The sequence below is a fragment of the Alkalicoccobacillus porphyridii genome (genome assembly GCF_007293315.1).
GTDB classification, from domain to species: Bacteria; Bacillota; Bacilli; order Bacillales; family Bacillaceae_D; genus Alkalicoccobacillus; species Alkalicoccobacillus porphyridii.
This window is the reverse complement of sequence record NZ_VLXZ01000001.1, coordinates 519,042-576,712: the sequence shown is the minus strand read 5'-3', so window position 1 is coordinate 576,712 and position 57,671 is coordinate 519,042. Positions and strand designations below refer to the sequence as shown.

Below are 57,671 nucleotides of genomic sequence, written 5' to 3'. Positions count from 1 at the left end.
CTTTTTGGAAACAAGGAGTTCCGGTGGATGTCATTGGGATGGAGAAGGATTTTTCTTCCTATAAGATCCTAGTAGGACCAATGCTTTATATGCTTAAGCCAGGAGTAGCTGAAAGAATTGAGAGGTTTGTAGAAGCGGGTGGTACATTTGTTGCTACCTATTGGACTGGCCTAGTAAATGAAAACGATCTCTGTTTCCTTGGTGGGTTCCCAGGTCCTCTTAAGGATGTATTTGGAATCTGGGCTGAAGAGATTGATAGCTTATACCCTGGGCATGGAGTGGTTTTATCTAATGGTAACCAAAGCTATGCGGTAACAGATTATTATGAACGAGTCCACGCACAAGGTGCAGAAGTGCTCGCTCACTTTAAAACAGGTGGATATAAAGACATGCCTGCTGTTACAATGAATACAAAAGGAAATGGAAAAGCATATTATATCGCTTCATCAAATGAACAAGCTTTTTACGATGATTTTTATCGTTTGCAAGTAAGTGAGTTATCGTTAACACGAATTATGGAAACAGATATTCCTGAGGGTGTTAGTGTTCAGAAGCGAACAGATGGCGAAACAGAGTATGTGTTTGTTATGAACTTTACAGAGCAAGATCAGCAAATACATTTAGAAGAGAACGTAACCTATACAAACGCCTTGACGGCAATAAAGGAAAGCGGAACTCTGGAATTAGCTCCTTATCAATATGTGGTGTTATCTAGATAAAGGAGAACAAGCGGGGGTGAACGATGGCCTCCGCATTTTTTAGTATAAGGAGTGGGGAGAATTAATGGAAAAAGATAAGGTAATCACGAATTTTCATGATGTCTTTGGAGAAGCGCCTGATCGTGTATTCTTTGCTCCAGGACGAGTGAATTTAATTGGAGAGCATACAGATTATAATGGGGGTTATGTCTTTCCTGCAGCTCTTAAGCAAGGAACCTATCTCGCAATGAAACCACGTCAGGATGGCCAATTTCATCTTGCGAGTGGCAATATGGAGCTGCGTGTCCAATTCAGTCATGAGGAGTTAGACTATGCGGAAACAGACGGCTGGGGAAATTATATCAAAGGTGTCATTTTAGCGTTTAGAGAAAAGGGTTATTCCATACATGGTGGGGCTGATCTTTACATTTGGGGTACGATTCCAAACGGAGCGGGGTTATCTTCATCTGCTTCTCTTGAGATGGTAACGGCTTATATGATGTCTGAGGTAACAGGCGCTAGGTTGGATAGAGTAGAGCTTGCAAAGCTCTGTCAGTTGGTTGAAAATACATTTATGGGCGTAAACAGTGGCATTATGGATCAATTTGCGGTTGGTCTTGGCAGTGCAGACCATGCGTTATGGATTGATACCGCAAAACTGACCCATGAAAGAATTCCGCTTGATCTTGGTCCATACACATTAGTCATTACAAATACAAATAAACGAAGAGAGCTCGCGGACTCTAAGTATAATGAAAGACGATCAGAATGTGAAGAAGGACTTAAGCAGTTACAGGAATTAGGGCTTAATCTAAGCTCTCTAAGTGAATGCAATCTGGAGCAATGGGAGCGTACTAAATCGGAAGTGAAAAATGAGACTATTCGTAAGCGTATTCATCATATAGTTTCGGAGAATCAGCGAGTAGAGGATGGTGTGAAGGTTCTGAAAAATGGTGATCTTGATGCCTTTGGTCAATTAATGGATGAGTCCCATGAATCACTTGCGACCGATTATGACGTTACAGGTAAGGAGCTTGATTATTTAGTAGGATTTCAACGTCAAGCCCCTGGTTGCATAGGCTCACGAATGACTGGAGCAGGATTTGGTGGATGCACAGTGAGTCTCGTTTTAGAAGAAAGTCTACCTGCCTTTTATGAGCAGGTGAGTGCGAACTATTTGCAAGCAGTAGGCTGGGAGCCGACTTTTTATATAAGTGATGCAGGGGATGGAGTACACGAACTGTAAGATTGATGGGAGAACGGAGGGATGTTTTTGAACATTCAACAGAGCATTGAAGAGTTATTGGCCTACGGGAGAAGCAAGGGGCTGTTAGAAGAAGGAGACGTTGAGTTCGCTCGTAATCAGCTTTTATATGAGTTAGGACTTGATGAAGCAGACTCCGAGTTAGCGGTAGGAAGCGGTAGTCAAACGGCCGCAGAACTGCTAAAACCTATTTTAAATTGGGCGGTATTAAATGAAAAAATTGAACAGGATACAACCCTTTTTCGTGACTTGTTTGATACGAAGCTAATGGGACATTTGACTCCGTGGCCAAGTGTCGTAACAGATCGATTTTATAAAAGGTATCAAGAGCAAGGGCCTAGTGTAGCAACGAAAGAATTTTATCAACTAGCACAAGATACACATTATATTCGCATGGATCGGGTAGCGCTGAATGAGTCATGGGCCTCCCATGAGTCCTATGGAGAACTGGAAATAACCATTAATCTATCGAAGCCGGAGCTTGATCCTAAAGATATTGAGAAAGCAAAACAATCAGTAGCTAGCTCCTATCCAGACGGACTACTTCACCCGGAAAACGTAGGCTACGCAGGGCGAGTGAACCATCCTGCTAGACAGAATTTGCGTCAGGTTCCAGTAGAACTTGGAGAGGAAAAGTGGCTTTTGCAATTCTCCCCCTATGTTTATTACCATCAGCATGCTATCGTACTCTCAAAAGAGAAACGACCTATGCAAATTACAAAAAGTACCTTTAGCCGTTTGCTAGAATTCGTCGATAAGTTCCCTCATTATTTTATAGGCTCCAATGCTGATCTACCAATTGTTGGTGGCTCCATTCTTTCTCATGATCACTATCAAGCGGGGCAACATGAATTTCCGATGGCGCGTGCAGGTAGTAGGTGGTCCTTTACACTTAAAGGTGCTCCAGATGTAGAAGCGAGCTTATTAGATTGGCCGATGACGGTGATTCGTTTACGCGGAAAGAATCGCGCGCATTTAGAAGATGCAGGAGCGAGTGTCTTACATGAATGGCGGAACTATTCAGATGAGCAGACCGCAATATACAGTTCAACAGATGAAGAACTACATAACACGATTACACCAATCGCTCGCTTTCGAGAAGGGCTTTTTGAGCTAGATTTAGTGCTCAGAAATAATCGCACAACCGACGAGCATCCATTCGGTTTATTCCACCCACATCTTGAGGTTCATCCGATTAAAAAGGAGAACATTGGGCTGATTGAGGTCATGGGGCTAGCCATATTACCTGGGCGATTAAAGAACGAGCTATTAGAATTAGCTGAGGCATTAACGCAAGATAAACGTGAAAATGATTGGAACGTAGATGAAAAGCTGACTAAGCATTTAGGATGGGTCAAGCAAATGGATTCAACCCTTTTTTCATCATCTCCCCAAGAGAACCTGCAGCACCTGAAAGAAGAGGTAGGTCACATCTTTTCAACAGCCCTCAGCCACTGCGGGGTCTTCAAACAAGATGAAGAAGCTGGCCTTCAAGCCTTCCAACGTTTTATTTCAAAAGTGAACGAAAACTAATCCGAACTCTGAGTTCGGATTTTTTGTTTGTAGACGTTGTATATAGATGCTCAATGGTCGGGATAAATGGAGCGGAAATTAAGGTGTGATACGCGGAAAAATTGAATATGCGCGGAAGCATTAAGGGGATGCGCGAAACTCAGATAAAATGCGCGGAAAGTCCAAACGGGTACAGAAGAGGTGCTCAAAAACTAAGGAAATGGCTGGCTAGCCATTTTTCATGTGGTGAAGCCAGGCTCTTTTGTATTTTTATTTCTAGATGTTGTATATCGAGTCTTACCTTATAATAAAGTTACACAACCAATCAAATACATAAAGGAGTCTATAATGAATGAGAAAGCTACATATTACTTGGTTTATGATTCTTGTCCTTGGAATCGTTAGCTGTTCGAATGAAAGCTGGGCTTATGAGTTTGTGCGAGTAGATGGCATGGTTTATGTTGTGACAGATGAAGTGATGGACCAAGAAGATGTAGGGGACCTTATTGGGGAAGTGGAAACATATTCAGATCGAGAAGACCAAAGTGTTGATCAAAATACTATTTTTTCAAACAGCTATGTCATTGGCACAAAGCTATATAAAGATGTAACAGCTGAGACAGCCATAGTCGTAGAGCATGAGCAAGGTAAATTTAAAAAAGCAATCATTGAACATGAGTGGCTAGAGGATTAACAAAAAAGGAGCCTGTGCTTAGTCGTGAGGAATAATCTTGTGGTTAAAACTGAGTATAGGATGATAATAAACGTATTTCTTTTATTTGAGAATATTGGTATTCTAAAGAAAGAAAGCGCTTACTAGATTGTGGACTAATTAGGAGTGGAAAAAATGAAAGAATGGATGCAGCTTCATCGCGTATTTGAAGAAAAATATAATGGTTTATCACCAGATCGAATGTTTTTTGCGCCAGGTCGGGTGAATCTATTGGGGGAGCATACGGATTATAACGGAGGTTTTGTTTTTCCGGCGGCCTTAACACTTGGAACCTACGTGATTATCAGACTACGAACGGACAGTCATTATTATTTATCCAGTACAAACTTCGATCAACTAGTCTCTTTTCCAGCAGAAGATTTAACGTACAAGCAATCGGATGGCTGGGGTAATTATATTAAGGGAGTACTATCAGCGTTTAAAGAGGAGGGCTACCAACTCCCTGGCGCTGATATCTTAGTGCATGGAACGGTCCCAAATGGAGCGGGGCTCTCGTCCTCCGCATCTCTTGAAATGGCTATGGCTTTTGCACTCTCTGAAATGACAGGAGCCCATTGGTCAAAAATTGAACTAGCAAAAATTTGCCAAGCAGTAGAAAACCACTATATTGGTGTCAACAGCGGCATCATGGATCAATTTGCTGTCGGATTAGGTCTGGAACAGAATGCAATTTTTTTACATACTGCAACCTTACAATATGAAATGGTCCCACTTGAACTAGGGAACTATAAGCTGGTTGTTACCAATACCAATAAACAACGAACACTCGCTGATTCAAAATATAATGAGCGACGTAGTGAATGCGAGGACGCGTTAAAGGAATTACAAGTCCAAGGAATCACACTTGAGACCTTAAGTGATCTGACGGTTGCAAGCTGGGAAGAATTCAAGCATCTGATTCAAGATGAGACAAAACAGAATCGAGTCACACACATCGTAAAGGAAAATCAACGTGTTCATGACGCCGTGCACGTTTTAAAAAATGGAGATCTCCTTGCATTTGGTGAACTGATGAATGCCTCTCATACCTCACTTGCCGAAGATTATGAAGTAACTGGAATCGAACTAGACACCCTCGTCCGTATCCAGCAGGCAAGCCCAGGCTGCATCGGTTCGCGAATGACAGGCGCAGGCTTTGGTGGGTGCACGGTTAGCCTAGTCAAAGAGACAGAACTCGAGCACTTCTGTAAAGAGGTGGAACGCAAATACACTCGCAAAGTCGGATACGCCCCCAGCTTTTATATTAGCAGTGCCGGAGATGGTGTGCGTGAGGTGTGAGAAGAATGAGCGGAATGGCGTCGCTCCAGGAGAACCCTACGCTTTCCGCGGGAACGGCCTCAGCCCTCGAAGTGGAAAACCACCACTTCGATGTCTTCAGACTCGTTCTGTTCCGCAGGAGTCTACGGGTTCTCCTTCCGCTAATGTTCTGACTTCAACAACTGAAGAACATTCGCAGTCTTATAAAGATCGTTTTTCAGTGACCTCAATAAAAAAGGTTTAATGAGATCAATCCACGTAGTTGGTTTAACTCTTTACCTCAGTGCGATAAGCTCGCCCCCATTTCGGAGCGGAAGCCGAAGAGAAGAGGGAAAACTAATTTACACATAAGCATGGACTCTATCACTCATAATTGTTAAGAAGCAGTGGACTCAGCCACCGCTTCTTTTTTTAATTCTGCCAAAGATAAAAAGTGGTGATATGTTAAGGTTGACATGACCTTGATTTTACAGTGGGTATGTCTATTCTCGTTATTTACATATAGATTCGTTATACTATAAAAAATGGGAGCTGATAAAAGTGAAGTCTATCAATATAACTGTAATCGCGCCATATGAAGGTTTGATGAAGACGGTAAAACGAGTCATTCGTCAGAGTGCGCAAATGAAGTATGACGTGTATTTAGCTGATTTACAGGAAGCCATTCCTATTATTCATAAAGTGGATGCGAGCACCGATTTATACATAAGTCGTGGGGGAACAGCCAATGTCATTAGAGAGCATACCACGAAACAAGTCGTTGAGATTCCGATTTCTGGCTATGACATCCTGAGAACTCTTTTGTTGATTCAAGATGAAAAGGATGGGGCTGAAATTATTGCTTTTGAAAATATCTCCATGGACTTTAATGAGATCTCGCAGCTGCTTGATATAAGGGTACCCATCACCTCGATCCATTCTGAAAAAGAAGCTGAACCTGCAGTGATCAAGGCAAAGGAAGCTGAACGCAGAGTCATTATTGGGGATACCGTTACAAATCAGTTAGCTAATCGATATGGAGTTGAAGGAATACTAATCACTTCGGGTGAAGAATCTGTAAAGCACGCATTTGAACAAGCGGAAACCATACGTCAGGTCCATGACTATCATTCAGGAGAGAATCATTTGTATAAAGTGTTAGCCCAACAGATTGACGAGGCTTTTCTCATTGTCAAAGATTCAGCTGTTGTGTTTAAGAGTGACACATTAAAACAGCTAGAGGCGAAGCATGATATTGACGGTATGCTTCAAGCATTCATTAATTCTGCTAACGGTGAATATTTACAAGCATCTAGACACATTCTATACAGTAATGGAAATCCATTTCAAATTCAGGTTCAACCGATGAAAAATAATGACTTATCCGAGAACACCATTGTCTATATTCGGTCTGTTGAAAGCATGGTTCCGGGATTTGCAAGCTGGCTAGTAACCGACTCTTTAACATTACCTCTTGTGTTAGGCACGGACCAAAGGCTCAATCAACATTTTAACCATGTGTTAGAACAAGAAGGGCCAATTCTTGTGATCGGAGAAGAGGGATCGGGTGAGCGTTGTATTGCAAGGACCATCATGTCAAATGATTGGACCATTGAGTGTGACGTGAGTAAGGACTTTGATATGGACAAGCTGTTTGAGACAAAAATGCCTTTGTTTTTGGTCCATGTTGATCGTATGTCATCTGTTAAGCAAAAGAAACTCATGTTAAAAGCAGAGCAATATTGTAATCAAGTGGTCTTTTTCTGTGAAAGTCGTGCGATCACAAAATATTGTCAAGGTAGGGTCATTGAACTTCCTACTCTGCAAGAGCGATTCTCGCAAGATACTAGTTTCATACCTGGCTTCATCGCTAAAGCAAATAGTCGTTTTGGTAAGCAAGTTATTGGTCTTACTGAGGACGCAGTTCAGCTTGAAAAGGTGGTTTGTCACTATTCCTTAGTAGAATTTAGAAATTTAATTTTTAAAGAAATTGAACGTTCGGACTCCTCTTATATTTCTATCGGTCCAGAGCAGCAAGAGTTTGAACAGGATGGATATTTATTATTAGACCTTTCCAAAACGCTTGATGAGATGGAATCAGAGATCATCCAGAAAGTTTTGGAGGAGGAAGGGTTTAACCAATCAAAAACAGCCAAACGACTAAATGTGAACCGCACAACCATTTGGAGAAAACTAAAATAAATGTTGCATTTAGCAACTTATTTTAGTTTTTTATTGTATTTTTATTTTAAAACAGTATATTTATTATTGTAAACGTGTCCAAAAACACTTTTACTTAAAAATGTGTTGTAAAATAAAACAGAAAGTTGGTAAGATAATGAGAGTAATGCAGTCAGTACAAAAAATACCTGGTGGAATGATGGTTGTTCCACTTTTACTCGGAGCCCTTATAAATACGATCATGCCCCAAGCATTACGAATTGGAAACTTTACTGAAGCATTGTTTGTAAACGGTGCCTCAACATTAATTGCCCTATTCCTTTTATGTGCTGGTTCACAAATTAATGTACGTAGCTTTGGTGTTTCATTTGGTAAAGGATTTACGTTATTAACAGTTAAATGGATTTTTGGTGGTGCATTTGGTGCCTTGATTTTCTATCTAGCTGGTGGAGCAGAAGGGTTATTCCTTGGACTGGCTCCTATCGCAGTTATTGCTGCAATGACGAACTCTAACGGTGGACTTTATGTAGCGCTTGCTGGTCAATACGGAACAAGTGAAGATAAAGCAGCTTATTCTGTTCTTGCCATGAATGATGGTCCTTTATTCACTATGTTAACACTGTCTGTTCTTGGAGCTGTAGGTCTTCAAGGTGGATTCTTCTCAATTACAGCATTCATTGGCGTATTACTACCAATCTTAATCGGATTTATCCTTGGTAATATTGATGAAGACTTACGAACGTTTCTTGGTAAAGGTGCAGATATGTTAATTCCGTTCTTCGCCTTCGCGCTTGGTATGAACATTAGCTTTGCAGCAATTATTGAAGGTGGCTTACCTGGTATTGTGCTTGGTGTTCTTGTTGTACTGATTACTGGAATTACTGGATACTGGAGCTTTAAAATTTTCAAATGGAACCCGCTTATTGGTGCCGCAGAAGGATCAACAGCTGGTAACGCAGTAGCAACACCTGCAGCAATTGCAACAGCAAGTACTGCTTTTGCTTATAATGTTGAGCTTGCAACGGTTCAAGTAGCTGCAAGTGTGGTAACAACAGCGATACTTCTACCAATATTCGTAGGATATTTAGCAAAACGCATAGAGAAAAAGAACGGAAAGCAAGACCTGGTAACTTCAGAGGAGTGAGATTGATGAAGGTCGCTATTATAGCGGACGATATTACAGGAGCAAATGACAGCGGGGTTCAGCTTGCCAAAAGCGGGCTGAAAACCGCTGTTTGGCTGAATAATGAACAAGAGTCAACGGAACTGCTTGAGGCAGTAGTTATCGATACAGATAGTCGAGCGATGAGTCAAGCGGATGCCAAACAAGCGATTAGTGAGTCTATGGAGGTTTTGTCTCCGTACAAACCCGAACTTATTTTTAAAAAGGTGGACTCGACCTTACGGGGAAATGTAGGTGCAGAGCTTGACGCAATGATCCAAGCTTGGAACCCCGACTATGTGTTACTGACACCGGCTTTTCCGGAAAGTAAACGTACGGTGGATCAAGGCATTCTTTACGTCGATGGTACGCCAATTGGTGAAACGGAATTTGCTCTAAATGAAGCGGATCCAGTTAAGGATTCACGCATTCAGGATCATGTAGGCAGACAGTTTAAAGGGCAGATGATTGAGGTCCCTGAAGAGCTTTGGACTAAAAGTGCAGAGAAGGTTCAGCAGTGGTTAAAGCAAAAGCAAACCGAATCGGTCTGTGTGTTTATCTGTGATGCCACAAGCTCAACGACATTACACTCAATAGCCACGTTTGCTCAAGGCTCATCAGACGATATTTTGCTCGCTGGTTCAGCAGGACTGTCCTCAGCGCTTGAGATCAAGAGTGATGGGATCAAAAGTGAAGTGGAAGTACAAAACCCGGACCAGCCGATATTATTTTTAGTCGGCAGTATGAGTGATATTAGCAGAAGTCAGGTGGGGCAGCTGCTTGAGCACGAAAAGGCAATTGGAATAAAGATTGACGCATTAAAGGCTGTGAATGAGGACGAATTTGTGAGAGCAAGCGAATTTGAGCGAGTAAGCAAAGAAGCTCATTCCCTGCTCAAGGATCAAAACATCCCGGTCATTTATTCTGGCACGGAGAGACATGAAATTGATGCAGTCTATGAATATGCAGGTACACATGATATTAAGCTATCGGTAATCAGTCAACGCATTGTTAATTTGCTTGCGGCTGTTGGTGAGAACTTAATACACACTCATTCGTTCCAAGCCATTATTATGACAGGTGGAGATACAGCCAAAGCCTTATGCAGACGGATTTCCGTTCATCAGCTAGAGTTAATTGATGAATTTGAAACCGGCATTCCAATCTCCAAATTTTCAGGACCTCTTGAAGGTACGTATGCTATTACAAAAGCAGGAGCCTTTGGAACAAAGCAAACATTTAGCAACATCTATCAATTCTTTTTGGAGGGGTCAAAGTGAAGAACCCAATTATCGGCATCACGATGGGAGACGCAGCAGGAGTAGGACCAGAAATCATTTCCAAAGCTTTCGCCTCGGGTGAGCTTTTTCAAATAGGACGTCCGCTTGTTATTGGTGACTATGAACTAATGGAGCGCGCTGTCGACATTACAAACACCGAACTAAATGTGGTTCCGGTCAAAGATCCAGAGGAATGTGTATTTGAGCCAGGTACAATTGAAGTGCTTGATTTAAACCTTCTTCCAAAAGATCTTCCATTTGGACAAGTTAGCGAAAAAGCAGGGGACGCAGCCTTCCGCTATGTAGAAAAAGCAGTGGAATTAGCGAAAGAATCAAAAATCCATGCCATTTGCACAGCGCCTCTTAATAAAGAAGCTATGCAAAAAGCAGGTCATATGTATCCAGGTCACACGGAGATTCTAGCTGAGTTAACAAATACAGAAGACTTCTCGATGATGCTCTCAGCACCTAACTTGAAGGTCATCCACTTAACAACACATATTGGTTTGCGTAAAGCCATTGATACTATTAATCCAGAGCGCACGCACAAAGTCATCACACTTGCTGATGAAACGTTAAAAAATGCAGGATTAGAGAATCCACGCATTGCGGTTTGTGGTATTAACCCACACGCTGGTGAAAATGGACTGTTTGGTGAAGGAGAAGAGGAAGAAAAATTAATCCCTGCTATCAAACAAGCTCAAGAAGAAGGAATTAATGTCGAGGGTCCATACCCTGCCGATACATTATTCTTTAGAGCAGCTCGTGGGGACTTCGATATGGTTGTAGCCTGCTACCATGACCAAGGACATGTTCCGATCAAAGTGATGGGGCTCGAAGCCGGAGTTAACATCACCGTTGGACTAAAAGGCGGCATCATCCGCACTTCCGTCGACCACGGTACAGCCTTTGACATCGCCGGCAAAAACATCGCCGACGAACGCAGCTTAATCGCAGCATACAAAGACGCAGTCGAGCTAGCACCAACCAAATAATTTTTTATGAAGCAGTGAACATTGATGAGATGTTTGCTGCTTTTTTTTGGTGAGGGGGTTGGGGACTGAAAGTGGAGCGATGGAGCACAGAATGGAGCGATAGACAGTCAAATTGGAGCGATGGAACACAGAATGGAGCGATAGACAGTCAAATTGGAGCGGTGGAACACAGAATGGAGCGATAGAATACCAAATTGGAGCGATGGAGCACAGAATGGAGCGATAGAATACCAAAGTGAACCGATAGACAGCATCATTAAGTCAACTGAGCTCTTTAAGCATATTCGTGATACAGTAATTAGAAGAATGAAGGCAAGAAGGGAGCGTCCTGATATGACAAAAATGATCTTAGGTAAAACAATAGATGACTGGATACGAATCCATCCGCAACTTCGACCACTCATAGACACAGAGCCAATCACTTGGCTAAACCCCAAGTATGGCCAGGGAGACACACCATCTAATCTTACTATGCAGGATGTTAGGGATGCTGAAGACAGACTGACTCGATTTGCTCCTTATCTAGCCACGGCCTTTCCTGATACGGCGGATGGAATCATAGAATCCCCGATCAAAGAATTAACTCATGCCCATCAAAAACTAAATGTTCATTATGCAAATATGATAGAGGGTCAGCTTTGGATAAAATGTGATCATGACCTACCGATCTCAGGGTCAATTAAAGCACGCGGGGGTATTTATGAAGTGTTGAAGCATGCGGAGGACTTGGCTCTAGCACAAAACCTGCTGCAGCATCATGAGGATTATTCCATTCTGGCTGATCCATCGTTCCGTCAGTTTTTTTCTTCCTATAAAATAGCTGTTGGATCAACGGGTAATCTTGGTTTAAGTATCGGTGTGATGGGGGCGGAGCTCGGTTTTCAGGTAACGGTTCACATGTCAGCTGATGCAAAGCCATGGAAGAAAGAGCTGCTACGGAGTAAGGGTGTTGAGGTTGTTGAGTATGAGTCGGATTACAGTAAGGCTGTAGAGGAAGGTAGAAAACAAGCGGAAGCTGATCCTGCTACCCACTTTGTTGACGATGAGAATTCGGAGACCCTTTTTCTTGGATATGCGGTTGCTGCGCTTCGACTCAAACAGCAATTACAAAAACAATCCATTCAAGTGGATGCTGATCATCCATTGATTGTTTATTTGCCTTGTGGAGTAGGCGGTGGTCCTGGAGGCGTAGCGTTCGGCTTAAAGCTTGTATTTGGTGAACATGTTCATTGCTTTTTTGCGGAGCCGACTCACTCGCCATGTATGTTATTGGGAATGATGACAGGAGAGCATAACCAGGTGTCTGTTCAAGATTTTGGGATAGATAATCAAACGATAGCTGATGGGTTAGCTGTAGGGCGAGCATCTGGTTTTGTTGGCAGACTTATGACACCTCTTCTTTCAGGGATTGTTACGGTGGAGGATTCTGAGTTATATAAAATGCAGTCACTGCTCATCGATTCTGAGGATATTGCTTTGGAACCCTCAGCAACAGCAGGCTTGGCAGGAGTCATTCAGCTAGCAAACAGCCCTGAAGGCGGTTTATCAAGGCTACTTCATGAAAATGCAACACATCTCGTTTGGGCTACAGGAGGAAGTATGGTTCCTAAAGAGCAAATGAACAAGGATTATCAGATTGGTAAGAAACTATGGGTGGAAGAGTAAAAAGGTGTCTGTAGACGCCTTTTTTTCATTTAAACAAATGTTTATTTATTCGGTCTATACAAAAAATTAACATAAAAGATTTGGTGTATTCTCTAATCAAAACGGAATAAATATGGTATCATTATGTGAAAATATGTGTACCGGGGGATGTCCATTGAAGCGTATTGGAATTTCACTGCTTATAGTTGTAGGAGTTGCACTGCTAATTTTAAATGTGTTTCAAAGTTTACACGCTGAAAATACACAAGCGGTAGCTGCTGATGATGAAGAGCTTGCAGAAACGCTAGATCGTCTTAATCCTGAAAATGGAGAAGTTAGTTATCTAGACTATCTTCAATATTGGGCACTGACACACAATGAGGTTCGAATGGCTGTTATTGGCAGCAGTGTAACAAATGGAAAAGGTGCATCATCAAAAGATAAAAACTGGCCAAACCTAATGCTTCAAAACATACAAGCTTCAGATGAAAGTCTTGCCAATACGAGTTTAAGCAATTTTGGTGTGAATGGCGCCATGATTCAGGATCTATTAGACAATGGGACGTTTGACAAACTAATTAAAGAAAAGCCTGATTTTATTATTATAGAGAGCTCTATTCTTAACAGTCACCGGAAAAACGAGTCGTTAGAGGATACGAATGAAGCCATTACCACTGCACACAGATTGGTTTCGGAAGCATTACCTACGAGCAAAATACTCTTTACCTCACCTAATCCAGCAACCATTAAATTAGATACAGATATAAATGATATCGGCTTAATCTATCAGGAATACCTTGAAAGTACAGAGAATTATATTATGAGCCAAGGGTGGAACTACGTAGATATTTACACGGATATTCATTCAGAAATTGATGAAAAAGGTCTTACGTTAGAGCAAACGCTTGACGATGGTTTACATCCAAATGATTTAGGCTATCAAATATGGGCAGAGAAATTAATACAGTATATGCTGGTGGATCGATCGCTTTAAAAATTCAGAGGCAGAAATAAGAGATAAAGAAAAAAAGTCGTAGGGGCAAAACATACTCCTGCGGCTTTTCCTTTTAATATTTTTTTTAACATTCACAACAAATACGCTAACCCAATCACAATAAATATAGCAATAGGAATCAGTAATAGATAGGCCCAAGAAAGGTTGCGAAAGCTTTTTTCGCTGCTATAGCTTGAATCAGTGATGTTGATGTAGATTAATGTGATGACTAACCCAATCACACAAATAAGTCCTGTAAATATTAATAAAAATGTCATGCAACCACCCCTTAACAACTATCTTTTTTACTATAAAGGATAACTACATAACTTGTAAGCGTATTATCTTTTTTGTTTTTGTATTGACACAAACTCGCTTATGCATTTAAGATGATTGTAATATCTGATATATCAGATATCAATGGAGGAGTCATCATGAAAAAGCAGACGCATACAGAGGATTTTTTCAGTTCAGGCGTTGATAGCATTAAATCCTTACGAGAAATTGCTGTAGAAAAAATTAAAGAAGCGATTGTGAGCGGTCATTTCCTACCGGGCGATCATTTAAAAGAGCGTGAACTCTCTCAACTAATGGGGATTAGCACGACGCCAATCAAAGAAGCATTTCGTATTCTTGGAAATGAAGGCTTTGTGAAAACTGTGGCTCGTAAAGGGACGTATGTGTCTGAATATGCCAACACATCAATTGAAGAAATATTGTTACTCCGAGCGTCCATTGAAGGATTGTGCTGTCGATTAGCTGTTATGAAAATGTCAGATTCAGACCTGACACTACTTGGACAGCAAGTCGAAAAGATGAATCAGCTTAAAGAAGATGAAGATGTGGAGGCGTTAGTGCAGCAGAATACAGCCTTTCACGAAATGATTGTTCACTTTGCTGATAATGCCATGATTAAGAATATGCTCGATAATGTAAGGGCTTTTGACCAGGCATTTAGGAAGAGGGCATTATCCTATCAGAAGGAAATCATAGAGGGGTACGCTGAGCACATGGCTATTTTTGAAGCCATAAAGAAACGCGATGCAAACCAAGCTGAGCAACGAATGAAGCAACATATCTTAAGAACAACTGAATTTATTCTTTCTGATCAAAAGGAACAATAGGGGCATTGTCTCTATTTAAATAAAAATGATAGCGCATACAAAAAAGGAGGCTACTATGGATTATCAACTTTTTGCTAAAAAGCTAGAAACGATCTCGGCCATTCCTATTACGGCTTTTCATGATGATTTAAGTGTAAATTGGGATGGCGTGAAGGAGAACATTGAGTATTTGATTGAACATGACCTAGAGGTGGTCGTTCCATGCGGGAATACAAGTGAGTTCTATGCTCTATCCATTGATGAAGCAAAAGAAGAGATTCAGAGAGTGGTAGAGTATGTTAACGGGAGAGCGCTCGTTGTTGCTGGCGTTGGTTATGCGGTGCCAACAGCTGTGGAGTTAGGTAACTATGCAAAAGAAGCAGGGGCAGACGCAATTATGATCCATATGCCAGTCCACCCATACATTACATCTAAGGGGGCAAGCAACTATTTCCGATCGATTATTGAACAGGTTGACTTGCCTGCTCTTGTCTATTTTAAAGATCCAAATGTATCTGATGATGTGCTAAAAGAGTTAGCACCACTGGAAAAATTGGTTGGCGTCAAATATGCCATTAATGATCTGCCGCGCTTTACTAAACTGGTTCGAGAAGTCCCAAAATCTCACAACATTGCTTGGATTTGCGGCACCGCCGAGAAGTGGGCCCCTTATTACTGGCATGCAGGGGCAGTAGGTTTTACGTCGGGATTAGTTAATATCTTGCCGGGTAAGTCGTTTGAATTGCTAGAAGCATTAAGAGCAAATGATGAAAAAACAACTTGGGATGTCTGGGAATATGTCCTCCCGTTCGAAGATTTACGTGCCAAATATCATAACGGAAATAATGTCGTTGTAATTAAAGAGGCAATGGAGTCTGTTGGGTTAACAGCTGGACCAACACGTGAGCCAGTAGCTGCCTTAAGTGAAGCAGACCACGCCGAGGTTAAAGAGTTACTTGAAACTTGGGGTCTAAAAATAACACAAAATTCGTAAAGGATGGTGTAGGAGATGTCAGATACAGTGAAATATAGTAATTACATTAATGGTGAATGGATCGAGAGTTCTTCGGGAGAGGTGGGAGAAAGCCTAAATCCCGCTAAAGCAAAAGAAGTGGTAGGTCGTTTTCAGAAATCAACAGCAGAAGATCTAGATTCTGCGGTTCAAGCAGCATCTAAGGCTCAAAAGCTTTGGCGCAAAGAAACGGGGGCCGCTCGTGGAGCGTTATTGTATATAGCTGCTGATATTTTAGAATCGAGAATTGAAGAAGTAGCTGAAACCATGACAAAGGAAATGGGTAAAACACTGCCTGAGGCTAAGGGAGAAACTGCTAGAGGTGTGGCCATTTTAAGGTATTACGCAGGAGAAGGATTAAGAAAAACGGGTGATGTGATTCCTTCCACTGATCCAGGGGCGTTTATGTTTACAACAAGAAAGGCTCTCGGTGTGGTAGGTGTAATTACTCCGTGGAATTTCCCCGTTGCGATACCCATTTGGAAGATGGCGCCTGCGCTTATTTATGGAAATGCTGTCGTCTTAAAACCAGCATCAGAAGCATCTATAACTGCAGCTAAGGTGATTGAGTGCTTTGTTGAAGCTGGGTTTCCGAAGGGCATTGTCAATTATATTACCGGTTCTGGTTCTGTCATTGGCCAAGGGCTTGCGGATCATAAGCTGGTTGATGGAGTGACATTCACAGGTTCCGACGGTGTAGGTCAACAGGTCGGGCAAGCCGTTCTTGCTAGAGGTGGTAAATATCAGCTGGAAATGGGTGGGAAGAACCCAGTTATTGTCGCTGATGATGCCGATTTAGATTTGGCTGTTGAGGCAACGATAAGTGGGGGCTTGAAATCAACAGGTCAGAAATGTACAGCTACAAGTCGAGTGATTGTGGATCAAGCGATATATGAAACATTTAAAGAAAAGCTAGTTGCTAAAGTAAGTGAGATTAAGGTAGGGGATGGTCTTGATACAGATAGTTGGATGGGACCAAGTGTTAGCGCGAGTCAGCTAGATACCGTGCTTTCTTATATTGAAAAAGGAAAAGAAGAAGGTGCCAAACTCATTTTTGGTGGGAAGCGATTAGAGGAGAATGGACTCTCCGATGGTTATTATGTAGAGCCAGCCATCTTTGATGAAGTAGACACAAAAATGAGTATTGCCCAAGAAGAGATCTTTGGTCCAGTCTTGGCCTTAATTAAAGTGAATGGATTAGAGGAAGCTATTAACGTGGCCAATGATTCAAAGTTTGGCTTAAGTGCCTCCATTTTCACAACAAATATTGCACGTATGCTAACGTTTATTGAAGATATGGATGCAGGACTCGTTCGAGTGAACGCTGAAAGTGCTGGAGTCGAACTACAAGCGCCGTTTGGTGGAATGAAACAATCAAGCTCGCATTCTCGTGAACAAGGAACAGCTGCTATTGAATTCTTTACCGAAGTAAAAACAGTCTTTATCAAAGGATAAATATAGACAGTAATCAAGTTGAAATGAACCTGAGTTTTTATGGATAGAGAGTGGCTCATGATTCGTTTTTCATCCGACGCTCTCAAAATAGGAGGCACTTACCCGAGAGACCACTGAAAATTAGTGAATCTTCTTTTAAACAAAAAACAGATCTCATTTCCTTAGATAAGAATGTTGGTCATTTGTCTGATCGGGAACATGAGCGGAAGGAGAAACCGTAGACTCCTACGGAACAGAACGAGTCTGAAGACATTGAAGGAGTGATCTTCTCCTTCAAAGGCTGAGGCCGTTCCCGTGGAAAGCGAAGGTTTCTCCTGTAGCGATGCAAGTGAGCTCATTTTTAGATAACTTTTTCAGTGGCCTCCTTACCTGAGGTTAGGATCTGCCCTCCTATTTTATCCGGTTTTTTAGACAGGATTCGGTATGACTATTTATACAATAGTATGGAATTGATCTAATTATAAGGGGGAAACGAGATGAAGATTTCGAAAGTAAAATTAACGGCAGTAGGAGTTCCACGCCATACAGGGTTTGTGAATAAACATGTGATTGTACAAATCGAGACGGATGAAGGTGCAGTAGGAATTGGCGAGATGTCCGATTTCTCACACCTGCCTCGTTACTCAGTGGATATGAAGGATTTAGAAGCAACACTTGATTCAATTTTAATTGGAAAAAATCCATTTGATACAGCAGATATTAATCGCGAGCTTGATCTAAATTTTCCACAAGCCCTTTATTATTATGAAAAAGGTAGTTTTATTCGAAATGGTGTAGATACAGCCCTATATGATGTATGTTCAAAATTTCTTGGTGTTTCAATGTCAGATTTATTAGGTGGGCGTCAACGAGAAAAATTTAAGGTATGCTACCCAATCTTCCGTCATCGTTTCCTAGATGAGGTAGATGAGAATATTGACATTGTAAGAACTAGATTAGAACAAGGATTTGACACATTCCGTTTATATGTTGGGAAAAACGTTGATGCAGATGAGACCTTTCTAGACCGGGTTTACTCAGAATTTGGTGGGAAGGTAACGATTAAATCTTTAGATTTTAGCCACTTGCTTGATTGGAAGGATGCACTACGGGCAACAAAGCGCCTTTCAAAATACCACTTCGATCTAGTAGAAAGCCCAGCGTTTTGGAATGATTTTGAGGGATTAAATCACTTCCGCTTGCAATGTGAGTTTCCGGTTAGTGAGCATGTGTGGAGCCCTCGTCAACAGTATGAAATGATCAAAAAAGATTCCGTCGATATTTTTAATATTGCGCCTGTTTTTATCGGAGGGCTTACAGCCGCAAGAAAGGCTGCTTATGCTGCAGAGGTAGCTGGAAAAAGCGTGCTCATCGGAACAACACAGGAACTTTCCATAGGGACTTCGGCTATGGCTCACTTTGGAAGTGCTTTACCGCATTTAAATTACACCTCAGATCCAACTGGACCAGAGCTGTATATTGACGATATTGTTACCCATAAAATCAAATATGAAAACGGTTACCTGACCTTGCCAGATCGTAACATTGTGGGTATTGGGGTGGACTTAGACTGGAATAAAATTGAGAAATATCGCGTACCGGATTTAAGCTGGGGGGATGTCTCTGTACATCAGCTTCAGGATCGAACGTCCCAAACAAGAGGCTAGGGAGGGAAGCTCATGCGTAAGCAAGGGAAGATGGCAGCGGTCGGAATGGTAGCGTTCCTTCTCGCTGCCTGTTCCTCTTCAGAAGGGAAGCAGGCAACGGAAGCCGATATAGAGGCCTATCCGAACCAAACAATTGAAATCTATGTGCCAGCAAGTCCAGGCGGCCAAACTGATACAGCAGCTCGTGTGATGGCAAAGCACCTACCAAAATACCTAGGAACGAATATAGTCATCGTAAATCAAGCAACAGCCGGCGGTGCCTTGGCATTTGAGAATGTGCGTTCATCTGATAAAACTGGCTATAGCCTACTTTTTCACCATCAAGCTCTTCACACAGGCCATGCTGTACGCCAGCTTGAGCATAGTACGAATGAGTTAACAGCGATCGGCACATTTTCCTCGGTTAATCAGGTATTTGTAGTGAGTGCGGATTCTCCATTTGATACACTAGATGATTTAGTTGCATTTGCTCGAGAAAACCCGAATGAAGTGATTTATGGTTCACAAATTGGAGGCACTACTCATTTTATGGGTGAGTTGTTAGGACTTGAGTCAGATACCGAAATCAAAATCCTTGATATTGGAAGTGAGTCTGATCGGATGACAGGCCTTTTAGGTGGTCAGATTGATTTAGCAGTCACAGGAGTGGGGAATGTCTTAAATTATATTGAATCAGGAGACTTCAAAGCATTAGGTGTATTGGCAGATGAACGGGATGAGCTTGCGCCAGAGCTTGAGACAACGGTTGAGCAAGGCTATGATGTTCAGTTTCCAATTGTTCACAGCCTATACGGGCCAGCAGATATGCCAGACGAAATCGTTCAACTGTGGAATGAAGCTACAGAAAAGCTTGCCGAAGATGAGGCATACAATGAAGAATTGCAGAAAACCTTTCAGCAGCACACCTTGATGAATGCTGAAGAAACCAAGATCTTTTCACAAGCAGAATTAGAAAAAGCACAGCTGATTGCGGATGAGCTATTTTCAGATACTCAAGAATAAGGCGTGATAAAAAATGAATGTATCACAAGAACGGGTAATGGGAATTGTGGTTGCAGTGCTCGGACTGCTGATGTTTCTAAACACATTAACCATGTCTTTTATGATGCTTGCAGATGATCCGGGTCCGACATTGCTGCCTCGAGTGGTATCCATTGCGTTAGTGCTCTGTGGAGTAGGGCTAATTTTTTATAAAAGCGAGGGAACAAAACGAGTAACCTTTACGTTAACTAAAAATAGTAGGCGTATGGTAGTGAGTTTTATCTCATTGGTTGTATATGCCTTATTGTTTAACGTTGTGGGTTATATCATTAGCACCTTCCTATTTCTTAGCTTCTTAACATGGTATCTGACACATAACAAAAGCAAGGCAACGATTTGGAAAAGTTTATTAAACGGGTTAATTGTAACCGCTGTCATCTATATAGTGTTTTCACGTTTGCTTGATGTCATCTTACCGGCAGGGCTTCTATAAAGGAGGTGCAACATGGATGTATTAATTCAGAGCTTAAATGAAGCATTAACTCCTTTTGTCATCCTGCTAATGGCACTAGGTGTGCTAATTGGACTGATATTTGGAACTGTGCCCGGATTAACCGCAACAATGGGAATGGCTCTATTTGTGCCATTTACTTTCGGCATGGATCCAGTGCCCGGAATTGCTTTCTTGATCTGCTTACATTTAGGCGGTGTTTCAGGTGGGTTGGTTGCATCAACATTACTAGGGATTCCAGGTACCCCTTCCTCGATTGCGACTACCTTTGACGCCTACCCGATGTCCAAAAATGGTGAACCACTCAGGGCCCTCGGGATTGGTGTCATTGCCTCACTGGTAGGTGGCGCTTTAAGCTTTATTGCACTTGTTACAATCTCCCCTGTCATCTCACGCCTTGCCGTAATGATGGGACCATTTGAATTTTTTGCGCTGATTTTCTTTGCGCTCTCTTTAGTTGCCGTACTAGCTAAAGGGAGCATGCTTAAAGGTATAACAGCAGGATTTTTGGGCTTAGCTGCTGGACTTGTAGGGTTTGCACCAATTGATGGCTTGCAGCGTTATACAGTAGGCATACTTGAGCTAAAAGGTGGATTTGAGCTATTACCACTCATCATGGGATTGTTTGCGATCTCTCAAATTTTAATTGAGATCCTCGGAGATTCTAAAAGTCAGGATATTAATCTGAAAGCGAAAGGTTTTGCTTTCTCGCTTGTGGAAATTATCAAAAATGGCTGGAATTTATTACGTTCCTCGCTAATAGGTATTGCCTTTGGGATCTTGCCTGGCTTGGGCAGTGGAACCTCAAACTTAGTTGCCTATGCTCAAGCGAAGCAGGCTTCAAAAACGTCGGAACGATTTGGAAAAGGAGCACCAGAGGGAATTTATGCATCCGAATCTGCAAATACAGCAAGTGTCGGAGGTTCACTCATTCCCATGCTAGCTTTAGGAATTCCTGGTGATACGGTTACCGCGATTCTTCTAGGTGGGTTTATGGTTCACGGACTTCAGCCAGGTCCTTTGTTTTTTACGAGTAATCCACACATTGTAAATGTCGTATTTATCGCCTTTTTTGTGGCTATGGTTTTTGTTTTTCTTTTTCAGTTATTTGGAATGAAGTTATTTACACGTGTATTAACCGTGCCAAAACAATATCTTTTTCCAGTTATTTTTGTACTGACCGTTGTGGGTGCTTATACAACAAATAGCTCAATCTTTGACATCTGGGTGATGATTTTGTTTGGTGTCATTGGTTTCTTTTTAGTGCGAAACGGTTTTCCGATTGCGCCTATGATTCTAGGGTTTATACTCGGCCCCTTACTTGAAACCTATATGCGTAGAGCCCTTATGACAACGGGTAATGTCAGTGATTTCTTTACAAATCCTATCTCAGCACTCTTTATTCTAGCAGGAATTGCCTGTGTTGCATTTACGCTCAGAAGCGAAATAAAAGAGAAACGAGACAAAACCAATAATCATTCACTAAATCTGTAGAGGCTTATATAGTATTCATGGAGACCCAAACGATGTGTTGATATCATCGTTTGGGTCTTATATGTTAGAACGTGGCTCCGCTTCGGAAATACATTCCGCTCTCCGCGGGAACGGCTTCAGCCATCGAAGTGAAAAACCACCACTTCATAGATAAAAAGACGAACAATGCCTCTAAAGTAGAATGGTCGCACGGCCACAGCTAGTAATCACGCGTTTGTAAGTCGCTACGCACAGCCAATTCAGTCACCATCCACACCCCGCGGATGGGAAATGCGCGAAAAGCATCATGTGAGGCGCGAAAAAGCGAAGTGCGTGCGCGGAAGCCAGTGAGTGCAGCCAATCCACTTCAAGGGTTGAGGCCGTACCCATGGAGATTCCTTTAGCGATGCAGATGAGCTCAGTTTACATGACTTTTTAAGTGACCTCGATATAAAGGTTCATTGAAATAAGATGACAGACCCAGATTAGCGCGGGTACTTCCCACGGTAAGCGTGCCCCCATTTTTTGATACCCTCCAGATCATTCATGCACATATGCTTACCAATTGCGCTAAGTACTAGCTTTCTTCCCCACATCCACAACTAGAAATAAACTCAAATAAAAAAATCAAAAAAACAAGCTAGCATAAATGAATGAAAATGCGCATAAAATCAGGTGATTGAGCAAATGAAGGGAGAAATTTGTCGAAACATATTTATGTTTAATTATTGTATTTTTTGACAGCTGGATGTATATTATTTGTACGTACTAGTTTGATGATGAATCGATTCGTTCAAGAAATATATCAAATATGTCCGTACAAATGATAGCGCTGTCATTTGTGCGGCAACATTTAAGGGGGATGCGTTTCATGAAAAAGGTTGGATTACTAGGAATGGCATTAATGAGTGGTTTGGTATTGGTAGCTTGTTCAGAAGGAAGTTCTGGAGGCAATGGTGGTGATGGTGATGGAGAGATGACGGTTGGAATTTCCATGCCAACTCAATCATCAGAACGCTGGATAGCAGATGGGAACAATATGGTCTCTTATTTTGAAGAACTGGGGTATGATACAGAGCTTCAATATGCGGAGGATGTTGTAGAAAATCAGGTCTCTCAAATTGAAAACATGATTACACTAGGTGTCGATGCACTTGTCATTGCAGCTGTTGATGGTGAAGCGTTAACGAGTGTTTTAGAAAGTGCCAATGCAGAGAATATTCCTGTTATCTCCTATGATCGCTTAATTATGAACTCTGAACATGTTGATTACTATGCTACATTTGACAACTTTGAAGTTGGTGTCTTACAAGGGCAGTATATTATAGATGAGCTTGATCTGGAAAATGAAGATGGACCATTTAACATTGAGCTATTTGCAGGCTCACCAGATGATAACAATGCTCATTTCTTCTTTAATGGAGCGATGTCTGTTCTTCAGCCTTATCTAGACGAAGGTAAGCTTGTGGTAGGTAGTGGTCAGACAGACTTTAACCAGATTTCAATTCTTCGTTGGGATGGTGCGACTGCCCAAAGTAGAATGGATAATCTATTAAGCTCTAATTATGGTGGGGGCGAAGAATTAGATGCAGTTCTTGCTCCAGCAGATTTACTTAGTATCGGTATTCTTGCCTCGTTAAAAAGTGTTGGCTACAGCGCTGATGACATGCCAATTATCACAGGTCAAGATGCTGATATCCCATCAGTTAATGCCATCATTGCAGGTGAGCAAGCTATGACGATCTTTAAGGATACTCGTGTTCTTGCTGAGAAGGCTGTTGAAATGACAGAATCCGTGCTAAATGACGAGGAACCTGAAGTGAATGATACAGAGACATACGATAATAATGTCAAAGTGGTTCCATCCTTCTTAGAAACACCAGTTGTAGTAGACGTTGATAACTATGAAGAATTGCTAATCGAAAGTGAGTACTATTCTGAAGATCAGCTTAACTAGCACCTATACGTAGAACGGTCCATTTTTCAGAAGAAAATGGACCGTGCTTTTAAAAAAGGGAGAGAAAGGCTATGGCGGATATTCTTCTAGATATGAAGAACATTATTAAGCAGTTTCCAGGTGTAAAAGCTCTCGACAACGTTAATTTACAGGTTAAACAAGGTGACATTCATGCTCTTTGTGGTGAGAATGGTGCAGGTAAATCAACGCTAATGAAAGTGTTAAGTGGCGTATATGAATACGGAAGCTATGAGGGAGAGATCTATTTCCAAAATGAACTCTGCATGTTTAAGGATGTGAAGCAGAGTGAGGAAAAGGGTATAGCGATTATCCATCAAGAGCTTGCTCTCATACCTGAGTTAACGATCTCAGAGAATATATTTTTAGGCCATGAACGTGGTCGCTATGGAATTGTGGATTGGGATGAGACTACTAAAGTGGCTGAGAGTCTACTGAAAAAAGTTAATCTCACAGAATCCGTTCAATCAAAAATAAAACATATCGGCGTAGGAAAGCAACAGCTAGTTGAAATTGCAAAAGCACTAGCTAAAAATGTTAAATTACTAATCTTAGACGAGCCCACGGCTTCGTTAAATGAAACCGATAGTCAAAATCTATTGAAATTATTATTGGAACTAAAACAAGAAGGGATTACCTCAATTATCATTTCTCACAAGTTAAATGAGATTAAGCAAGTCGCTGATGAAGTAACCATCATCCGAGATGGACAGACGATTGAAACGTTAGATGTGAAAGCAGACGAGGTAACAGAGGATCGAATTATTAGGGGAATGGTTGGCAGAAGTCTTTCGAATCGCTTTCCAGATTACGAGACAAATCCAGGCGAAACCATTCTTGAGGTTAAGGACTGGAATGTGTATCATCCCATTCAACGAGACAGGCAAATAATTTTTGATGCTTCCTTTCACGTGAAAAAAGGTGAAATTGTTGGCATAGCGGGGCTGATGGGAGCGGGGCGTACAGAGCTTGCGATGAGTATGTTTGGCGGTTCCTACGGTTCAAAAATTAGTGGAAGTCTCACTATAAATGGGAAAGAATCTTCGTTCTCATCTGTTAGTGAAGCCATCAAAGCAGGCTTGGCTTACGCTACGGAAGACCGGAAATCCTATGGATTAATTCTAATGAATGATGTAAAAGAAAACATCTCGCTAGCGAGTTTGAATAAATTATCTAGCCAGACCGTTATACGTGATTTTGAAGAAGTAAGTGTTGCAGAAGATTTCCGAAAAAAAATGAGAATCAAGACACCTAACATCCAGCAGAAAACTGGAAACCTAAGTGGTGGAAATCAACAGAAGGTCGTTCTGAGTAAGTGGATTTTTTCAGATCCAGATGTACTAATTCTTGATGAACCAACAAGGGGCATTGATGTAGGAGCTAAATACGAAATTTATACAATCATTCAGGAATTAGCGGAGAAAGGAAAAGGAATTATTATGATTTCTTCAGAGCTGCCCGAATTAATTGGTATGTGTAGTCGTGTTTATGCGATGAATAAAGGGCGTATCACAGGAGAGGTTCAAGGTGAATCATTAAATCAGGAAGATTTAATGAGGCTGATGACTAAGGAGGTGGCTATACATGAAAACATTTCTGACAATCGTTCAGAATAATATAAGACAATACAGTATGACGTTTGCTTTACTACTCATTATGCTATTGTTTCAAGTATTAACAAATGGAGTATTATTGCAGCCTTTAAACATTACCAATCTAATCTTACAGAATAGCTATATCCTCATCCTTGCTATTGGGATGGTGCTAGTCATTATTACGGGACATATAGATTTATCAGTCGGATCAATTGCTGCTTTTATTGGAGCTCTTTCCGCTATTCTTATGATCCAAATGAACATGGATCCATTTTTCACCGTAGTCCTTTGTTTATTAATGGGTGCCATTGTTGGCGCATGGCAGGGATTTTGGGTGGCGTATGTCAAAATACCAGCCTTTATTGTGACACTAGCAGGCATGCTTATTTTTAGAGGAATTACACTCATTATGCTGCAAGGACAATCGATTGCACCATATCCACCGGCGTTTCAACAGCTAAGTGCTGGGTTTCTTCCGGATGTGTTTAATGGGGACGGGATTCATTTATTCTCTCTTGTCATCGGTCTAGTGCTAATCGTCAGTCTTGTCTTAATTGAATTAAGAGGCAGGAGAAAACAAATCAAAAATGGTTTAGAAACTCTTCCAAAGACATTATTCTTCTTAAAAGTAGCAGGTATGGTAGCGGTTATTGGTGTTTTCACATATATTCTAGCTGATTACCGTGGCATTCCTAATATTCTTGTATTATTAATCTTGCTCATTGCCTTCTATTCATTTGTAATGAAAAAGACCGTAATTGGGCGCCATGTCTATGCGGTTGGTGGCAACGAGAAAGCAGCTTCCCTATCTGGAATCAAAACAAAACGAGTCACCTTTATGGTGTTTGTAAACATGGGTGTTCTGGCGGCGTTATCTGGTCTCATTTTTGCGGCGCGATTAAATGCAGCAACCCCGCGTGCAGGAAATCTATTTGAGCTCGATGCGATTGCAGCGAGTTTTATAGGAGGAGCTTCCGCATACGGTGGTGTTGGTTCCATTATTGGTGCAGTGATTGGTGGCCTTGTCATGGGTGTTATGAATAACGGAATGTCAATCCTTGGATTAGGTATTGATTGGCAGCAGGCCATTAAAGGACTCGTGTTACTAGCTGCAGTTGCCTTTGATATTATGAATAAGAAGAAATCTTAATACTTAGTGGAATGGGACTATCGAGGCCGCTGAAACAACCCTTATTTCCTTTAACAAAAATGTTTGTCTAATCAGGAACATGAGCGGAAGGAGAGACCGAAGACTCCTACGGAACAGAACGAGGCAGACCGACATCGAAGTGGTGGTTTTTCGCTTCGAGGGCTGAGGCCGTTCCCGTGGAAAGCGTAGGTTTCTCCTGTAGCGGTGTACATGATCTCATTTTCTAGATGGCTTTTTCAGTGACCTCTTGTTCATCCTGCAGGTGTAGATAGTTAATCAACATCTGTCCTTTTCTACAAAATATTTTCAAATGAAAAACACTTGGGAAAACTTTATCCTTTCATAAGGCTAGATGACACACATACCCTTTATGCTGTATGCTAAGTTCAAGTAAAGTTGTACGTATAACAATGAGGGGAGGAGAATGTTTATGCTTGAGGATCTTAAGCAGGAAGTTTTGGAAGCCAATTTAGCTCTTCCGAAGCATGGAATGGTGACCTTCACATGGGGGAATGTGAGTGGAATTGATCGAGAAAGTGGACTGGTTGTTATAAAACCAAGTGGTGTTGAGTATGATGTGCTGTCTTATGAAGACATGGTCGTTGTAGATTTGTCTGGAAACGTAGTGGAGGGGCGCTTAAATCCTTCCTCAGATACGGCGACTCATGTTGTGCTTTATCGAGCGTTCCCTAACATAGGCGGAATTGTTCATACACATTCTCCTTTTGCTACAAGCTGGTCTCAAGCAGGTAAAGGGCTCCCGGCTTTTGGAACGACCCATGCAGATTACTTCTATGGAGAGGTTCCTTGTACGAGACCGATGACTACGGAGGAAATTGAAGGCGCTTACGAAGCGGAAACGGGCCATGTGATTGTGGAAACGTTTGAAACAAGAAGCTATGAACATGTACCTGGTGTACTTGTCTATGCACACGCCCCATTTGCTTGGGGAAAGAGTGCAAGTGAGGCGCTGCATAATGCAGTGGTGTTGGAGGAGACAGCAAAAATGGCTACGCATACCATCGCCATTAACCCTCAAGTCAGCACTATGCAACAGGAGCTTCTTGATAAGCACTTCTTGCGTAAGCACGGGAAGGATGCATATTACGGTCAGAAACGATAAAGGAGGATGCATATGAGTACCTATACAATTGGTGTAGATTTTGGCACGGAGTCTGGCAGAGCCGTATTAGTTAATATTGCAGATGGCGCGGAAGTAAGTGAGCATGTGACTCCTTACCGCCATGGTGTCATTGATAGTACCTTGCCTAACTCTGATACTAAACTTGAAGCAGAGTGGGCCCTGCAGCACCCACAGGATTATGTAGAGGTGTTAACAACATCGGTACCAGCTGTACTTAAGCAGGCAGGAGTGGAAGCAAGTGAGGTCATTGGCGTGGGGATTGACTTCACGGCCTGCACGATGCTGCCCGTTGATGAATGGGGTACACCACTTTGTTTTCATGATGAATTAAAAGAAAGACCCCATAGCTGGTTAAAGCTGTGGAAGCATCACGCAGCTCAGGACGAGGCGAATGAACTAAACCGCATTGCAGAAGAGCGTGGAGAAGATTTCTTGCAGCGCTATGGTGGCAAAATTTCATCTGAGTGGATGATGGCAAAAATCTGGCAAATTTTGAATGAAGATGCGGATATGTATGAACGTACGGACCTATTCTTAGAGGCGACGGATTGGGTTATTGCGCAAATGACCGGAAGTATCGTTCGCAACAGCTGTACGGCAGGTTATAAATCTATTTGGCATAAGCAAAAGGGCTATCCAAGTGAAGACTTCTTCAAAGCACTGGATCCCCGCTTAGAGAAATTAACGAGTACAAAGCTACGTGGAGAGATTGTTCCGCTTGGCACAAGAGCAGGTGGATTAACCGAGGAGATGGGAGAAAGAATGGGTCTCTTGCCGGGTACTGCTGTTTCGGTGGGGAATGTTGATGCTCATGCCGCTGCACCTGGAGTTGGTGTTGTATCTCCAGGCAAGCTGGTGATGGCAATGGGCACATCTATCTGTCACGTTGTGCTTAGTGAGCGTGAAACAGAGGTTGAGGGCATGTGCGGCGTTGTTGAGGATGGGATTATCCCAGGCTACTTTGGCTATGAAGCAGGACAGTCTGCGGTTGGAGATATTTTTGCTTGGTTTGTTAAGAATGGTGTTCCTGGTGAAGTGGAACAGGCTGCTGAGAACGCAGGTGTAAGCATTCATCAATATTTAGAAGAAAAAGCCTCTCTTTATAAGCCTGGAGAAACAGGATTATTAGCTCTTGATTGGATGAATGGAAATCGCTCAGTTCTAGTTGATACTGACCTGAGTGGATTGATACTAGGGCTAACCTTGCAATCTAAGCCTGAGGAAATCTATCGCGCATTACTTGAATCAACGGCCTTTGGAACAAAAAAAATCATCGATGCGTTTAACGATAATGGTATTCACATTGAAGAAGTTTATGCATGTGGTGGGCTTCCGCAAAAAAATAAGTTACTCATGCAAATGTATGCGGATGTCACAAACCTAGAGATTAAGGTTAGTGCAGCTTCCCAGACTCCGGCACTTGGAGCGGCCATGTTTGCAGCGGTTGCGGCTGGTGAGGAAATGGGAGGGTTTGAGTCAATTACTCAAGCTGCTCAGACTATGAGCAGAGTCCGTGATGAAACGTTTAAGCCTATTCCTGAAAATCATCAAATTTATCAGAAGCTGTATGAAGAATATACACAGCTTCATGATTATTTTGGACGTGGGGAAAATGACGTCATGAAACGTCTACGAGCGCTTAAAGCACCAAAAGCAATCAACCAATCTACTTAACCGGGGGGATGATTATATGAAGCAACATACGAGAGCGGAATTTTGGTTTGTTACAGGCAGTCAGCCTTTGTATGGAGAGGGAGCTATAAGGGAAGTTCAAGAACATTCCAATAAGATGGTTGCCGAGTTAAACAAAAGTGAGACCATTACCTTTCCAATTCAAATTAAACAGGTAGCAACAACTCCAGAAGAAATGGTAAATGTGTGCGCTGCAGCAAATGCAGATAAATCGTGTGCTGGGATTATCACATGGATGCATACCTTTTCACCAGCAAAAATGTGGATCGGCGGATTAAGCCTTTTAAATAAACCGCTCCTGCATCTCCACACCCAATTTAACCGAGACATACCATGGGAATCCATTGATATGGATTTTATGAATTTGAATCAATCCGCCCATGGTGATCGTGAATTTGGCTTCATTGGAACAAGAATGAAAATTCCTCGAAAAGTGGTTGCTGGTTATTGGGCAGATACACATGTTCAATCAAGAATTGATACTTGGATGAAAACAACAGCTGCCGCTATAGAAGGACAATCGATTCGTATCGCCCGTTTTGGAGATAATATGAATGAAGTGGCTGTTACAGAAGGGGATAAGGTGGAGGCACAGCTTAAGTTTGGTTGGTCTACACAAGGATATGGTATTGGCGATTTAGTTGAAGTTGTGCAGTCCGTAACCGACCAAGAAGTAAAGCAATTATTTGAAGAGTATGAGCAGAATTATGACATTGATCCACATGCGAATAAAGAGTCGATCTTAGGCCAAGCGCGTATTGAACTCGGATTAAAACGTTTTCTAGAAGCAGGGAATTTTCATGCCTTTACAACCAATTTTGATACCCTTCACGGTCTCGACCAGCTACCTGGGCTAGCGGCTCAACGCCTAATGCAACAAGGCTATGGCTTTGGAGGAGAAGGAGATTGGAAAACGGCAGCATTAGTACATCTAATGAAACGCATGGCAAATGGAGAGCAGACCTCATTTATGGAGGATTACACCTACCATTTTGAAAAAGGAAATGAACTAATCCTTGGCTCGCATATGCTAGAAATTTGTCCAACCATAGCAGAGGGCAAACCAAAGATTGAGGTTCATCCTTTATCCATTGGCGGGAAATCTGATCCAGCGCGGATGGTATTCAATAGTATTGAAGGAGAAGCCATCGTTGCCTCCATTATTCATTTAGGGGACCGGTTCAGACTAGTAATTAATGAAATTACAACAGTAAAAGCAGAACATGATACGCCGCATTTGCCGGTTGCGAAGGTACTTTGGAAACCAAAGCCATCACTTGAGACATCTGCAGAAGCTTGGATTTACGCGGGAGGCGCCCATCATACGGTTCTTTCTTACAAAATCACCACAGAGCAAATGCTTGATTGGGCCAAACTTGTTGGAATCGAGGCCATTGTCATTAATGACCAAACGACAATCCAAGGAATCGAAAACGAACTAAGATGGAATGATCTTGCCTACAAGCTTTCTAGGTAATGGAATTGTTCAGTTAACTAAAGTATGGTAGCCTATGCGTATAAGTGTCTTTTAGAATTGAGGTCATCCATATGCAAACAAAATATAGCAAAATTATCGAAGTAGTGAAGTCTCGTATCTTAGACGGAACCTATACGCCACACAAAAAGATAGGTTCCGAGAGCATGTTTATGAAAGAATTTGGAGTCAGTCGACATACCGTTCGGGTTGCCTTAGGAGACTTGGTTAAGGATGGCTGGCTCTATCGCTCTCAAGGGTCTGGTACATATTGTGCGGACCGCTCCATCGATAAAGCGAAATCAGTGAATCAAAAGAATATTGCGATCATCACCACCTATATTTCCGACTATATTTTTCCTTTAATCATTCGAGGTGCCGAACCATATCTCGCCAAAAAAGGATATCAGGTTAGCTTATATAGTACGAATAATGATGTAGAGACAGAAAAGAAAGTACTTGAAATGGTTTTATCTCTAGGTGTGGATGCAGCCATTATTGAACCAACAAAAAGTGCGCTAAACAATCCAAATATTAACTATTATTTTAGTTTAGAGCGTGCAAACATTCCATATGTGATGATTAATGCATTCTATGATGAGCTGGATCCACTTTGCTTGATTATGGATGACGAAAAAGGCGGTTTTATGCAAACCGAGCACCTTATTAAGCAAGGGCATAAGGATATCCTCGGTTTCTTTAAGACAGATGATAGACAAGGTGCTAAACGTAAAAAGGGCTACATAAAAGCACATCGCGCGCACCAGCTACCAATTCTGCCTGAGAATATCATTGATTATGACTCAGAAAGCAAAGCGAATAAACCTAAAGAAACGCTAGAGAGTATTCTCGAGGATGAAAACCGTCACCCGACAGCCATCGTCGCCTATAATGATCAGTTAGTTGTTAACCTTCTAGACGTGCTTCGCCTTAATAAAGTGTCAGTTCCCGATGATATCTCCATTGTCGGCTTTGATAATTCTTATTTAGCAACAGCAACAGAAGTAAAACTAACCTCGATTGATCATCCGAAGCAAAAGATGGGCGAAAGGGCAGCTGAAATGATTATTGGTCTCATCGAAAATCATCAGGAACCTAATGAGAAGACATTTGAATCTATGATTTATAAGCCTAAACTTATCAAGCGCCAATCAACAAAATCAATATAAGAAAAAGTCCGCAAAGGTAGCGGGCTTTTTTTGTTGCGATGTTTAGGTGGAACCAAATGGAATTTGAATCGTAAAGAAATGCAGGGACATACATAGAGGATAATGATGGAATATTTTGATTGCATTTGGAGAAATAGGTTTACTTTTGCAATAAACAGTCTATAGGTAAAAAAGTTAAAGTGATGAATGGAGGTGAATAGTATGTCAAGAAGACCATCGTCAAATCGTTCAAGAGGCTCGAGCTCCAGCCGTCGGTCGTCCAGTAGCTCAAGCAGCAGACGCCCTTCTTCAAATCGTCCTTCCGCAAATAGAAATGCACGAATTACTTCATCCTCAAAAAGTAGCTACCGTCGTTCGGGAGGAGGTTTTTTTGGAGGGAATCGTGGATATGGAAGCCATCGACGTGATACATATTATGGTCGGGGAAATCGTGGCGGAGGCCTAGGGTGCGGGTGTACGGTCGTCCTGCTTGCTATTATCGCAGCAGCGGTAGTAATTGCTTATTTCTATATTCAATCTTTATAGTACACAACATAGGGGGATCAAATAATGTCAGAGTATGAGATAGCTGTGGGATAAAACGAGGCTACTGAAAAAGTCATCTAGAAATGAGCTTAAGCACCGCTACAGGAGAAAACTTCGCTTTCCACGGGAACGGCCTCAGCCCTTGAAGTGGAAGGGCGCCACTTCAATGTCTTCAGACTCGTTCTGTTCCGTAGGAGTCTGCGTTTTCTCCTTCCGCTCTTATTCCCGATCAGACAAATGACCATCATTCCTGTCTAAAGAAATGAGGGTTGTTTTTTTGTTTGATAGAAGGTTCACTATCATATAAAGCTTCTTTTTCAGTAACCTCGGTAAAAAGGTTCATTGTATAAGATGGCGAAGCCCGTTAGTACAGGTACTCCCTCGGTAAGTGTACCCCATTTTCGGGAGCGAAGATCGAAGAACTCATACTCAGACTTGCCCCAATTTCCTTATGTACATCTGCAAGTAAATAAGTTGAAAAGTTATCTGGACTCCACGTAAGTCATCTCTCATATACTTGATGCCACCACTCTCACCAAGCGGACGAAAATGGTGGGCTGACACCTGCGGGATGAAAAGGTTCATTGAGATAAAAGGGCGAGGCCAGTTGCTCAGGTACTCCCTCTGTAAGCATGCCCCCATTTTCGGAAGCGACAACCGAAGAACTGTTACTCAGATAACCTCCAATTCTTCTATGTACTTAAGCGTGTGAAGTGTATTTATGGAGTAACATCTATCCTTATTTGTACAATAAAAAAGCTGAACAATGAATGGAGAGACTCCAACATTCTTCAGCTTTTAGATTAGTAATAATTCTTTTGTCCCAGAATCATTTCATATCAGGGTCCTTGTTATCACAAGGCCTTTTTTTCATATTCTGTTTTACTAGTTCGATCCTTACCTTCTCCTAAGCTAATAATAGCTGGAATAAATAAAGGAAGGATGACTAGACCAAATAACATTAGTCCACTTACCACAACGGTCCCAATTTGCATTAGGGAAAGTACTCCAGATGGCATCATCGCGCCGAATGTTCCAGAGAGAATAATGGCCGCAGTAATAATAACTGATCCCATTTTAACCATGGATTTCATTAACCCTTCACGGACCCCTATACGTTTTTCCTCTTGATAACGGTCAAAAAGGAAGATAGAGTAATCAACACCTAAAGCAATAAGCATGACAAAACCGAAGAATGGAACAGCCCAGCTAATGCCGGAATAACCCATAATATGAACAAACACCAGCTCAGTAATACCAAGAGAGGTATAGTAGGATAGAACGAGTCCCGCGATAATCACCAAAGGTTGCGTCCACGAACGAAGCAGTACCATCAATGTTAAAAATAATCCCGCCAAGATAATGATCACCGTTCGATTAAAGTCAGCAGATGAGATCTCTTCAAGGTCGCTGTTTGTGCTGGAAACCCCGGAAAACTCAATCTCCATGTCCTGTAAAGGTGTACCTTGCACAAATTGATTCACAGCAGCTTTTATTTCTCGAGTAGCTTCAATGGCCTCTACGGAATAAGGGTCGTCTTTAAGGCTTACCTCCAAGCTTAACCCGGTTCCGTCTGTGAATGTGTACATGTCGATGATCTCTTGGAAATCCTCGTTTTCTAACAATTCATCAGGAATATAAACCCCTGTGCCACGTACATACTCAGCGTTAGCCAAATTAGATGAAAATTCTACAGCATCCTCAAGGCCGCTTTGAAGCTCGCTTAAGCCTGTATTCACCTCATCTACTCCGTCAGCTAACTGAGATAGACCAGCTGAGAGCTCACCTATTTGTGCGCTAGCACCTTCAAGCTCAGCTGAACCCTGGGAGAGCCCTGCACTAATCTGTTGTAAATTTTGTTGAATGGCTGCCAGCTGTGCAGAAGCCGTCTGAATATCTTGAGTTTGTTCAAGCTGCATAGAGACCATACCAAGCTGTTCGCTTAATTGACTAAGACCTGTTGCAGCCTCTGATAATGAACCTCCTGCATCTGAATCTGTGCTGCCAGAAACCTGATTACTAATTTGTCGCAGCTGCTCTGAAATTTGTTGCAAACCGTCTTGCATATCTTCGGTACCGGATACGGCATCGTTTAAGCCTTCACTTAACTCATTAAGTTGATTGTCTACGTACAGCTCATCTAACTCTTCTCCTGCTGGACGAGTTAAACCAACTACTTGATCAACTTCATCTAAGCCTGCTACAAATCTAGATAATGCTTCGATATGCGCAAGGTTTTCTGGAGTGACCATGTCATCTTCGCTATCAATAATGATAGAAACCGGAAGAGCGTTGCCAATACCAAAACCAGATTCAATGGCACGTAACCCTTTTACAGAGTTAGCATCTGCGCTAATTTCATCCACGTTATTAAAGGAAATATTATGATTATATATGATTAGAAAAGGAACGGTTATAACGGCAACCACTAGTAGAGAAATCACTGGGCGGAAGATAGAAAGCTTGCCCAAAGCACCCCATAGGCGATTGTCAGCGTGTGATCCTACTTTCTTTGATGGCCAGAACAATTTTTCTTTTAACACAGCCATCAGAAATGGAACAAATGTATATAAAACAAGTAGCAACACGGCAATGCCCACAGCTACACCAACAGCGGATTGATAGATGGCAAAATCCGCAAAGCCAATGGCTGCAAATCCAATAAACACGGCAAGCCCACTATAGAAAAGCGTTTTACCAGCTGTACGATACGTTGTTAAGATAGCTTTTTGGATATCATGACCGGCAGCTAATTCCTCTTTATAACGACTTAACAAAAGAATACAATAATCCGTTCCAATTCCAAATAACACGGCGACCAAAAAGATTTGCGTGTAATTAGATATCGGAAAATCAAACCAATCCGCCAAAAAAGCGACGATGGATTGACTGATTAAATATGTTAAGCCAACAGATAATAACGGCACAAGTGGTGTAACAAGGGCCCTGAACACAACGAGTAATAAAACAAAAATTAAAATGACTGTAATAATCTCTGTTTTGGCTAAGCCTTCCTGTGAAGTAACATCTACATCGTGATTAATTAAGGCCTCACCAGTAATGTATACTTCGCCATCCGTCATAGACAAGGATTGGAGCTGCTCGCCAATCGCCACAGCATCATCACTGCTGCCATCAATCGTAATTGGAATGAGAGCCACACTGTTATCTTCAGACACAAGCTGGTCTTTAATCTCATCTGAATCAAACAAGGAAATCACATCAACATCCACAGGATAAGTGCCGCTCTCGATTTCTTCAATTAAGCTCTGAACGTCATCTTCTTGCTCATCAAATGACTGATCAAATTCAAGGACAACACTAATCGTTTCTTCACTCTCACCAGCATTGTCAAGGATAGCCGAGGCTTTACTTGAGCTAAACGTATCAGCAAGCTGAACAGAACCTTTTTCCTCCACAAGGTCTGCCAATGGCGGCGCAAGAAAAAATAACAAAACAGCTAAAATGACTAATGCAGAGGCAATGCCCCACTTATACCGTAATATCAAACTCATGTTTCGTCCTCACCTTTATTCTTTTGTATTGGGGTATGTGTTAGAAGGCGTTCTCTTACTTTGCCTAGCATCTCAATAAAATAAGACAAGTCTTCTTCTTTAAAATCACTAAACAGATTTCCGAAGTAATCGAGCATAATTTGCTCACATTGTTCCATTTCTTTTATTCCTTCAGCAGTGAGTTCAGCATATTTCACCCGATAATCGTCTTCAGATCGCCTAAACCAAACTAAGCCATTTTGTTCAAGCTTCTTTAATCGAGCTGAGATTGCACTTTTGTGTAGGCCTTGAAAGGAGGCAATTTCCTTTGAAGTAAGTGGACCCTGTGAATCAAGAATGCTTAATAAATCAACCTGCTCAAAGGACATGACCTTTACATCCTTGGAGGCTAGCTCCTTAAAAAACTGCTGTTGACCATAGACCATAATTTCACAATATAAACCTATTGCCTCTGAAAGCTGGTTTCTCAAAGTAGTTCACCCCCTAAACTAATATAGTGGATTTAGTTTAACCCCTAAACTAAAATAGTGCAAGAGATAATTTGGCCAATTGAAGATTTTATTAAATCAGGAAACAGTAATCATTTATTTAGTGCTACGAAATAATTAGGTTAAAAATAAATCTGTAAGGATTATTCATTAGAAGATGAAAATATGTCAGGTTAACAAAGACCGGCGGAGCAAGTAAAGGGTAAGGAGGATGGTACCTGATGTTTTTAAGATAAATGTTTTATCACCTTTGAAGCTCCTGATAAATATCGGGAGCTTTTTCCCATGTTAAAAGACCTTCTCATACAAGTGACCTCTCTGATATGCTTAGTTCATAGACACCTTAGATAAACAGGAGGATTTAATGTATGAAGAAAAAATTAGTTGGGCTATTACTCGCTGCGAGCTTACTAGTTATAAGTGGATGCAGTGAACTAGAACAAATGTTTATGCTTGATTCAGCCAAGGGAGCAGACTCAATGGTTGAAGGAGAGACCGTTGTTTCTTTCTTAGACGTTGGTCAGGGCGATGCTACTTTGGTACAGACAGATGAGGCAACGGTGCTAATTGACTCAGGCAGACATGATCAACGAGTAATCTTCGACCATCTAGACGAATTAGCCATCGATTCTCTTGATCTAGTTATTTTCACACACCCTCATGCCGATCATATAGGAAATGGCGACTTAATAGTAGAAGAATACAATCCTGAAGAAGTATGGATTGATGGAAATGAAACGACTTCTCAGGTATTTGAACGATTGGTCGACGCCCTTCTCGCATCAGATGCGAATGTCGTTGAACCCATTGCAGGAGAAACCTATCAATTTGGAGCGCTACAGTTTGACGTGTTAAATCCTGGTGAAGAATTAACAGGTAATTTAAACAACGATTCGATTAGCTTTATTATGCACTACGGTGATGTCAGCTTCTTATTTACCGGAGACGCTGAAAGGCCAGCTGAACAAGCAATGGTTAATACAGGCATCTCGTTATCAGCAGACATCTATCATATGGGGCATCACGGGTCAAATACCTCAAGCCATGATTTTTTTATGAATGAGGTCTTGCCTGAAGTAGCTGTTTACTCCGCTGGTGAAAAAAATAGCTACGGTCACCCAGGCGCAACGGCACTCTCTCGAGTAGAAGCTACGGGAGCAGAGATATTTGGAACAATAGAAGATGGCACGATAACCATACGAACGGATGGCACAACGTTTGAAGTGGATACTGCCAATGATTAAAAGTGGAGGGTCCAATATTGGGCCCTTTTCTTACAGATAGGGGGAGAGTATATATGAGGAACGCCATTTTATTTGATCTCGATCAAACTCTGTTAGATAAGGACCTATCTTTAAAACAATTTGCACGTCATCAATATGATAGCTTTTCCTTACATGACTATACGGAACTTGAACCCTTCGTAATAGAATTTGTGAAGCAACATCATCAAGTCCAATCTAAAGAGACGGTGTATGGCAAATTAATAGATACCTTTTTAATGGACAGAACCCTCCTTTCACCCCTAGTAGCGCACCTAGATCAACATTTTCCAGCTGCCTGTATTGGCATTCCAGGTCTAATTGAATGCTTACAAACTCTCAAGCGGAATCAGTATAAAATTGGCATCATCACAAATGGGCGCGATTCATTTCAAAGAGAGAATATAAAAGAATTGGGCATCTTACATTTAGTAGATAATATTGTGACTTCGCAAGATTTTGGGCGAAAAAAGCCTGATCTATCCATATTTCTACATGGGTTGGGAAATTTACAGGCAACTCCACAGCAAGCTATTTTTGTAGGTGACAGTCTGACTAAGGATATCGTACCATCTAAAACTTTAGGAATGAAAACGATTCTGATGGGTCCAGCCCAAGTACACCCTGATATTGATACATCTTGTTCAGACTTATATCAAGTTTTATCAGAAATAAAAATCCTCAGTAAATAGACAGGAATTACGAATTTCTTATAAAAATCTTTTTCAAACATAAAGATCTGTACATTAATTAATAATAATTAAGAAATATTGGGAAACGTATAAAAAGTATATTAATGTAAACTGAATATTAATATAATATCTGAGAAGAAGGGAGGAACATGAATGGAAACGCTTGTCGCACCAGAGTTGGTCGGATCTAAGCTTGTTGAATGGTATAGTTGTATTGTAGAAAATGATGTTGAACAAGCAGAAGAGTGTAAAAAGAACGTTGATGAGTTAATATCACAAATGCGAGAACATAGAGAACATAAGTTAGTTGGGACTCATTATAAGCTTGTAAAACTTAGGCATGAATTTATGTTGAAAAAGTTAAATATGGAAGTTACACCCGAAGAGTTAGAAAATATGAAGATTGATTCTGAAGCGTCAGATGAACGATTAAAATATTTGTATTACTTTATGACAGCTATGTATGAGGTATATAAATCTAGATTCAAATCAGCCGTTAGAATATTTGAGATTGCTTCCCGTTATCTTCATAATGTCAATGATGTTTATGAAAAGGGAGAGTTCTATGGAATATATGGATTTTGTCATTATAGATTAGATGATTTTACTAGTGCTGTTAAATTCACAAAGAAGTCTATGGAGATTTTTAGTGAATCAGGATCGAAATATGAAGAGAAAATTTTAAACGGGCATCTAATACTGGCTTATATAGCTACCGAATTAAATCAATATGAAAAAGCAGAAGAAATTTATAATCAAATTACTGAGAAGTCACATTTGTACCCTTACACAGACATTATTGTAAAAAGGGGACTGGCTTTAAATAGAATAAGACAGAAAAAATTAATAGAAGCTAAAAGTTATTTAATTGAAAGTTTAAGTATTTCGGAGATTGAAGGTACTGTAACAGAAGTTCGAAATAAATATAATTTGGCAAATACTCTCTATCGATTAGATCAACATCAAAAAGCTAAAAAAATATTAGATCAAGCAGAAGAAAAAGCATTAGAGTATAATATGATTGAACAAATTGCTAAAGCAAATATAACAAGAGGGTTGTATCAAGAACATCGAATAGAGATTATTAACGAAGGTTTAGAAATGTTATATGAGAACGAATTATTTTTTGAATTTTCAGAGATGTCAGAAGAAGTTGCGGATTACTTTGAAAAAAACAAAGATTATTTCAATGCTTTTGTGTATCTTAAGAAGGCTCATCATACGCCAAATAATATTAAAATACTGGAGGAAATACAATGAAAAAATTTATTTTGGCTACATTTTTAGTATTAGGTTTAGTAAGTGTTACAAGCTTAAGTGGGACTGATACTACAAATGTTTTTTATCCATCTGACAAAGGTGATTATCAATAATTAGTGTCATTCCTCGCTTCTAAATTTAATCCTCAGAATGAATACCTTTTCTGTAACTCACTCTGAATAGGCCCAGCTTAAAGACAATTAATCTTGCTGTATCTTTTGGCTGGCCGATTTTTTCAAATGCCTCCCTGTAACACCTGCTTAGCTTTTAAAAAGAGCCTCCTTACTACATTCCATTTAATATAAAAAAAGACTCATTAGCAAGGGAGATTAAACATGTCTTCATCTTTTCGGGTGCGAGCTGGTGCGTTTATTATTCAAGACGATGCTATTTTACTGATTAAATATCAGGATGAAAGTGGATTTCATTATAATCTTCCGGGTGGAGGTATTCACTTCGAAGAATCACTAGACGAAGCGCTCAAACGTGAATTGAAGGAGGAGGCTTCAGTTGATGTTATTGTTGGTGGGTTGGCGTTTGTCTATGAATATTTACCCCATCTAAATGAATCTCGTTATGGAGATTGTCCTTCTTTACAATTTATTTTTAAATGCAGGATAATGGATGATCAAAAGCCTGAATTACCTGCTAATCCAGATCCTTATCAAATAGGTGTTGTATGGATGCCCCTATGTCAATTGAGTCAAATAAAGCTTTACCCTAATTTAAGCACTCATTTAATTATTCACGCAAAAACCCCAAAATATATCCCCTATATTAAGGAGCAAGACATTCAATAGATTCCCGCAGCCCTTCAAATTATATAAATAATAGACGATATAGTATGTAGAAACGGATATTTTGACTTAATATGTAAAACGGAGTCTTTTTAAAAATTTGAAGGGGTTTTCACGATGATTAGTAGAGAAGATGCTTTATTCCATGCCTCTTCCATTACCAAGTCTTTAGCGGCTGCTAAAGGGCATACTCATTTTATTAAAACAATTGCAAGCTTGCTTAGAAAGTATTCTCGAAATGAACAAGCGTATAAGAATGGCGATGAGTTTATTCAGCTCGTTCTTAGTGAATTTTGCGATTACCTTTCTAGTCTTTGTGTGACTATTGATAAACATCGGGATGAGATTCGGATGAAGGCGATATCTGAAGAGGAAAAAGCCTTATTTTTAGTAGAAGCAAATGGTATTCACTTTGCGTTACAGAAAATGTTAAATGAGTTGAAGAGAGATTCGTACCATGATGTAATTATATATAATGAAACAGCGATGAGTTATCTCCCAGGTTTACCTGATGGATGGACGGTTTCTAAAAAAGGACAACAATTAATCGTGAGCGAACGAAATGAAGGTTTTGAAGTAGTAAATAAAGCGAACTGAAGGAGGGGGGGTTTTGGATATTGCTTTATTATCAATGGCCATGAGTCAAGCTAATGTGCAACAGCAAGTGTCTGTAGCTGTTATGAAGCAAGCGATGGGTACAGCGGAGCAGCAGGGGAAAGCCATTCAGAATTTGATGGAGACAACGTCGTCAGCTCCTAGTCCCCATCCTCAATTGGGTCGGAACTTTGATATTCAAGTTTAGCAGAGGCTATGCCTCTGTTTTTATTATATTGGATGAAATTTCTATAATTTTTCTAAAATTTTATATTTACGCGTAACGCATATTTTTTGTAGAATATAAGTGGGAACGAGAAAGGAGACGAATTACTTGTATACAGAACGAGACGCACTCAAACAACGAATGGAACAAATTTATGAAGAAAGAAAAGCAAGCGCAGAAGAGTTTAATGTTATTTACAACCGCTTAAGAGAGCTAGATGCCATGGAAGAAACGGGAGATTCAGATTCTTACATTGAAACGACACCCAAGCCAACAAATGAACAGCAAAGACCTATCCGAGCTAAGCGAGATATTATTGAACCCTTTATTGTGAAAACACTAAAAAACTCTACTCTTTCTTTAAATGCAAAAGAAATAGGGGCAGAGCTCGAGCGAAATAATATCGTTTATAATGAGAGCTCGTTATACGTTATGTTAAATAAAATCGTAGAAGAAAATAAACACATTACGAAACCATACCGTGGTCGATATGCATATGAGGCCCTAGAAGATTAATCATAATAAATGAGACGATGCCCTTTCGCTACATAGCGGGAGGGTTTTATTTTATTTTTACTTAAACTGTAATTAGTAAATATACTGGAAAAAACGAGAAAAAAGAGAAGCGGATATCGGGAAAGAGGAACGGATATCGGGGAAGAGGAGCAGATATCGGGGAAGAGGAGCAGATATCGGGGAAGAGCCGGCGATATCGGGAAAGAGGAACGGATATCGAGAAAGAGGAGCAGATATCGGGAAAGAGGACTGGATATCGGGAAAGAGAAGCAGATATCGGGAAAGAGAACCGGATATCGGTGACTGAAAACGAGCATACGCGCTATCACCTTACTCAGCGTCGCCACGCCCACTACTAAGCACCATCCCTGTTTCAAAACGCAAAAAGAGAGCACCCCGAAAAGGGATGCTCTCTTTTCAATTCTATTCTGTTTTCCGCTTAAACATCCAGCGATTATAATAGAAAAATTTTGCAGGTAGTCCGCCGAGTTTTAAAAGAGCCTTTGCGTCTTTTTGCATTTGTGGGTGTGCTTTTACCTTGGAATCGGCGAGGTAGATGGCATAGAGTCCTCGTTTGATTAAAAGGTGGAAAGAGGCATCCGGTAGTTCTTTTAATTTATTTGTTGCGGTTTGGTCTAGGAAGTAGACGCGTTTGATGAGGTCTTCATGGCTTTCGTAGTAGCTGGTGAAGTTCATTTCGTCTTCGGCGCGGTCTTCTTCTTGGTCGATAAAGTAGTCTAGCATGATGTGTAAGCCTTGTAGCCATGGGAAGTAAGCTTCTTTAATTTGAGTTGACTCTTCTTTTGAGCGAACACTTTTTGCTGCATAGGCTGCAAGGCAGTATAGTCCAAGTGTCGATGCTGTGCCACAGGCAAATTCGTACCAGCGCATGTCTGGAGCGTGATGTTTGTTAGTTTCATAAAAATGCATGAGTAGTGGCTCTCGTAGGCTTTTTTCGACGTGCTTATAGACTTGGAAGTCAATGTAGAATTGAGCGACTTCTTTCATATCCTCTTGCATGTTCTTAAAGCCTGGGAATGTCTCAATCGTTTGTCTACATGTAGTGACTAATTGTCTTAAGTATCCGCCATCGTAAAAGGGTTGGCGGTGCTCGTAATAGTCGTAGTAGGGTTCGCCTGGACTAAGGCTGTCGAGTAACGCATGATGGATGGAACGAAAGTCTTCTTGATCATGGGCATCGTTTTTATCACATAGGGTATCTAAATAATCACAGATGCTTTGGTAGGCGACCATAAATTGAATATATGCATCCTGTTTGTCGCCTGCAAGTAGCCCAAGAATACTGCCACCTTCACAGTGGAAGGTCTTATCACTAATGGTCCAGGTTGCTTGGTCACGGATGTCTTGATCAGGAATCTGTTCTCCAACCTGTTTCCACTCTTTTAAGTGCTGCCTTGCTTTTGGAATGGTTTCTTTTGTTGCGCGAAGAAGAATCTGTAGTGAGTTAGAAGGAACCGTTGTTGACATAATGATTTACTCCTTTTGAATTGTAAACTCTGTATTATATCTATCATCTATGATGATGTATGAAATCTCAAGCAATATGATAAGCTCACCTTCATTTTAAATGAAATACGGGCTACATGGAATCAAAGATACCATTTTATATGATAGAGTGAAATGAAGGAAGAGGGAGAGATGTGCAAATGAGACTTTATATAAGTGGATATGGAACTGTGAGTCGTGCACTTATAGAGCTGCTTTTGAAAAATAAAGACCGGTATCCGTTGACTTTACAAGTTGTCGGGATAATTGGTCGGGAAGGGTTACTTGAAGATCAAGCCGGACTGGATCTAGAAAAATTACTACAGGCGGGGTCTGGTTCGTCAGGTATACGGGCATATGCTGAACAAGAAGGAATTAATCTACAATCCGCCTATACATTTAAAGGTGATGCATTAATAGAGGCAACTCCTACGAATATGAATGATGGAGACCCTGCTTATAGCTACATAAAACAAGCGCTACAAGATGGTTTAGATGTAGTCACGATTTCAAAAGGGGCACTGGTGCATCACTTTCATGAACTGAGTGAATTAACACTAAGCAAGCAAAGCGTTCTTAAATATAGTGGTGCTGTTGCAGCAGCTTTACCTACATTAGATGTAGGGCAGTATTGTTTAGCTGGTAGCACCATCACTGGATTTGAGGCAGTACTTAATGGGACGAGTAATTATATTTTGACAGAGATGATGGACGATCAAACTTATAGAGAAGCATTACAGCAAGCACAGAACAAAGGTATCGCAGAATCAGATCCTTCATTAGACGTGTGCGGTGTTGATAGTGCAAACAAGCTAGTTATTCTCGCAAATAGTTTATTTATAGGTGCCTGGTCGTATTCAGACGTAGAGGTTGTGGGGATTGAGACTCTTAAAGAGGAAGAGGTCACCACGGCGAAGCAACGAAATCAAACTATTCGGCTTGTGGCGAAAGCTGAGCAACTCGAGAATCGGCTTTCTCTTTCGGTTAAACCTGAGCTATTAGAAAAGGATCATTTACTTTCAATAGTTAAAGGCACCAATAAAGGGATTGTCTTTCGTACAGAAGAAATGGGCGATTTGTTTGTTTCTGGAGGAGCCTCGAGTCCTACAGGAGCCGCCGCCGCTGCAATAAAGGACTTACTAAATATAAGAAGAAAGTGATCACTACACCATGTTAGACTTGTAGAAAGAGATGCGTAAAATTTAGGAGGGTGAACATGACACAAAAGGAACCACTTCCACCGCTGTCGATGTATACCATAACAGCGAAATTGTTTAGCCATATGGAATCAACAATTATTGAACAGATTGGGCAGCAAGCAAAACCGTATATTACAAAAGGGATCAGGCAATTTGGTTGGGATCGTGCACGTAAGATTTCTAATCAAGCAACTGAGGAGGGAACGGCACATCGTTTAAACGATTATCTGCTAAGCGATCCGAGAGCAGAGGATGTAGATGAGCAAGGCACGATCTATGCGTGGATGGCTCAGTTGTTTGCAGAGGTAACCAAACAAGTTGTTGATCAATATGGAGATAGTGGAAAAGATGCTGTGCGAGAGGCGGTGCGCAGATTTGGTGAAGAGCGTGGAGAAGGCATTGCTCATCGGGCTGCACATCTTGGTTTTCCAAACACTATTCAGCATTATCTGTCTAATTATGATATGGGTCGTAGTGAGTTGTTTGAATTTGAAAATGTGTTAACAGAAAACAATATTGAACAAACCTTTACCAAGTGCCCGTTTGGAGAGCAATGGGTTGAAGATGGAATGGGTGAATACGGCATTCTTTATTGTGAGATGATTGATCCGGCTGTAGCTAAGGGATTTAACTCTGACTTTGAAGTGGAGCATGATCAATACGTCATTCATGAGGGTGTCTGCCATTTTCATTTTTCAATGAATAAGAAAGAGGGGAAGCAATTATGACAAATCAAGAGCGAGTATGGCAAAGAATTGAGAAGCTCTCTGCAATCGGCAAGACGCAGGATGGTGGAGTAACAAGATATTCTTATACAGATGAAGAGGCAGCGGCAAATGAGCTGGTGAAATCATTTATGGAAGAGGCGGGTCTTGAAGCGGGCTATGACTCTGTCGGAAACTTATATGGCATCCTAAAAGGAGAAAAGGACGAGACGATTCTCATAGGATCACATGTTGACAGCGTGCCAAATGGTGGAAACTTCGATGGGCCACTTGGTGTATTGGGTGGTATTGAAGTGCTACAGACACTTCAAGAAGAAGGAATTAAGCCAAAGCATACCTTAAAAGTGATGGCATTTAAGGATGAAGAGGGGTCTCGCTTTGGTCTTGGTATGATTGGAAGTCGCGCAGTTGCAGGAACATTAACACAACATCAACTTCAACAACAGGATTCCGAGGGTGTGTCAATCCATGAAGCGATGACATCCATGGGGTACGATCCAACGGCTGTATCTGAGGCGGCACTTACTCAAGTAAAAGCATATATTGAGCTCCATATAGAACAAGGAAAGATATTGGAATCAGCGCAAGTGCCAGCTGGAGTTGTCAGTGGGATCGCTGGGCCAGTCTGGTTACGTATGAAGCTAACAGGAGAAGCGGGACATGCAGGATCAACTCCTATGAATCAACGCCGAGATACGTTAGTTGCTGCAAGCTTGATCATTGCTGAGATTGAACGGATTGCCCTTCAACATCCAGATCTTGTTGCTACTGTTGGTCAAATTGCGGTAAAACCAGGGGGAACAAATGTTATTCCTGGTTATAGTGAATGGACGTTGGATTTAAGGCATGTAGATGAAGCAGTGCGAGATCAGGCGGAAAAGCAAATTCGAGACGCAACTGCGCAAATTGCTAATGAGCGCGATTTGGAATTAGAAATAGATGAAATGCAACGAATCTCACCAGCTCCTTGTTCTGAACAAATTCAACAACTGATTCAAACCAGTTTGGAGGAGGCAGGCATTAAACCGATCACGTTGCCTAGTGGCGCTGGTCATGACGGAATGCAGTTCATTGGAAAGTGGCCGATGGGGATGATTTTTGCTCGATCAAAGGACGGGATTAGCCACAATCCAAAGGAATGGACCACAAGCGATGACGTAGCGACTGCCGTAAACATTCTTGACCGAACAGTACGTGCATTAGATCAAACCTGATGAAAAGAAAAAAAGCAGTGGGCATATACGCTCACTGCTTTTACGTCGTGCCACGATGATGTCTACGGCTCCACATGCGGTAGATACTATATACAACCAATAAGAAACCAAGATAATAGATGGCAACCATAAATAAGTCACCAGGATTGTTCATCAGGGTACTGCCTACTGTTGCAAACAGGATCATGGAAGGGATTTTTCCTATCGTAGATGCTAATGAATAAACACCTAGTGAAACACGACTAAGAGCAAAATATGAGTTAGCCACAATCGAAGGAATAACAGGAACCATTCTGCTAATAAAAATGGTCATAAACGCATTTCGTTCAAATAATGCGGTGATTCGATCTAACGATTTGTAGCGTGAAATCACTCTTCTGCCCCAATCCTGGAAACCAAACCTGATCGCAATAAACATAATAATAGAAGCGACAGATGAACCAATCCAAGTCACTAAACTACCGATAGCGGGTCCATACATCACGCCGAGAATACCACCAATGATCGGAAATGGGATCACTGGAAACAAGGCAAAAAGCGTAGCTGCAATTGTTGTTAATATAATGGATTGTTCACCGTACCACTGAATCCATGTAATAAGGTCTAGCCTATATATATATACGAATATGCCAATGGTTAGAAATAACAATAAAATAAAGAGTTTACGCTTCATCATTCACCTCATAAATAGTGCATTCTATTTAGTGTAGCAGATTTCTTTTAGTGTCATCTTTCTTTATGTGACAGTGGCGTGAAAAAATCCACTTGATTTTTTTGAAAAAGAATAATATCATAGCATTCAGGAAAACGTTTTCCTAAATTTTATAGTTTTTTAAAGCGATTTATCAATGATTTTCTATAATTAATTGCATATAAGAGAAAAACGTTTTCCTGAATTAATTAACTGGAGGTTGAATAGTTGAAAACACTTTATGGCATTACATCAGCATTGGTTACTCCCTTTAATGAAAGCGGATTCGTAGATTTAGAGAAAGTAAAAGGTTTAACTGAATTCTTAATTGAAAAAGGAGTCAATTGTCTATTTCCTTTAGGTACTACGGGTGAGATGAATAAATTAAACGTTGACGAAAGAAAGCAGGTTGCAGAGGCTGTGGTAGCTCAAGCTGCTAATCGAGTTGTAGTTTATATTCATGTAGGATCAAGTACAGAGGAAAGTACGATAGAGCTAGCAAAACATGCCCATTCCATAGGTGCAGATGGAATTGGTATAGTAACGCCTTATTTTCTTGGAATTAATGACGAGGAATTAGAAGAGTATTATGTCAGGGTAGCTGCTGAAGTTCCAATTGATTTTCCTGTATATCTTTACAATATTCCTCAAGCGTCAGCAAATGAGTTAAGTCCTGAGGTGGCCCAACGTATCGCGAATAGATCTGTGAATGTAATTGGAATTAAATATAGTTATCCGGATTTCATAAAGTTATCGGATTACACAAATATTAATGATGGAAACTTCTCTGTTCTGACTGGTACAGACAGACTTTTAGTTTCAGCGCTAGCAATGGGATGCGATGGAACGGTTTCAGGAATATCAGGAGTGTATCCAGAACCATTTGTCGCAACTTATAAAGCATATACAGAAGGTAATATTCAACAAGCTCAAATTTACCAAAAAGAAGCAGAGAGATACTGCCTTGCATTAAAAGGTGGCACTAACATGTCTTACTTTAAAATGGCTTTAGAAAGTAGAGGAGTTGACGTAGGTTCAATGAAAAAACCTCAATTGAATCTATCAGAAAATCAAGTAACAGAATTAGAAGAAGAGTTAAAAAGCTTAGACAGACAGTCTAAATCCATGAGTGTATAATCATCTGTAGTAATAAATGCAGATGGAGGAATAAATATGAGAAAAGTAACAATAAAAGATGTGGCCAAGGAGGCAGGTGTTTCAATTAGTACTGTCTCTAAAGCCTTAAATCATAAAGGTTATGTAAGCAAAGAAACAGTTGATAGAATTCAGGTTGCAGTCAAAAGCCTTCGTTATCAAGTGAACGCTAATGCACGCAGTTTAAAGTCAGAACGAACAAATAAGGTAGGCGTCATCATATCTGATATTAGTAATCCGTATCTAATGTCAATTGCAAAAGAGATTGAAACAACAATCCGTTCAATTGGTTGTCATATGATACTTATGAGCCATAACGACAATGTTGAACAGGAACGCGAATTACTGCAACTTATACTAGAGCAGCAAGTAGACGGACTTGTCATCATTCCAACAGGATCAAATCGAGAACTCGTGCAGCATGTTCAAGACACGGGTGTGCCAATTATTGCTGTAGACAGACGTACAGATGGAGTGAATACAGATAGTATTGAAGATGATAATTATTTTGGATCTTATGAAGCCATAAATTATCTAAGCAGTCTTGGACATAAGAAGATTGCTGTGTTATTTGGTCACCTTAATCATTCTAATGGTCGTGCTAGATATGATGGAGCGGTTGATGCTTTGAAGAATCAAAATCTACTGATCACTAGATATATAAGACAAGGAAATTTTAATGAAGAGAATGCATTCCGTGAAACACAAGAATTACTTCTTCTACAAGAACCCCCTACAGCTATATATAGCTGTAATAATACAATGACGATAGGTTTATTGAAGGCTATCCAAGAGCAAGGCTTATCAATCCCGAACGACATATCTGTGATTGCTTTTGGAGACAGAGAACAATGGGAACTTATCAAACCAAAATTAACATTAATTACTCAGCCGCTTAAAAGAATTGGGACTGAGAGTGCAAGCTTATTAAAGAACAGGCTTACAATTTATGAAGAATATGAACCAAAGAAAATTGTAATTAAACCTAGACTTGAAATAGGAGAAAGCTGTAAATATCTCAGTTCAAAGTGAGGGTACTAAGATGAAATATCCATTAAATATTATGCTTATTTTTACTGCAGTATTAATGAGTGGTTGTCAAATGCTTGGTCAGGAAGAAGATCCATTAACATTTCCAACCGATCAAATTAGCTTAGTTGTTCCATTTGCATCTGGTGGCGCATCGGATATGGTTTCTAGAGCAGTAGCAACGCAAATGGAAGAAGAGTTAGGGGTTCCTGTTACAGTTGTCAATAAAACAGGTGGATCCGGCGCTATAGGTATTTATGATGTGATGTCAGCACCACCTAATGGATATCGTATTGGATACGTTCCTGTTGAGTTAGCAATGTATGGGGGGCTTGAGTTAGCTGATATAGAACCTTCTGAGTTTGAATATCTGGCGAGGCTAATGGCAATTCCCGCTGCAATTACAGTGTCTGCTGATGCACCTTACGATAACATTCAAGAATTTATTGACTATGCAGAGGAAAATCCCTCCCAAATTCAATTAGGTAATTCTGGAACGGGGTCGATTTGGCATATTGCTGGGACGGCTTTGGCACAAGAGATGGATGTAAGTTTTAATTATGTCCCATTTGAAGGTGCAGCACCTGCAGTTAGCTCCCTAATGGGTGGGCATATTGATGCTGTGTCAGTAAGTCCCTCAGAGATTAAATCTGGATTAGATAGTGGAGATTTAAAAGTATTAGCTGTGATGGGAGAGGAACGAGACCCTCTTGTCCCTGATGTGCCAACTTTGAAAGAAGAGGGTATTGATTTAGTTATGTCCGGTTGGGGCGGTTTCGTAGCTCCTAAAGGTACTCCTAATGAGATTGTTGAAGCTTTTAACTTGGCTATTGAAAATGCAATGAATGAAGAAACCTTTCAAAGTCTTGCTTCGACAAGGGGGCTTACTCCAGCATATTTACCAAGTAAAGAGTTTAAAAATTTTGCTATAGATCAATATGAATATTTTAATGAATTAATCCCTACCATCAGGATGAATAATTAAATCATTATTATATTACTTGGAGAGTGTTTTGAATGAAAAGAACGAACCTCATTTTTAATATTTCTTTTATCTTTGGAAGCGTTTACTTGTTTTTTGTTACTTATACATTTCCAACACGTTTTGGTGTAGAGGATTCAGGTCCAGCCCTGTTTCCTAGGTTTGCTCTAATTGCTCTTGTCGTTCTACTTGTACTTGATAGCATCATGATACTGAAAAATAATAGCGATAAACCTATCTTTGATCAGAACGAAAAAAAGAAGTTAAAAAGTCTTGTATTATTTAACATCATTATTTTTCTGTTTATATTCTTATTAGGTAAAGTAAATTTCATCTTCTTATCCATTGTATGTTTGTTTATTCTATGTAAGATATTAAAAATTAATTGGAAATCATCGATTATCACTTCATCAGTACTAAGTTTATTTATCTATTTTGTTTTTGTTGAAGGGTTGAACATTATTTTGTAGGAGGTACCAAGATGGAGACGATCATACAGTTATTTCAACCAAGCGTTATATTATTCATGTTACTTGGTACATTCCTAGGTTTATTTATTGGAGCTTTGCCAGGGTTAACTGCTACTATGGGTGTTGCTGTATTAACTCCGTTAACTTTTTGGCTTGCACCTTCAGAAGGTCTTGCTATGTTGATTGCTATTTATTGTACAGCTATTTTTGCAAGTGGTATCCCTGCAATCCTGGTAAATACGCCGGGTACACCAGCATCAGTAGCTACTACTTTTGATGGGTATAAGTTGACACAGCAAGGTAGGGCTGGAGTTGCAATGGGGATAAATGCAATATATTCAGGGTTAGGTGGGCTTGTTAGCACAGTATTTTTAATCGTTGCAGCTATGCCTTTATCCAGGGTAGCTTTGAGCTTTGGACCAGCCGAATATTTTGCACTAGCTGTTTTTGGATTATCTATTATGATTAGCGTTGCATCAAATTCTATTATTAAAGGATTAATATCAGGTGCTATTGGCCTTTTTATAGTCACGATAGGTTTAGACCCTATATTAAATATACCTAGGTTTACATACGGGCATCCATTACTTCTAGAAGGTTTTTCATTCATACCGATCATGATTGGGTTGTTTGGTCTTGGTGAGGTATTTAATCAAATACTCTCTAAAAATCAAAATATTCATGTGAAGTCTAGGGAGATTGGACGCATCATACCTAATAAAAAAGAGCGTAAAGAAATACGGAAACCATTTATTTTATCATCCTTGCTTTCTACCTTTATCGGTGTTATTCCTGGGGCAGGTGGGGACATTGCTTCTTTTATATCATGGCAACAATCAAAAAATTTAGCTAAAGGTAAAAGAAAAAAAGAGTACGGTCATGGTTCATTGGGGGGGTTAACTGCATCAGTCACTTCAAATAATGCCGTCATTGGAGGGGCGTTTACGACAATGATGACGCTAGGTCTCCCCGGAGATGCCGTAACTGCTATTCTTATAGGGTCATTAATGATGTATGGTTTAGATCCAGGGCCAGCACTATTTACTGATCATCTAGATATGGTTCATTTAATATTCGGCTTACTCATCGTTGCAAATATATTAGTTATTATTGTTGGGCTTTTTGGGGCTAAACTATTCTCACAGGTTATGAGAGTTAAACAAGAATTCATTTGGGTTTCGGTTGTAATCTTCTGTGTCATTGGTGCTTATGCAATCAACAATTCTTATTTTGATGTTTGGGTCATGGCTATAGCAGGATTATTTGGATTATTATTTAAGAGGCTAGAAATACCACTCGGTCCTCTAATCTTAGCTTTAATTTTAGGTCCAATGGCCGAATCTAATTTTAGACGCTCGTTAGTCATTAGTCAGGACGCAGGTCTTATGATATTCTTTACAAGTCCTATTGCACTTATATTACTTATCATCGCCTTTCTATCCATGGTGATACCAATAGTAAGAAAGCTTCTAAATAATAAAAAAGCTATAAATTAAATAAAGCAGGTGAACAAAGTGTCAGTAAAACCAAAAGTTGTTGTTGTTGGAAGTATAAATATGGATATGGTAACAAAGTCGAGTCGTTTTCCCAAGAAGGGAGAAACGATTACTGGCGTTGGATTCGATCAGTTTCCAGGAGGGAAAGGCGCCAATCAAGCCGTGGCAGCAGCTAGGCTTGGAGCAGACGTGACTATGATTGGGGCGGTAGGCAATGATCATACTGGACAGGCTTTATTAGAACATCTTAAAAAAGAGAAAATAAATACAGATTTTATTAACGTACATCAGACAGTATCTACTGGTATGGCACAAATTACGGTAGCAGAAGAGGATAATCATATCATTATTGTACCGGGTGCAAACCACGCGATATCTAAAGAACAGATCGAATCCGCAGTAGATGTGATCAAAGAAGCGGACATCATGCTGTTACAGCTTGAAATTCCACTTGAGATGGTAGAGTATGCAGCAAGTGTAGCAACACAGTTTGGTGTAAAAGTCATTTTGAATCCTGCTCCAGCTCAAGAGCTACCGGGCGAATTGATTGAGCTATGCCATTACATCACGCCAAATGAAACAGAGCTTACTGAACTGACTGGTGAAACCGACATCATAAAAGGCACACAAAAGCTACTGTCTGCATCGGTTGACGCTGTAGTTGTTACATTAGGCAGTATGGGTGCTAGCTATAGAAGAGCAAAGGACAACGAGAATACGAATATTGTAGGAATTCATGCAGAAGTTGTTGATACCACAGGTGCGGGGGATACGTTTAATGGAGCACTTGCTGTTGCTTTGGCTGAAGATAGTGAGCTAGAGAAAGCCGTTCCATTCGCAAATGCAGCAGCAGCTCTCTCGGTAACCAAGTTTGGTGCGCAATCCGGTATGCCAACTGCACAGGAAATGTTGAAGTATAAAAGCAATGAATGATATTATCCCAATTCATTTTTAACTGATTACGAAAAAATATGTTGAATTGAAGTACTGGAATCAAAGGAATCCAAACAATGACAGCTTAAACGCCATTGTTTGGATTTTTTATTGTAGCAAATGGCTGATTAGCTCAGGCAAAATGGAAGGAAGAGTGCAAAGACTATCCTGTGCTAGCTTTATTCAAAAAAAGCCTCTTTTGAAAAGTGAGGACTCTTTTTCCCAACTGAAAACTAGCAAAAACCGCGCCACGAACACGTTCAATCGCGCTATAATAAAGTATAGAATAAATGACAGAAAAAAACACGGAGGTGCAATGATGTATCAGACAACAACAGTACCTGAGACACCTTTTGCACGATTTTTGTCTCAACATGAAATTACACAGCAACGAATGGCGAATATGTGTGGTGTTAGTAGAGAAACTGTCCGGAGATTATGTAAAGAGGACAGCGAGCCAAGCGTAAGGAGTGCTAGACGAATTATCATTACACTTCAAGATATGGATTTTAAAGTAGACTTTGATACCTTTTGGGATTTATAGAGCTCAGTCTAATCTTTTAAGAAGTCTGAAACAGCCTCTTTAAATTCACTAAGCGGTTTTTGCCACTCTTGTTTAGAATCAATTGTAAGTGACTCTAATATGCTATCAATTAAAAAAGTACGAGGTTCGGCTTGTTGGATAAGCTCATCATTGAGAAAATCCAGTCGTTCCTTGTGCTTTTTTTGTTCATCCTCGCTTGTATGCTTAGAAATGAGCTGCTTTAAATTAAATAAAGCATCTTCTAGTATTTCTTTGCGCATATCTTCTTCCTTCATTTGATCTGGTGCCCAATGATCCAATAGCTTTGGATCTAATAGTTGTTCATTACGAATAGTGACTTGATGAACAAACTCTACTAAACGATTCATACAATACTGAACCACAACCTTACTATTCATTCCTGGTTTAGGTGGAGTGTTGGCATAATAGCGTAAATGCATATGAAGTATTCCGGTCATCATGACTGCGCAATCTAATAAATAAGGCGATGACTCTTCATCAAATATATCCTTAAGCCTTTGGTGCAACCACTTTAATTCGTACAATTGATGCTGCTTAATGTATTGCTTCAGGTCAATATCATCTGAGAAAAAGATTTCTTGAAACAAGGAGAACATTTTATACTCCTCTAAATGTTCAATTTCAATGACAAGTTGCTCTTTGAGTGTATCAAGGTCTTTTGAGTCACGATACAGTAATACTTCATCTCTTGCTTGTTCAATTTTATGATTAAGCCATTGAAAAACAGCAAGTATAATATCACTTTTAGATGAAAAATACTTATATAAGGTTCCTTTAGATATTGAGCTCCGATCCAGTATATTTTGTACGGATGCAGCGCGATATCCTTTTTCAGAAAAAACTTGATGAGCGCTTTCAATAACGTCCTGTCTACGGTTACTCATTTGACACCTCTCCATGTATGAAAAAAGATAAATTATCCTGTTGCAATTCACAATTGACAGGAGTAATATAAGTTCAGTATAACACTGGTACAAAAAAATGAACAGTTGTTATGGGGGATATATATGTCAACTACATTAGAAGAAAATAAACGACCTCCCTACGGCATCATTGCCATATTGCTTGCAGGGGCATTTATTTCGATATTAAATGAAACGTTACTTAACGTTGCATTACCGTCTATTATGAGGGATTTTGAAATTTCAGCATCAACCGTTCAATGGTTGGCAACAGGGTATATGCTGGTGAACGGAGTACTAATTCCAGTTACAGCATTTCTTATTCAAAAATTCTCTGTTAGAAGTTTATTTTTAACAGCCATCAGCTTGTTTACAATTGGAACAATTTTAGCCGTTATCTCATGGAACTTTCCGGTTCTATTATCTGCGCGTGTGATTCAAGCGTCAGGTTCAGCTATTATGATGCCATTATTAATGAATGTGCTATTAACTGGCTTTCCAATTGAAAAAAGAGGAGCTGCCATGGGGGTTTTTGGCTTGGTGATGATCTTTGCTCCAGCTATCGGTCCAACCTTGTCTGGTTTTTTAATTGAGCACTATTCATGGAAGATGCTATTTTATGTCACACTGCCTGTGGCCGCTGTCATTTTACTAACAGCCATCTTTTTGTTACATGATAAAAAAGAGTCCGTTGCGATTAAGTTAGATGGGTTTTCGGTCATCCTATCGAGTATCGGTTTTGGTGGATTGTTACACGGGTTCGGTTCAGCAGGAGACAAGGGCTGGAGCGCACCAGAGGTTTATCTTACGTTAATTGTCGGTGCGATTGCTTTAGTTGTCTTTATCCTACGTCAGTTAAAATTAGAAGTACCGATGCTTGAATTCCGAATTTATCGGTATCCGATGTTTGCTTTATCATCTATGATCTCTGTTACATTGATGATGGCGATGTTTGGTGCTATGTTACTTCTCCCAATGTATGTACAAACTATTAGAGGGATTTCGCCATTAGATTCAGGCTTGCTTATGCTTCCAGGAGCCTTGTTAATGGGCGTCATGTCACCTGTCACAGGTAAGCTTTTTGATAAATACGGAGCAAGGATTCTAGCTATTACAGGATTATCAATTACGATCTTAACGTCCTTTATGTTTAGCCGATTGACAATGGAAACAGCCTATACCACACTCATGCTTCTTTATACAGCAAGAATGTTTGGGATGTCCATGGTCATGATGCCTGTTATGACCAACGGATTAAACCAGCTACCTGCCCGATATAATCCACATGGAACGGCCATGAATAATACACTTCAACAAGTGTCAGGGGCAATTGGGTCTGCTCTTCTCATTACAATCATGTCAACCAGAACGACCACCCATATTGAGGAGCTTGCAGGATCCGGACTAGCAGGACAGGACCTGATTAATCAAGCAACTGTTGAAGGCATTAATGATGCATTCCTTATCACTGTATTTGTGGCACTAATTGCACTTGTTCTCTCCTTCTTTATGAAACGTTCAAAGCCAGGAGAAGATTTTCGTGATCAACCAGTAAAAGCAAAAGAGCAAAAGGAAGAGCCGCTAGCTGAACCAGCTACACAAGTCTAGAAAAAATCAGTGAGAGTAGCATCTCACTGATTTTTTTCATATTAACTGCTAGTGCGGGTTTTGTAGGTACTCCACCAATCCAATATATTTGCGTGGTCGTGCCAATTAAGGATTTTAGCTGTATTTGTTCGGTCACGGTCAATTTTAATAAGATGCTTTGTATTGGCGGTTTCGGCGATAAAATAATAATGCCACGGTAAAGCCGTAATTGTATGCGCTCGCTCACCTGATTGCTCAACGATATAGCAAACCCAATTAATATCTGTATCTTTTATGTACCAGTTCACATCATCAAAACGCTGGGCTTTCACTTGATAATCTAACGTTGGCGCGTGGGGTTCGGAAGTATCTACAGGCTCACCTTTTACTAGGAGAGTCTCTTTTTCTTTTAGGTGCATTTCATAAAGCTCAGCATGAAAAGCCTTTACATCCACTCCGGATGTTTTCCCTAATAATTGATTGGTTAAGGATTGTTGCTCAATCATCTCACTAAGCCCGAGTAGAATGAGTCCTATGAGGGCGAATGGGGAGACCATCATTATAAATTGTAGAAGGCCTGAGGAAATGGCATAAATAATCTCGCCATAAGAAGAAAGATAAGAAGCAGAAACAATGGCTACGATAAGTCCTAGAATTAAACAAGCAATACCCGTCCAAAAAAGAATGCGTGCAGTGTAATTGACTTTCTTCATATAAAAGACCCCTTAACAGTTTTATGATAATTTTACCATATGTGATAAAAAATAAATGAAATAATTTGGGGTGCTGACAAATATTTGTCTGTAAACCTCGATCATTTTGATAACTATTGGACAATTTGCTGATCAAGATGAAAATAACCAATGTAGTTGAGGCAATGACATGTTAACTGGAAACGTCTGAGTGGAAGAATTCTCTATCAAACTGAGATTTTTACTAGGTATTAAGGAGGGTTTGTCTTATTGTTCTTGATGAAGAACGACATGTTCGTTATAATAAATAATACATAGAATTTGTTTTAAGGTTAAAACTAGTGAAATGTAGAATACGAGTTACGAAAAGGAGGAGTGGATAATTAAATGATTGATTATTTAGTAAATATTTTGCCGAATTTTAATGAACATTCCCTGAGTCAAACCGAAGCAATTTTACAATTACAGAAGTCAGAGGAAAGTGGAGTTAAAACGCTTATTGCCGCTCCGACTTTCAAACTTAACAAAGACAAGGTTCTCCCGACCGAAATTAAGGACCGAGTTGAGGCAT

52 protein-coding genes (2 of these 52 cut by a window edge) are annotated in these 57,671 nt (G+C 40.5%); 45 read left to right on the top strand and 7 right to left on the bottom strand.

Features of this window, described 5'->3' with window-relative positions:
* The 11 genes from FN960_RS02650 to FN960_RS02600 all read left to right on the top strand — a co-directional run.
* Positions 1-719, top strand: the final stretch of a protein-coding gene (locus tag FN960_RS02650) for a beta-galactosidase (protein ID WP_143846815.1). It extends 1,339 nt beyond the left edge of the window; only the last 719 of its 2,058 coding nucleotides appear in the window; the start codon falls outside the window, past its left edge; its stop codon occupies positions 717-719.
* Positions 720-783: 64 nt separating this feature from the next.
* Positions 784-1,944, top strand: coding sequence for a galactokinase (locus tag FN960_RS02645; RefSeq protein WP_143846814.1), 1,161 nt, complete (start codon positions 784-786; stop codon positions 1,942-1,944).
* Positions 1,945-1,965: 21 nt separating this feature from the next.
* Positions 1,966-3,495: a UDP-glucose--hexose-1-phosphate uridylyltransferase gene (locus FN960_RS02640; protein WP_143846813.1), complete on the top strand. Its 1,530-nt coding sequence runs from the start codon at positions 1,966-1,968 to the stop codon at positions 3,493-3,495.
* 331 nt (positions 3,496-3,826) lie between these two features.
* Positions 3,827-4,168 carry a hypothetical protein gene (locus FN960_RS02635; RefSeq protein ID WP_143846812.1) on the top strand — a complete coding sequence of 114 codons (342 nt, stop codon included), beginning with the start codon at positions 3,827-3,829 and terminating at the stop codon, positions 4,166-4,168.
* 153 nt (positions 4,169-4,321) lie between these two features.
* Positions 4,322-5,485 (top strand): galactokinase, encoded by a 1,164-nt coding sequence (locus tag FN960_RS02630; RefSeq protein ID WP_221936784.1) that lies wholly within the window; start codon positions 4,322-4,324, stop codon positions 5,483-5,485.
* 519 nt (positions 5,486-6,004) lie between these two features.
* Positions 6,005-7,645 carry a PrpR N-terminal domain-containing protein gene (locus FN960_RS02625; RefSeq protein ID WP_143846811.1) on the top strand — a complete coding sequence of 547 codons (1,641 nt, stop codon included), beginning with the start codon at positions 6,005-6,007 and terminating at the stop codon, positions 7,643-7,645.
* A 136-nt stretch (positions 7,646-7,781) separates the two neighbouring features.
* Complete coding sequence (locus tag FN960_RS02620) at positions 7,782-8,768, top strand: 2-keto-3-deoxygluconate permease (RefSeq protein WP_143846810.1); 987 nt, start codon at positions 7,782-7,784, stop codon at positions 8,766-8,768.
* A gap of 5 nt (positions 8,769-8,773) precedes the next feature.
* On the top strand, positions 8,774-10,066 hold the full coding sequence (locus FN960_RS02615) for a four-carbon acid sugar kinase family protein (protein ID WP_143846809.1): 1,293 nt from the start codon (positions 8,774-8,776) through the stop codon (positions 10,064-10,066).
* Between the two features lie 23 nt (positions 10,067-10,089).
* Positions 10,090-11,061, top strand: a complete 972-nt coding sequence (gene pdxA, locus FN960_RS02610; protein WP_143846973.1) for a 4-hydroxythreonine-4-phosphate dehydrogenase PdxA — start codon at positions 10,090-10,092, stop codon at positions 11,059-11,061.
* 333 nt (positions 11,062-11,394) lie between these two features.
* Entirely contained in the window at positions 11,395-12,726 is a 1,332-nt protein-coding gene (gene dsdA / locus FN960_RS02605) for a D-serine ammonia-lyase (protein WP_221936788.1), read from the top strand.
* A 154-nt stretch (positions 12,727-12,880) separates the two neighbouring features.
* Positions 12,881-13,699: an SGNH/GDSL hydrolase family protein gene (locus FN960_RS02600; RefSeq protein WP_185970873.1), complete on the top strand. Its 819-nt coding sequence runs from the start codon at positions 12,881-12,883 to the stop codon at positions 13,697-13,699.
* A gap of 92 nt (positions 13,700-13,791) precedes the next feature.
* Here FN960_RS02600 and FN960_RS02595 read toward each other — a convergent pair whose 3' ends face one another.
* Positions 13,792-13,977, bottom strand: coding sequence for a BshB3 potential contributor to bacillithiol synthesis (locus FN960_RS02595; protein WP_143846807.1), 186 nt, complete (start codon positions 13,975-13,977; stop codon positions 13,792-13,794).
* Between the two features lie 156 nt (positions 13,978-14,133).
* On the opposite strand from FN960_RS02595, the gene FN960_RS02590 reads away from it, so the two are divergent.
* The 15 genes from FN960_RS02590 to FN960_RS02520 all read left to right on the top strand — a co-directional run bounded on the left by FN960_RS02590 (position 14,134) and on the right by FN960_RS02520 (position 32,604).
* Positions 14,134-14,823: a GntR family transcriptional regulator gene (locus tag FN960_RS02590; RefSeq protein ID WP_185970872.1), complete on the top strand. Its 690-nt coding sequence runs from the start codon at positions 14,134-14,136 to the stop codon at positions 14,821-14,823.
* Positions 14,824-14,878: 55 nt separating this feature from the next.
* Positions 14,879-15,796, top strand: a complete 918-nt coding sequence (locus FN960_RS02585; protein WP_143846805.1) for a dihydrodipicolinate synthase family protein — start codon at positions 14,879-14,881, stop codon at positions 15,794-15,796.
* A 15-nt stretch (positions 15,797-15,811) separates the two neighbouring features.
* Positions 15,812-17,269 carry an alpha-ketoglutaric semialdehyde dehydrogenase GucD gene (gene gucD / locus FN960_RS02580; protein ID WP_143846804.1) on the top strand — a complete coding sequence of 486 codons (1,458 nt, stop codon included), beginning with the start codon at positions 15,812-15,814 and terminating at the stop codon, positions 17,267-17,269.
* Between the two features lie 476 nt (positions 17,270-17,745).
* Positions 17,746-18,915, top strand: a complete 1,170-nt coding sequence (locus FN960_RS02575) for a mandelate racemase/muconate lactonizing enzyme family protein (RefSeq protein WP_143846803.1) — start codon at positions 17,746-17,748, stop codon at positions 18,913-18,915.
* A gap of 12 nt (positions 18,916-18,927) precedes the next feature.
* A complete protein-coding gene (locus FN960_RS02570; RefSeq protein ID WP_143846802.1) occupies positions 18,928-19,917 on the top strand; it encodes a tripartite tricarboxylate transporter substrate binding protein in 990 nt (329 codons plus the stop codon).
* Positions 19,918-19,930: 13 nt separating this feature from the next.
* Positions 19,931-20,389 carry a tripartite tricarboxylate transporter TctB family protein gene (locus FN960_RS02565; protein WP_143846801.1) on the top strand — a complete coding sequence of 153 codons (459 nt, stop codon included), beginning with the start codon at positions 19,931-19,933 and terminating at the stop codon, positions 20,387-20,389.
* Positions 20,390-20,401: 12 nt separating this feature from the next.
* Positions 20,402-21,901, top strand: a complete 1,500-nt coding sequence (locus FN960_RS02560; RefSeq protein ID WP_143846800.1) for a tripartite tricarboxylate transporter permease — start codon at positions 20,402-20,404, stop codon at positions 21,899-21,901.
* Positions 21,902-22,751: 850 nt separating this feature from the next.
* Positions 22,752-23,837 carry a multiple monosaccharide ABC transporter substrate-binding protein gene (chvE, locus tag FN960_RS02555; RefSeq protein WP_143846799.1) on the top strand — a complete coding sequence of 362 codons (1,086 nt, stop codon included), beginning with the start codon at positions 22,752-22,754 and terminating at the stop codon, positions 23,835-23,837.
* 71 nt (positions 23,838-23,908) lie between these two features.
* A complete protein-coding gene (mmsA, locus tag FN960_RS02550) occupies positions 23,909-25,471 on the top strand; it encodes a multiple monosaccharide ABC transporter ATP-binding protein (protein ID WP_143846798.1) in 1,563 nt (520 codons plus the stop codon).
* Entirely contained in the window at positions 25,440-26,600 is a 1,161-nt protein-coding gene (gene mmsB, locus FN960_RS02545; protein WP_143846797.1) for a multiple monosaccharide ABC transporter permease, read from the top strand. The genes mmsA and mmsB overlap by 32 nt, the downstream gene beginning before the upstream one ends.
* 430 nt (positions 26,601-27,030) lie before the next feature.
* Positions 27,031-27,723 (top strand): L-ribulose-5-phosphate 4-epimerase, encoded by a 693-nt coding sequence (gene araD, locus FN960_RS02540; RefSeq protein ID WP_143846796.1) that lies wholly within the window; start codon positions 27,031-27,033, stop codon positions 27,721-27,723.
* Between the two features lie 12 nt (positions 27,724-27,735).
* The gene (locus FN960_RS02535) at positions 27,736-29,418 is read left to right on the top strand and encodes a ribulokinase (protein WP_143846795.1); all 1,683 of its coding nucleotides are present in this window, start codon (positions 27,736-27,738) and stop codon (positions 29,416-29,418) included.
* Positions 29,419-29,434: 16 nt separating this feature from the next.
* Positions 29,435-30,913, top strand: coding sequence for an L-arabinose isomerase (araA, locus tag FN960_RS02530; protein WP_143846794.1), 1,479 nt, complete (start codon positions 29,435-29,437; stop codon positions 30,911-30,913).
* 71 nt (positions 30,914-30,984) lie between these two features.
* The gene (locus tag FN960_RS02525; RefSeq protein WP_143846793.1) at positions 30,985-32,079 is read left to right on the top strand and encodes a GntR family transcriptional regulator; all 1,095 of its coding nucleotides are present in this window, start codon (positions 30,985-30,987) and stop codon (positions 32,077-32,079) included.
* Positions 32,080-32,280: 201 nt separating this feature from the next.
* The gene (locus FN960_RS02520) at positions 32,281-32,604 is read left to right on the top strand and encodes a hypothetical protein (RefSeq protein ID WP_143846792.1); all 324 of its coding nucleotides are present in this window, start codon (positions 32,281-32,283) and stop codon (positions 32,602-32,604) included.
* Positions 32,605-33,458: 854 nt separating this feature from the next.
* On the opposite strand, the gene FN960_RS02515 is transcribed toward FN960_RS02520, so the two are convergent.
* Positions 33,459-36,119 (bottom strand): MMPL family transporter, encoded by a 2,661-nt coding sequence (locus FN960_RS02515; RefSeq protein WP_143846791.1) that lies wholly within the window; start codon positions 36,117-36,119, stop codon positions 33,459-33,461.
* Positions 36,116-36,589, bottom strand: a complete 474-nt coding sequence (locus FN960_RS02510) for a MarR family winged helix-turn-helix transcriptional regulator (RefSeq protein WP_143846790.1) — start codon at positions 36,587-36,589, stop codon at positions 36,116-36,118. Before FN960_RS02510 ends, FN960_RS02515 begins: the two co-directional genes overlap by 4 nt.
* Positions 36,590-36,975: 386 nt before the next feature.
* On the opposite strand from FN960_RS02510, the gene FN960_RS02505 reads away from it, so the two are divergent.
* The 7 genes from FN960_RS02505 (at position 36,976) to FN960_RS02475 (ending at position 41,954) form a co-directional block, all read left to right on the top strand.
* Positions 36,976-37,851 (top strand): ComEC/Rec2 family competence protein, encoded by an 876-nt coding sequence (locus tag FN960_RS02505; protein ID WP_143846789.1) that lies wholly within the window; start codon positions 36,976-36,978, stop codon positions 37,849-37,851.
* 53 nt (positions 37,852-37,904) lie between these two features.
* Positions 37,905-38,561, top strand: coding sequence for an HAD family hydrolase (locus FN960_RS02500; RefSeq protein ID WP_143846788.1), 657 nt, complete (start codon positions 37,905-37,907; stop codon positions 38,559-38,561).
* A gap of 153 nt (positions 38,562-38,714) precedes the next feature.
* The gene (locus FN960_RS02495; protein WP_143846787.1) at positions 38,715-39,821 is read left to right on the top strand and encodes a response regulator aspartate phosphatase; all 1,107 of its coding nucleotides are present in this window, start codon (positions 38,715-38,717) and stop codon (positions 39,819-39,821) included.
* 335 nt (positions 39,822-40,156) lie between these two features.
* A complete protein-coding gene (locus FN960_RS02490) occupies positions 40,157-40,621 on the top strand; it encodes an NUDIX domain-containing protein (RefSeq protein ID WP_143846786.1) in 465 nt (154 codons plus the stop codon).
* 114 nt (positions 40,622-40,735) lie between these two features.
* Positions 40,736-41,215 carry a hypothetical protein gene (locus tag FN960_RS02485; protein ID WP_143846785.1) on the top strand — a complete coding sequence of 160 codons (480 nt, stop codon included), beginning with the start codon at positions 40,736-40,738 and terminating at the stop codon, positions 41,213-41,215.
* 13 nt (positions 41,216-41,228) lie between these two features.
* The gene (locus FN960_RS02480; protein WP_143846784.1) at positions 41,229-41,420 is read left to right on the top strand and encodes a YjfB family protein; all 192 of its coding nucleotides are present in this window, start codon (positions 41,229-41,231) and stop codon (positions 41,418-41,420) included.
* Between the two features lie 126 nt (positions 41,421-41,546).
* Positions 41,547-41,954 (top strand): Rok-like winged helix domain-containing protein, encoded by a 408-nt coding sequence (locus FN960_RS02475; protein WP_143846783.1) that lies wholly within the window; start codon positions 41,547-41,549, stop codon positions 41,952-41,954.
* A gap of 423 nt (positions 41,955-42,377) precedes the next feature.
* On the opposite strand, the gene FN960_RS02470 is transcribed toward FN960_RS02475, so the two are convergent.
* Complete coding sequence (locus FN960_RS02470) at positions 42,378-43,442, bottom strand: tetraprenyl-beta-curcumene synthase family protein (RefSeq protein WP_143846782.1); 1,065 nt, start codon at positions 43,440-43,442, stop codon at positions 42,378-42,380.
* Positions 43,443-43,621: 179 nt separating this feature from the next.
* Here FN960_RS02470 and FN960_RS02465 point away from each other — a divergent pair, with 179 nt between their 5' ends.
* Genes FN960_RS02465 through FN960_RS02455 form a run of 3 tightly spaced genes read left to right on the top strand, consistent with a single transcriptional unit; the run spans position 43,622 to position 46,598 of the window.
* The gene (locus FN960_RS02465; protein WP_143846781.1) at positions 43,622-44,620 is read left to right on the top strand and encodes a homoserine dehydrogenase; all 999 of its coding nucleotides are present in this window, start codon (positions 43,622-43,624) and stop codon (positions 44,618-44,620) included.
* Positions 44,621-44,676: 56 nt separating this feature from the next.
* Positions 44,677-45,387, top strand: coding sequence for an L-2-amino-thiazoline-4-carboxylic acid hydrolase (locus FN960_RS02460; RefSeq protein WP_260681896.1), 711 nt, complete (start codon positions 44,677-44,679; stop codon positions 45,385-45,387).
* Positions 45,384-46,598: a Zn-dependent hydrolase gene (locus FN960_RS02455; RefSeq protein ID WP_143846780.1), complete on the top strand. Its 1,215-nt coding sequence runs from the start codon at positions 45,384-45,386 to the stop codon at positions 46,596-46,598. Before FN960_RS02460 ends, FN960_RS02455 begins: the two co-directional genes overlap by 4 nt.
* A 40-nt stretch (positions 46,599-46,638) precedes the next feature.
* Here the strand turns inward: FN960_RS02455 and FN960_RS02450 are convergent, their stop codons facing one another.
* Positions 46,639-47,274 carry a TVP38/TMEM64 family protein gene (locus tag FN960_RS02450; RefSeq protein WP_260681895.1) on the bottom strand — a complete coding sequence of 212 codons (636 nt, stop codon included), beginning with the start codon at positions 47,272-47,274 and terminating at the stop codon, positions 46,639-46,641.
* A gap of 243 nt (positions 47,275-47,517) precedes the next feature.
* Between FN960_RS02450 and FN960_RS02445 the strand changes: the two genes are divergently transcribed.
* The 7 genes from FN960_RS02445 to FN960_RS22685 all read left to right on the top strand — a co-directional run bounded on the left by FN960_RS02445 (position 47,518) and on the right by FN960_RS22685 (position 53,898).
* The gene (locus FN960_RS02445; protein WP_143846779.1) at positions 47,518-48,426 is read left to right on the top strand and encodes a dihydrodipicolinate synthase family protein; all 909 of its coding nucleotides are present in this window, start codon (positions 47,518-47,520) and stop codon (positions 48,424-48,426) included.
* Between the two features lie 36 nt (positions 48,427-48,462).
* Complete coding sequence (locus FN960_RS02440; protein ID WP_143846778.1) at positions 48,463-49,476, top strand: LacI family DNA-binding transcriptional regulator; 1,014 nt, start codon at positions 48,463-48,465, stop codon at positions 49,474-49,476.
* 10 nt (positions 49,477-49,486) lie between these two features.
* Positions 49,487-50,458: a tripartite tricarboxylate transporter substrate binding protein gene (locus tag FN960_RS02435; RefSeq protein WP_143846777.1), complete on the top strand. Its 972-nt coding sequence runs from the start codon at positions 49,487-49,489 to the stop codon at positions 50,456-50,458.
* A gap of 32 nt (positions 50,459-50,490) precedes the next feature.
* Positions 50,491-50,925, top strand: a complete 435-nt coding sequence (locus tag FN960_RS02430; RefSeq protein ID WP_143846776.1) for a tripartite tricarboxylate transporter TctB family protein — start codon at positions 50,491-50,493, stop codon at positions 50,923-50,925.
* 11 nt (positions 50,926-50,936) lie between these two features.
* Positions 50,937-52,421 carry a tripartite tricarboxylate transporter permease gene (locus FN960_RS02425; protein ID WP_143846775.1) on the top strand — a complete coding sequence of 495 codons (1,485 nt, stop codon included), beginning with the start codon at positions 50,937-50,939 and terminating at the stop codon, positions 52,419-52,421.
* A gap of 18 nt (positions 52,422-52,439) precedes the next feature.
* Positions 52,440-53,354 (top strand): ribokinase, encoded by a 915-nt coding sequence (rbsK, locus tag FN960_RS02420; protein ID WP_143846774.1) that lies wholly within the window; start codon positions 52,440-52,442, stop codon positions 53,352-53,354.
* Between the two features lie 316 nt (positions 53,355-53,670).
* Positions 53,671-53,898: a helix-turn-helix transcriptional regulator gene (locus tag FN960_RS22685; RefSeq protein ID WP_185970871.1), complete on the top strand. Its 228-nt coding sequence runs from the start codon at positions 53,671-53,673 to the stop codon at positions 53,896-53,898.
* A gap of 8 nt (positions 53,899-53,906) precedes the next feature.
* Here FN960_RS22685 and FN960_RS02410 read toward each other — a convergent pair whose 3' ends face one another.
* A complete protein-coding gene (locus FN960_RS02410; protein ID WP_185970870.1) occupies positions 53,907-54,803 on the bottom strand; it encodes a TetR/AcrR family transcriptional regulator in 897 nt (298 codons plus the stop codon).
* A 123-nt stretch (positions 54,804-54,926) separates the two neighbouring features.
* On the opposite strand from FN960_RS02410, the gene FN960_RS02405 reads away from it, so the two are divergent.
* Positions 54,927-56,429, top strand: a complete 1,503-nt coding sequence (locus FN960_RS02405) for an MDR family MFS transporter (protein ID WP_143846771.1) — start codon at positions 54,927-54,929, stop codon at positions 56,427-56,429.
* Between the two features lie 41 nt (positions 56,430-56,470).
* Here FN960_RS02405 and FN960_RS02400 read toward each other — a convergent pair whose 3' ends face one another.
* Positions 56,471-57,121, bottom strand: coding sequence for a hypothetical protein (locus tag FN960_RS02400; RefSeq protein ID WP_143846770.1), 651 nt, complete (start codon positions 57,119-57,121; stop codon positions 56,471-56,473).
* Between the two features lie 366 nt (positions 57,122-57,487).
* Here FN960_RS02400 and FN960_RS02395 point away from each other — a divergent pair, with 366 nt between their 5' ends.
* Positions 57,488-57,671: the 5' portion of a tyrosine-protein phosphatase gene (locus FN960_RS02395; protein WP_143846769.1), read on the top strand. Its footprint extends 581 nt past the window's final position; only the first 184 of its 765 coding nucleotides appear in the window; its start codon is at positions 57,488-57,490; its stop codon lies off the right edge, out of view.

What these genes read in the sequence shown, in the direction of transcription:
- FN960_RS02645 (WP_143846814.1), top strand. Translation starts at nt 784, where the DNA reads ATGGAAAAAGATAAGGTAATCACGAATTTTCATGATGTCTTTGGAGAA.
- FN960_RS02640 (WP_143846813.1), top strand. Translation starts at nt 1,966, where the DNA reads ATGTTTTTGAACATTCAACAGAGCATTGAAGAGTTATTGGCCTACGGG.
- FN960_RS02635 (WP_143846812.1), top strand. Translation starts at nt 3,827, where the DNA reads ATGAGAAAGCTACATATTACTTGGTTTATGATTCTTGTCCTTGGAATC.
- FN960_RS02630 (WP_221936784.1), top strand. Translation starts at nt 4,322, where the DNA reads ATGAAAGAATGGATGCAGCTTCATCGCGTATTTGAAGAAAAATATAAT.
- FN960_RS02620 (WP_143846810.1), top strand. Translation starts at nt 7,782, where the DNA reads ATGAGAGTAATGCAGTCAGTACAAAAAATACCTGGTGGAATGATGGTT.
- FN960_RS02615 (WP_143846809.1), top strand. Translation starts at nt 8,774, where the DNA reads ATGAAGGTCGCTATTATAGCGGACGATATTACAGGAGCAAATGACAGC.
- pdxA (WP_143846973.1), top strand. Translation starts at nt 10,090, where the DNA reads ATGGGAGACGCAGCAGGAGTAGGACCAGAAATCATTTCCAAAGCTTTC.
- dsdA (WP_221936788.1), top strand. Translation starts at nt 11,395, where the DNA reads ATGACAAAAATGATCTTAGGTAAAACAATAGATGACTGGATACGAATC.
- FN960_RS02595 (WP_143846807.1), bottom strand. Translation starts at nt 13,977, where the DNA reads ATGACATTTTTATTAATATTTACAGGACTTATTTGTGTGATTGGGTTA.
- FN960_RS02590 (WP_185970872.1), top strand. Translation starts at nt 14,134, where the DNA reads ATGAAAAAGCAGACGCATACAGAGGATTTTTTCAGTTCAGGCGTTGAT.
- FN960_RS02585 (WP_143846805.1), top strand. Translation starts at nt 14,879, where the DNA reads ATGGATTATCAACTTTTTGCTAAAAAGCTAGAAACGATCTCGGCCATT.
- gucD (WP_143846804.1), top strand. Translation starts at nt 15,812, where the DNA reads ATGTCAGATACAGTGAAATATAGTAATTACATTAATGGTGAATGGATC.
- FN960_RS02575 (WP_143846803.1), top strand. Translation starts at nt 17,746, where the DNA reads ATGAAGATTTCGAAAGTAAAATTAACGGCAGTAGGAGTTCCACGCCAT.
- FN960_RS02570 (WP_143846802.1), top strand. Translation starts at nt 18,928, where the DNA reads ATGCGTAAGCAAGGGAAGATGGCAGCGGTCGGAATGGTAGCGTTCCTT.
- FN960_RS02565 (WP_143846801.1), top strand. Translation starts at nt 19,931, where the DNA reads ATGAATGTATCACAAGAACGGGTAATGGGAATTGTGGTTGCAGTGCTC.
- FN960_RS02560 (WP_143846800.1), top strand. Translation starts at nt 20,402, where the DNA reads ATGGATGTATTAATTCAGAGCTTAAATGAAGCATTAACTCCTTTTGTC.
- chvE (WP_143846799.1), top strand. Translation starts at nt 22,752, where the DNA reads ATGAAAAAGGTTGGATTACTAGGAATGGCATTAATGAGTGGTTTGGTA.
- mmsA (WP_143846798.1), top strand. Translation starts at nt 23,909, where the DNA reads ATGGCGGATATTCTTCTAGATATGAAGAACATTATTAAGCAGTTTCCA.
- mmsB (WP_143846797.1), top strand. Translation starts at nt 25,440, where the DNA reads ATGAAAACATTTCTGACAATCGTTCAGAATAATATAAGACAATACAGT.
- araD (WP_143846796.1), top strand. Translation starts at nt 27,031, where the DNA reads ATGCTTGAGGATCTTAAGCAGGAAGTTTTGGAAGCCAATTTAGCTCTT.
- FN960_RS02535 (WP_143846795.1), top strand. Translation starts at nt 27,736, where the DNA reads ATGAGTACCTATACAATTGGTGTAGATTTTGGCACGGAGTCTGGCAGA.
- araA (WP_143846794.1), top strand. Translation starts at nt 29,435, where the DNA reads ATGAAGCAACATACGAGAGCGGAATTTTGGTTTGTTACAGGCAGTCAG.
- FN960_RS02525 (WP_143846793.1), top strand. Translation starts at nt 30,985, where the DNA reads ATGCAAACAAAATATAGCAAAATTATCGAAGTAGTGAAGTCTCGTATC.
- FN960_RS02520 (WP_143846792.1), top strand. Translation starts at nt 32,281, where the DNA reads ATGTCAAGAAGACCATCGTCAAATCGTTCAAGAGGCTCGAGCTCCAGC.
- FN960_RS02515 (WP_143846791.1), bottom strand. Translation starts at nt 36,119, where the DNA reads ATGAGTTTGATATTACGGTATAAGTGGGGCATTGCCTCTGCATTAGTC.
- FN960_RS02505 (WP_143846789.1), top strand. Translation starts at nt 36,976, where the DNA reads ATGAAGAAAAAATTAGTTGGGCTATTACTCGCTGCGAGCTTACTAGTT.
- FN960_RS02500 (WP_143846788.1), top strand. Translation starts at nt 37,905, where the DNA reads ATGAGGAACGCCATTTTATTTGATCTCGATCAAACTCTGTTAGATAAG.
- FN960_RS02495 (WP_143846787.1), top strand. Translation starts at nt 38,715, where the DNA reads ATGGAAACGCTTGTCGCACCAGAGTTGGTCGGATCTAAGCTTGTTGAA.
- FN960_RS02490 (WP_143846786.1), top strand. Translation starts at nt 40,157, where the DNA reads ATGTCTTCATCTTTTCGGGTGCGAGCTGGTGCGTTTATTATTCAAGAC.
- FN960_RS02485 (WP_143846785.1), top strand. Translation starts at nt 40,736, where the DNA reads ATGATTAGTAGAGAAGATGCTTTATTCCATGCCTCTTCCATTACCAAG.
- FN960_RS02470 (WP_143846782.1), bottom strand. Translation starts at nt 43,442, where the DNA reads ATGTCAACAACGGTTCCTTCTAACTCACTACAGATTCTTCTTCGCGCA.
- FN960_RS02465 (WP_143846781.1), top strand. Translation starts at nt 43,622, where the DNA reads ATGAGACTTTATATAAGTGGATATGGAACTGTGAGTCGTGCACTTATA.
- FN960_RS02460 (WP_260681896.1), top strand. Translation starts at nt 44,677, where the DNA reads ATGACACAAAAGGAACCACTTCCACCGCTGTCGATGTATACCATAACA.
- FN960_RS02455 (WP_143846780.1), top strand. Translation starts at nt 45,384, where the DNA reads ATGACAAATCAAGAGCGAGTATGGCAAAGAATTGAGAAGCTCTCTGCA.
- FN960_RS02450 (WP_260681895.1), bottom strand. Translation starts at nt 47,274, where the DNA reads ATGATGAAGCGTAAACTCTTTATTTTATTGTTATTTCTAACCATTGGC.
- FN960_RS02440 (WP_143846778.1), top strand. Translation starts at nt 48,463, where the DNA reads ATGAGAAAAGTAACAATAAAAGATGTGGCCAAGGAGGCAGGTGTTTCA.
- FN960_RS02435 (WP_143846777.1), top strand. Translation starts at nt 49,487, where the DNA reads ATGAAATATCCATTAAATATTATGCTTATTTTTACTGCAGTATTAATG.
- FN960_RS02430 (WP_143846776.1), top strand. Translation starts at nt 50,491, where the DNA reads ATGAAAAGAACGAACCTCATTTTTAATATTTCTTTTATCTTTGGAAGC.
- FN960_RS02425 (WP_143846775.1), top strand. Translation starts at nt 50,937, where the DNA reads ATGGAGACGATCATACAGTTATTTCAACCAAGCGTTATATTATTCATG.
- FN960_RS22685 (WP_185970871.1), top strand. Translation starts at nt 53,671, where the DNA reads ATGATGTATCAGACAACAACAGTACCTGAGACACCTTTTGCACGATTT.
- FN960_RS02410 (WP_185970870.1), bottom strand. Translation starts at nt 54,803, where the DNA reads ATGAGTAACCGTAGACAGGACGTTATTGAAAGCGCTCATCAAGTTTTT.
- FN960_RS02405 (WP_143846771.1), top strand. Translation starts at nt 54,927, where the DNA reads ATGTCAACTACATTAGAAGAAAATAAACGACCTCCCTACGGCATCATT.
- FN960_RS02400 (WP_143846770.1), bottom strand. Translation starts at nt 57,121, where the DNA reads ATGAAGAAAGTCAATTACACTGCACGCATTCTTTTTTGGACGGGTATT.